This window comes from Flavobacterium branchiicola (assembly GCF_018383905.1).
Lineage (GTDB): Bacteria > Bacteroidota > Bacteroidia > Flavobacteriales > Flavobacteriaceae > Flavobacterium > Flavobacterium branchiicola.
In genome coordinates this window covers 230,687-288,357 of the sequence record NZ_JAGYWA010000004.1, presented here as the reverse complement: position 1 = coordinate 288,357, position 57,671 = coordinate 230,687, and the positions used below count along the sequence as shown (strand labels likewise).

52 protein-coding genes (1 of these 52 cut by a window edge) are annotated in these 57,671 nt (G+C 33.3%); 20 read left to right on the top strand and 32 right to left on the bottom strand.

What is annotated here, in order from left to right; translation table 11 throughout:
- Positions 1-293: 293 nt before the first annotated feature.
- Both KHA98_RS11340 and KHA98_RS11335 read left to right on the top strand, forming a co-directional pair.
- Complete coding sequence (locus KHA98_RS11340) at positions 294-1,172, top strand: helix-turn-helix domain-containing protein (RefSeq protein WP_213258045.1); 879 nt, start codon at positions 294-296, stop codon at positions 1,170-1,172.
- Positions 1,173-1,244: 72 nt separating this feature from the next.
- The gene (locus tag KHA98_RS11335) at positions 1,245-2,072 is read left to right on the top strand and encodes an NAD(P)H-binding protein (RefSeq protein WP_213258044.1); all 828 of its coding nucleotides are present in this window, start codon (positions 1,245-1,247) and stop codon (positions 2,070-2,072) included.
- Between the two features lie 437 nt (positions 2,073-2,509).
- On the opposite strand, the gene KHA98_RS11330 is transcribed toward KHA98_RS11335, so the two are convergent.
- From KHA98_RS11330 to KHA98_RS11315, 4 genes are all read right to left on the bottom strand, one after another.
- Positions 2,510-3,301: a hypothetical protein gene (locus tag KHA98_RS11330; protein WP_213258043.1), complete on the bottom strand. Its 792-nt coding sequence runs from the start codon at positions 3,299-3,301 to the stop codon at positions 2,510-2,512.
- Complete coding sequence (locus KHA98_RS11325) at positions 3,267-3,839, bottom strand: hypothetical protein (protein ID WP_213258042.1); 573 nt, start codon at positions 3,837-3,839, stop codon at positions 3,267-3,269. The genes KHA98_RS11330 and KHA98_RS11325 overlap by 35 nt, the downstream gene beginning before the upstream one ends.
- A gap of 4 nt (positions 3,840-3,843) precedes the next feature.
- The gene (locus KHA98_RS11320; RefSeq protein WP_213258041.1) at positions 3,844-4,548 is read right to left on the bottom strand and encodes a TIGR04255 family protein; all 705 of its coding nucleotides are present in this window, start codon (positions 4,546-4,548) and stop codon (positions 3,844-3,846) included.
- A gap of 801 nt (positions 4,549-5,349) precedes the next feature.
- Positions 5,350-5,664, bottom strand: coding sequence for a hypothetical protein (locus KHA98_RS11315; RefSeq protein WP_213258040.1), 315 nt, complete (start codon positions 5,662-5,664; stop codon positions 5,350-5,352).
- Between the two features lie 192 nt (positions 5,665-5,856).
- On the opposite strand from KHA98_RS11315, the gene KHA98_RS11310 reads away from it, so the two are divergent.
- Positions 5,857-6,279, top strand: coding sequence for a helix-turn-helix domain-containing protein (locus KHA98_RS11310; protein ID WP_213258039.1), 423 nt, complete (start codon positions 5,857-5,859; stop codon positions 6,277-6,279).
- A 265-nt stretch (positions 6,280-6,544) separates the two neighbouring features.
- Here KHA98_RS11310 and KHA98_RS11305 read toward each other — a convergent pair whose 3' ends face one another.
- The 4 genes from KHA98_RS11305 to KHA98_RS11290 all read right to left on the bottom strand — a co-directional run bounded on the left by KHA98_RS11305 (position 6,545) and on the right by KHA98_RS11290 (position 9,495).
- On the bottom strand, positions 6,545-7,792 hold the full coding sequence (locus KHA98_RS11305) for an MFS transporter (protein WP_213258038.1): 1,248 nt from the start codon (positions 7,790-7,792) through the stop codon (positions 6,545-6,547).
- A 20-nt stretch (positions 7,793-7,812) separates the two neighbouring features.
- The gene (locus KHA98_RS11300) at positions 7,813-8,040 is read right to left on the bottom strand and encodes a hypothetical protein (RefSeq protein ID WP_213258037.1); all 228 of its coding nucleotides are present in this window, start codon (positions 8,038-8,040) and stop codon (positions 7,813-7,815) included.
- 6 nt (positions 8,041-8,046) lie between these two features.
- Complete coding sequence (locus KHA98_RS11295) at positions 8,047-8,643, bottom strand: TetR/AcrR family transcriptional regulator (protein ID WP_213258036.1); 597 nt, start codon at positions 8,641-8,643, stop codon at positions 8,047-8,049.
- Between the two features lie 252 nt (positions 8,644-8,895).
- Positions 8,896-9,495, bottom strand: coding sequence for a murein L,D-transpeptidase catalytic domain-containing protein (locus KHA98_RS11290; protein ID WP_213258035.1), 600 nt, complete (start codon positions 9,493-9,495; stop codon positions 8,896-8,898).
- Positions 9,496-9,882: 387 nt separating this feature from the next.
- On the opposite strand from KHA98_RS11290, the gene KHA98_RS11285 reads away from it, so the two are divergent.
- Positions 9,883-11,031 carry a hypothetical protein gene (locus tag KHA98_RS11285; protein WP_213258034.1) on the top strand — a complete coding sequence of 383 codons (1,149 nt, stop codon included), beginning with the start codon at positions 9,883-9,885 and terminating at the stop codon, positions 11,029-11,031.
- A gap of 81 nt (positions 11,032-11,112) precedes the next feature.
- Here the strand turns inward: KHA98_RS11285 and KHA98_RS11280 are convergent, their stop codons facing one another.
- Positions 11,113-11,583 (bottom strand): YybH family protein, encoded by a 471-nt coding sequence (locus KHA98_RS11280; RefSeq protein ID WP_213258033.1) that lies wholly within the window; start codon positions 11,581-11,583, stop codon positions 11,113-11,115.
- A 377-nt stretch (positions 11,584-11,960) separates the two neighbouring features.
- Between KHA98_RS11280 and KHA98_RS11275 the strand changes: the two genes are divergently transcribed.
- Both KHA98_RS11275 and KHA98_RS11270 read left to right on the top strand, forming a co-directional pair.
- Positions 11,961-12,404 (top strand): response regulator, encoded by a 444-nt coding sequence (locus KHA98_RS11275; protein WP_213258032.1) that lies wholly within the window; start codon positions 11,961-11,963, stop codon positions 12,402-12,404.
- A 13-nt stretch (positions 12,405-12,417) separates the two neighbouring features.
- Entirely contained in the window at positions 12,418-15,654 is a 3,237-nt protein-coding gene (locus KHA98_RS11270; protein ID WP_213258031.1) for a PAS domain-containing sensor histidine kinase, read from the top strand.
- Positions 15,655-15,699: 45 nt separating this feature from the next.
- Here KHA98_RS11270 and KHA98_RS11265 read toward each other — a convergent pair whose 3' ends face one another.
- From KHA98_RS11265 to KHA98_RS11245, 5 genes are read right to left on the bottom strand one after another with little or no spacing between them, the layout of a single operon-like run.
- Entirely contained in the window at positions 15,700-16,767 is a 1,068-nt protein-coding gene (locus tag KHA98_RS11265; RefSeq protein ID WP_213258030.1) for an AI-2E family transporter, read from the bottom strand.
- Positions 16,768-16,811: 44 nt separating this feature from the next.
- Complete coding sequence (locus tag KHA98_RS11260; RefSeq protein ID WP_213258029.1) at positions 16,812-17,510, bottom strand: ion channel; 699 nt, start codon at positions 17,508-17,510, stop codon at positions 16,812-16,814.
- A gap of 55 nt (positions 17,511-17,565) precedes the next feature.
- Entirely contained in the window at positions 17,566-19,134 is a 1,569-nt protein-coding gene (locus KHA98_RS11255; RefSeq protein WP_213258028.1) for an efflux MFS transporter permease, read from the bottom strand.
- A 3-nt stretch (positions 19,135-19,137) separates the two neighbouring features.
- On the bottom strand, positions 19,138-20,199 hold the full coding sequence (locus KHA98_RS11250) for an HlyD family secretion protein (protein ID WP_213258027.1): 1,062 nt from the start codon (positions 20,197-20,199) through the stop codon (positions 19,138-19,140).
- Positions 20,200-20,210: 11 nt separating this feature from the next.
- The gene (locus KHA98_RS11245; RefSeq protein ID WP_213258026.1) at positions 20,211-21,551 is read right to left on the bottom strand and encodes a TolC family protein; all 1,341 of its coding nucleotides are present in this window, start codon (positions 21,549-21,551) and stop codon (positions 20,211-20,213) included.
- A 477-nt stretch (positions 21,552-22,028) separates the two neighbouring features.
- Here KHA98_RS11245 and KHA98_RS11240 point away from each other — a divergent pair, with 477 nt between their 5' ends.
- A complete protein-coding gene (locus KHA98_RS11240) occupies positions 22,029-23,645 on the top strand; it encodes a L,D-transpeptidase family protein (RefSeq protein WP_213258025.1) in 1,617 nt (538 codons plus the stop codon).
- A 57-nt stretch (positions 23,646-23,702) separates the two neighbouring features.
- On the opposite strand, the gene KHA98_RS11235 is transcribed toward KHA98_RS11240, so the two are convergent.
- A complete protein-coding gene (locus KHA98_RS11235; protein WP_213258024.1) occupies positions 23,703-24,689 on the bottom strand; it encodes a hypothetical protein in 987 nt (328 codons plus the stop codon).
- 382 nt (positions 24,690-25,071) lie between these two features.
- Between KHA98_RS11235 and KHA98_RS11230 the strand changes: the two genes are divergently transcribed.
- From KHA98_RS11230 to KHA98_RS11200, 7 genes are all read left to right on the top strand, one after another.
- Positions 25,072-25,257, top strand: a complete 186-nt coding sequence (locus KHA98_RS11230) for a hypothetical protein (protein WP_213258023.1) — start codon at positions 25,072-25,074, stop codon at positions 25,255-25,257.
- 55 nt (positions 25,258-25,312) lie between these two features.
- Positions 25,313-27,010 carry a tetratricopeptide repeat-containing sensor histidine kinase gene (locus KHA98_RS11225; protein WP_213258022.1) on the top strand — a complete coding sequence of 566 codons (1,698 nt, stop codon included), beginning with the start codon at positions 25,313-25,315 and terminating at the stop codon, positions 27,008-27,010.
- Positions 27,011-27,016: 6 nt separating this feature from the next.
- Positions 27,017-27,685 carry a response regulator gene (locus KHA98_RS11220; protein WP_213258021.1) on the top strand — a complete coding sequence of 223 codons (669 nt, stop codon included), beginning with the start codon at positions 27,017-27,019 and terminating at the stop codon, positions 27,683-27,685.
- Between the two features lie 139 nt (positions 27,686-27,824).
- A complete protein-coding gene (locus KHA98_RS11215) occupies positions 27,825-28,880 on the top strand; it encodes a type I restriction endonuclease (protein ID WP_213258020.1) in 1,056 nt (351 codons plus the stop codon).
- Positions 28,881-28,967: 87 nt separating this feature from the next.
- On the top strand, positions 28,968-29,378 hold the full coding sequence (locus KHA98_RS11210) for a hypothetical protein (protein WP_213258019.1): 411 nt from the start codon (positions 28,968-28,970) through the stop codon (positions 29,376-29,378).
- Between the two features lie 9 nt (positions 29,379-29,387).
- On the top strand, positions 29,388-29,597 hold the full coding sequence (locus tag KHA98_RS11205; protein WP_213258018.1) for a hypothetical protein: 210 nt from the start codon (positions 29,388-29,390) through the stop codon (positions 29,595-29,597).
- 207 nt (positions 29,598-29,804) lie between these two features.
- Positions 29,805-31,157, top strand: coding sequence for a GH1 family beta-glucosidase (locus tag KHA98_RS11200; RefSeq protein ID WP_213258017.1), 1,353 nt, complete (start codon positions 29,805-29,807; stop codon positions 31,155-31,157).
- 351 nt (positions 31,158-31,508) lie between these two features.
- On the opposite strand, the gene KHA98_RS11195 is transcribed toward KHA98_RS11200, so the two are convergent.
- Both KHA98_RS11195 and KHA98_RS11190 read right to left on the bottom strand, forming a co-directional pair.
- The gene (locus tag KHA98_RS11195) at positions 31,509-31,868 is read right to left on the bottom strand and encodes a hypothetical protein (protein ID WP_213258016.1); all 360 of its coding nucleotides are present in this window, start codon (positions 31,866-31,868) and stop codon (positions 31,509-31,511) included.
- Positions 31,869-32,198: 330 nt separating this feature from the next.
- Positions 32,199-32,822 carry a hypothetical protein gene (locus tag KHA98_RS11190; RefSeq protein WP_213258015.1) on the bottom strand — a complete coding sequence of 208 codons (624 nt, stop codon included), beginning with the start codon at positions 32,820-32,822 and terminating at the stop codon, positions 32,199-32,201.
- A 541-nt stretch (positions 32,823-33,363) separates the two neighbouring features.
- On the opposite strand from KHA98_RS11190, the gene KHA98_RS11185 reads away from it, so the two are divergent.
- The gene (locus KHA98_RS11185; RefSeq protein ID WP_213258014.1) at positions 33,364-33,552 is read left to right on the top strand and encodes a hypothetical protein; all 189 of its coding nucleotides are present in this window, start codon (positions 33,364-33,366) and stop codon (positions 33,550-33,552) included.
- 54 nt (positions 33,553-33,606) lie between these two features.
- Entirely contained in the window at positions 33,607-35,316 is a 1,710-nt protein-coding gene (locus tag KHA98_RS11180; protein ID WP_213258013.1) for a tetratricopeptide repeat-containing sensor histidine kinase, read from the top strand.
- Positions 35,317-35,451: 135 nt separating this feature from the next.
- On the opposite strand, the gene KHA98_RS11175 is transcribed toward KHA98_RS11180, so the two are convergent.
- The 5 genes from KHA98_RS11175 to KHA98_RS11155 all read right to left on the bottom strand — a co-directional run bounded on the left by KHA98_RS11175 (position 35,452) and on the right by KHA98_RS11155 (position 42,386).
- Positions 35,452-36,891 (bottom strand): TolC family protein, encoded by a 1,440-nt coding sequence (locus tag KHA98_RS11175; protein ID WP_213258012.1) that lies wholly within the window; start codon positions 36,889-36,891, stop codon positions 35,452-35,454.
- Complete coding sequence (locus KHA98_RS11170) at positions 36,884-40,051, bottom strand: efflux RND transporter permease subunit (protein WP_213258011.1); 3,168 nt, start codon at positions 40,049-40,051, stop codon at positions 36,884-36,886. Before KHA98_RS11170 ends, KHA98_RS11175 begins: the two co-directional genes overlap by 8 nt.
- Positions 40,052-40,084: 33 nt before the next feature.
- On the bottom strand, positions 40,085-41,167 hold the full coding sequence (locus KHA98_RS11165; protein WP_213258010.1) for an efflux RND transporter periplasmic adaptor subunit: 1,083 nt from the start codon (positions 41,165-41,167) through the stop codon (positions 40,085-40,087).
- A 177-nt stretch (positions 41,168-41,344) separates the two neighbouring features.
- Positions 41,345-41,722: a hypothetical protein gene (locus tag KHA98_RS11160; RefSeq protein WP_213258009.1), complete on the bottom strand. Its 378-nt coding sequence runs from the start codon at positions 41,720-41,722 to the stop codon at positions 41,345-41,347.
- A gap of 253 nt (positions 41,723-41,975) precedes the next feature.
- Positions 41,976-42,386, bottom strand: a complete 411-nt coding sequence (locus tag KHA98_RS11155) for a GNAT family N-acetyltransferase (protein ID WP_213258008.1) — start codon at positions 42,384-42,386, stop codon at positions 41,976-41,978.
- 177 nt (positions 42,387-42,563) lie between these two features.
- Here KHA98_RS11155 and KHA98_RS11150 point away from each other — a divergent pair, with 177 nt between their 5' ends.
- On the top strand, positions 42,564-43,127 hold the full coding sequence (locus KHA98_RS11150; protein ID WP_213258007.1) for a porin family protein: 564 nt from the start codon (positions 42,564-42,566) through the stop codon (positions 43,125-43,127).
- Between the two features lie 52 nt (positions 43,128-43,179).
- Here the strand turns inward: KHA98_RS11150 and KHA98_RS11145 are convergent, their stop codons facing one another.
- The 5 genes from KHA98_RS11145 to KHA98_RS11125 all read right to left on the bottom strand — a co-directional run bounded on the left by KHA98_RS11145 (position 43,180) and on the right by KHA98_RS11125 (position 49,429).
- Complete coding sequence (locus KHA98_RS11145; protein ID WP_213258006.1) at positions 43,180-43,797, bottom strand: tetratricopeptide repeat protein; 618 nt, start codon at positions 43,795-43,797, stop codon at positions 43,180-43,182.
- A 191-nt stretch (positions 43,798-43,988) separates the two neighbouring features.
- Positions 43,989-45,254: an alpha/beta hydrolase-fold protein gene (locus tag KHA98_RS11140; protein ID WP_213258005.1), complete on the bottom strand. Its 1,266-nt coding sequence runs from the start codon at positions 45,252-45,254 to the stop codon at positions 43,989-43,991.
- 85 nt (positions 45,255-45,339) lie between these two features.
- Entirely contained in the window at positions 45,340-47,211 is a 1,872-nt protein-coding gene (locus KHA98_RS11135; protein WP_213258004.1) for a M1 family metallopeptidase, read from the bottom strand.
- A 250-nt stretch (positions 47,212-47,461) separates the two neighbouring features.
- A complete protein-coding gene (locus KHA98_RS11130) occupies positions 47,462-49,042 on the bottom strand; it encodes an NADP-dependent glyceraldehyde-3-phosphate dehydrogenase (protein WP_213258003.1) in 1,581 nt (526 codons plus the stop codon).
- Between the two features lie 75 nt (positions 49,043-49,117).
- Positions 49,118-49,429 carry a rhodanese-like domain-containing protein gene (locus KHA98_RS11125; RefSeq protein ID WP_213258002.1) on the bottom strand — a complete coding sequence of 104 codons (312 nt, stop codon included), beginning with the start codon at positions 49,427-49,429 and terminating at the stop codon, positions 49,118-49,120.
- A gap of 361 nt (positions 49,430-49,790) precedes the next feature.
- On the opposite strand from KHA98_RS11125, the gene KHA98_RS11120 reads away from it, so the two are divergent.
- On the top strand, positions 49,791-50,414 hold the full coding sequence (locus KHA98_RS11120) for a Crp/Fnr family transcriptional regulator (RefSeq protein ID WP_213258001.1): 624 nt from the start codon (positions 49,791-49,793) through the stop codon (positions 50,412-50,414).
- Between the two features lie 575 nt (positions 50,415-50,989).
- Complete coding sequence (locus tag KHA98_RS11115; protein WP_213258000.1) at positions 50,990-51,775, top strand: sulfite exporter TauE/SafE family protein; 786 nt, start codon at positions 50,990-50,992, stop codon at positions 51,773-51,775.
- Between the two features lie 392 nt (positions 51,776-52,167).
- Here the strand turns inward: KHA98_RS11115 and KHA98_RS11110 are convergent, their stop codons facing one another.
- The 5 genes from KHA98_RS11110 to KHA98_RS11090 all read right to left on the bottom strand — a co-directional run bounded on the left by KHA98_RS11110 (position 52,168) and on the right by KHA98_RS11090 (position 56,980).
- Positions 52,168-52,587: a helix-turn-helix domain-containing protein gene (locus tag KHA98_RS11110; RefSeq protein ID WP_213257999.1), complete on the bottom strand. Its 420-nt coding sequence runs from the start codon at positions 52,585-52,587 to the stop codon at positions 52,168-52,170.
- A 275-nt stretch (positions 52,588-52,862) separates the two neighbouring features.
- Positions 52,863-53,312: a hypothetical protein gene (locus KHA98_RS11105; protein WP_213257998.1), complete on the bottom strand. Its 450-nt coding sequence runs from the start codon at positions 53,310-53,312 to the stop codon at positions 52,863-52,865.
- A 285-nt stretch (positions 53,313-53,597) separates the two neighbouring features.
- Positions 53,598-54,674 carry a cytochrome d ubiquinol oxidase subunit II gene (gene cydB / locus KHA98_RS11100; RefSeq protein WP_213257997.1) on the bottom strand — a complete coding sequence of 359 codons (1,077 nt, stop codon included), beginning with the start codon at positions 54,672-54,674 and terminating at the stop codon, positions 53,598-53,600.
- A 2-nt stretch (positions 54,675-54,676) separates the two neighbouring features.
- The gene (locus KHA98_RS11095; RefSeq protein ID WP_213257996.1) at positions 54,677-56,023 is read right to left on the bottom strand and encodes a cytochrome ubiquinol oxidase subunit I; all 1,347 of its coding nucleotides are present in this window, start codon (positions 56,021-56,023) and stop codon (positions 54,677-54,679) included.
- Positions 56,024-56,389: 366 nt separating this feature from the next.
- Positions 56,390-56,980, bottom strand: a complete 591-nt coding sequence (locus KHA98_RS11090; protein ID WP_213257995.1) for an HD domain-containing protein — start codon at positions 56,978-56,980, stop codon at positions 56,390-56,392.
- A 263-nt stretch (positions 56,981-57,243) separates the two neighbouring features.
- On the opposite strand from KHA98_RS11090, the gene KHA98_RS11085 reads away from it, so the two are divergent.
- Positions 57,244-57,671: the start of an MBL fold metallo-hydrolase gene (locus KHA98_RS11085; RefSeq protein ID WP_213257994.1), read on the top strand. The gene runs 991 nt beyond the window's last position; only the first 428 of its 1,419 coding nucleotides appear in the window; it begins with the start codon at positions 57,244-57,246; its stop codon lies off the right edge, out of view.

Here is a 57,671-nt window from a genome sequence, read left to right as displayed (position 1 = left end):
AGAATTGTTTAAGTTAATCCGTTAGAGGTAAATAAAAAATCACTTTCTTAACACATAGAAACATAGTTATTTTTGTCCCTAAAAAAAGGCGTTTCACTTGCATTAACAAACATAGCTATGTGTTAGAAACTAGTTTCTTTTTAAAATCTTTTTAGTGATATGTAAAATAATCTATATTTCTATGTGTTCAAAATTATTACTCACAACGGTTTAAGTCATTATTCTCTCCTCTTGAAGCTGATTAAAAAATAAAGCTTAACTTTTCATTCTTTTTCAAACATTCCAAAAGCAATATGACAACAGATATTATTGAATTGAATGATTCTATTGTTTTAATAGAACAATCTAACACGACAAAACCTTTTGTTCAAAGATGTGAAATTGATGGCGATGCCGTTGGATTTGCTTTTTACGGATCGGGCAATGTCGAACTGGAAATAAAACATAACAATCAAACCAAATATTTGACGAATACAACCGGTTTGGCGATTTGTTTTTTTGGAAATCAAAAAGTCGAGTTCGCACATAAAATTGAACCCGATAAACCCTTGCAGTCTATTAGTATTTTCACCAAACTAAAACATCTGAATTCTTTGCCTCCTGCCGAAAAAGAGATTTTTGAAAATCAGCTTCCTGAATTATTAAATCCGAAGGAACATTTTGTTGAAGGTCCGTCTTATTATATGACGCTCGATATGCAATTGGCAGTTCAGAAAATCTTTAATACGACGTATACCGGAAATACGCGATTATTGTTTTTAAAAAGTCAGGTCAACGAACTTCTGGCGCATTTCTTTGCGCTTTTGTCGACAGAAACCAAAATCGACTTTTCGGAAATTGATAAAAACAAACTTTTTAAGGCGAAGGAAATTGTAACAAACAGTTATTCTAAACCGCCCTCTATTACACAATTATCAAAAATGGTTGGTCTGAACAGCAGCAAACTGAAAAAGAATTTTAAAGAGCTTTTTGGAATTCCGGTTTTTAAATATGTTCAGGAAGAACGACTTCATAAAGCGTATGAATTACTCCGCGAAAGCGAAAAAACAGTTCAGGAAGCTGCCTGGGAGGTGGGTTACGAAAGTCTGAGCTCGTTTTCTAATGCTTTTCATAAAAAATTTGGCATGCGGCCTAATGATGTCAGGCTTCAATTCCTTTCAAACAAATCTTAATTCTTTTGCGACAAATGATTCCTTTTTAATCTCAGCAACTTTGTATCAGTAATCATTTAAAAAACTATTGATATGAAAAATACCAAAATTTTAGTCTTGGGTTCTAATGGGAAAACAGGACGCAGAGTTGCAGAAAGATTAGCAGCAAATAGTACAGTAGAAATTCGTTTGGGTTCCAGAACCGAAACTATTCCTTTTGATTGGGAAAAACCGGAAACCTGGGAAAATGTGCTGAAAGATATTGAAACGGTTTATATTACTTTTCAACCCGATTTAGCCATTCCGTCTGCTGAAGAAACACTGGAAAATTTTACCCGTATGGCGACACAATCCGGTGTACAAAAAATGGTTTTATTATCTGGAAGAGGAGAAAAAGAAGCACAGCTTTGTGAAGAGGTTGTAAAACAAAATGCCAAAAACTGGACTATAGTACGTGCAAGCTGGTTTAATCAAAACTTTAGCGAAAGTATATTTCTGGATCCTATTTTAGCAGGAATTGTTTCTTTGCCAAGAGCGGAAGCACTGGAACCTTTTACAGATGCTGATGATATTGCCGATGTGATTGTAGAAGCAATTTTAGACGATAAACATAACGGTAAAACCTACGAATTAACCGGTCCGAGATTATTGACTTTTAAAGATGCAGTAAATGAAATTGCCGAAGCAAGCGGTAAAAACATTGCTTTTCAGGGTTTAAGTCTGGAAGAATATACCCAAATGCTAAGAGAATATAAGGTTCCCGAAGATCATATCTGGCTTGTAAATTATCTTTTTGAACAGGTTCTCGACGGAAGAAACTCGCACATAACTTCTGATATTGAACAAATTTTAGGCAGAAAAGCCAAAGATTTTAGCGCGTATGCTATTGAAACGGCTAAGACTGGGATTTGGAATTCTTAATCTGTTTTTATCCTTTTTACACTGATAGCTATTGGAAAGTGAAAAAATCTATACACAATTTGGCTAAAGCCTGATTTTTTTTTTTACAATTACTTAAATCCCCCAGTTGAAACTAGAGGCTATGGAAAAAACTTTTAATATTTAACTATGGTGTTTAAAACAAAAAAGCTTGTCTACTACAGACAAGCTTTTTTGTTTATTTATTGAATTAGAATTAAATCTTTCCTTCTTTAGATTTTTCATTGGCAAGTTTACTAACTCTCCAAATCCCGATTGTGCAGATTTGCAATCTGTGCCTGCAAAATAATTTCTTCAAACAAGAACTTATTAAGGCTTAGGAAATGATTTAGATGTTGTTTTATTATACTTATTTTGGAAAACGTTTGCGTTTACTCAACTTTACAGGTAATTAAAGGCCGTTTGAATCACAAATGCTATTAGAGTACATTAAGGTAGATATTTTGATTTATAGTTCCGATTTCTTCACGAGTGGGATAAGCATTAACTCGGATAAGATTTTTCATCATGCTGTCAAAGAATGGTTGGGTCCAAGCTGGTGAAGCTGATTTAACTTCTTTACCGTTAAAATTTTCGCTAATCATTTCTACATGCCAGTAATTTAAAACTAAAGGATCATGTACTAATTTTATTACACCCGAAACTAAATAATATATATTTGTAGGATCAATAGGGTCAGTCACTTGTTTTATCATTCCTTCCCCAATAGCTTTTTCAAAATCACGAACTACTCTTGCATTCTCTTTGCTGAATGGAAATGAAAAAGGAAAAGTTTTACCATTAATATTGTTTGCATGAAGGTATATTTCACATCCTACATCCGTAACTTCATAATCTTTAAAATAGTCTTTAAATGAAATTTTTTTGTAATCACGCCACTTGTCGCCCCCAGGTTTTTTGTGAGATACTACATATTTTAAGTGTTCTCTTTTAAAAAATGCTCCAAGCAAATTAAGAGATAGTTTAGGTAGTCTCTCATTTGAAATAGCATTTAGGCGCAACATATGTCCTTTTCCAAATGATTGAAAAGTTTGCTCAAATGGTTTCTCTGATCTGCGTAATAAATAAATATTTCTATTAGATGCCAATAACAAATCGAAATCTATCTGCTTATAGAAGTTTATTTTTGGTATAATTGATTCTGGATAATCAATTAAACCTCTTATTTTCAAATAATTACAGCGTAATGTAAGATTGAAATTTTTTAACAAAGTCTGAAATTTCCACCACATTACTAGATATAAGATTTCTGTTAATAAAAAAAGAATAGAAGATTTGATTTTCGCTTAATCCATGTAGAGCAGGATCGACAAATTTATCAATCATTAATAATTTCTCGCCATCAAAATTTAATGCGAAATGAATAGATTCATTATTTATGAATTCGACAGCTATATCATTAAAAGTTAGATGTGCAAGGTCATTTTGTATTTTACTTAATGTACTTGCGTAAACTTCTTTATTAATATTTGATAATTCAATTTCTTCTTGAATTTTAAGCTCAATTACTTTTAGATTTTCAAAATATATTTTTTTTTCTGAATTTTTATCGAAAATTACAAAGATATTCCCCTCATGAAGAACACCATTGTTTTGTTTAAATGAGTTGGTATGTTCAAAAAACTCGCTGTCTCCTATGCAATTAGAATAATTCACAATTACTCCTTGAGATTGAAGTTCTTCAATTCTTTTATAATCGCGTCTAGAAAAAGTTCTATACTCAGCAGGAATGTCGGGCGTATAAACCATAGTGTTAATATTCAGGATTTAACGTCTTGATAAAATCATCTTTAAGTAATCCGAAAAAAGTTCTTTTTAATAATGTGTGAGCTGAATCAATATAATTACAGATATCAACGTGTGCTACATTATTAGATTTGAAAACGTCAATATCGATTAAATGTCCTTTAGGTTCGTCGCTATTAAATGTTTTTTCGGTTATATCTTTTTTTAACTGTACTAACAAATCAAAATCATCTGTTGATATTTTTGTTGTGTACATTATAAAATTCTCTTTTAAGTCCTCAATTTTCATAGAGGGTGTTTCTTTTAATATTTCAGCAAAATTTTCGTTATCAAATCTAGATTGATATCTTATTCCTATTCTCTCAATTGTATCTATTACTTTTGATTCTAAAATAAGTTCTAGGATGTTTTTAAAACTGTTTTTGTAACTTTTCCATAATTGGTATTCAGTTATATTTTCAAAACTTATAAAATTTTCATTGAATGAAACCGAATAATCTGTATTGGATAAAATATGATCTGGATAATATTTAAGTTCAGAATTTTTTAATCTTATTTTTCTGGGAAAATTTGTATTTTCTAATTTAGGTAAAGTATCTGATAATTTACCATAAAACAATTTAAATATAGAATCATGTTCTACTTCGGATTTAAATCTTATTTCAATAGTTGAACTCACTAAAGGATTAGGCGTAATTTTTGTCGGATACATTACTTATTTTTAAAAGGGTGCAAATGTACGTATTAATTATGAAACATTTAATATCAAGCTTATTATCGATAAACAGTTATTTTCATCGCTGTAATAACTCGATAAAAGTATGTATTAATTTCAAATTAACGTGCACATAATTTGAATATTTTACAGTTATTTCAGTATTCGGGTATTTTTACCTAGTTTGATATTTTTGAAATACTAGATTAAATTAGGTAATATTTTTGAATTTTCAAGATCTTTTTTGTTTTTTGAACTTTTATTAACATTGATTAATAAAATATTTTATCAAATCAGTAGGAGGTAGATCTAAATAATTTTCAAATATATATACATATTTTCAACTTGAAAAGTTGCTGTTCGTTCTTCATACACATTTGTTAAGTATCTTTAAAAACGTGTTAAACGTATGTTGAAGCTTACTTTTATGCCTATTTATTTTTATTTACCTTCTAATTCTATTTAAAATAGATTTTACGTTTTTAATTGTGTTTGGACTTGCTTTATATTTTTTTCCTTCATTTACAGAAAGTTCGGCTAAATTTCGTAATGATAAGATAGGATTGATTTTGAATACTGACTAACGTTTTATGTTTTGTTAATGTTTCTTCATCATGTTAAAAGTTCATTTGATTCTTCTTTATTATTTTTCTGGATTTTTGCAATTGCCATTTTTATATCATCGCTATACGTAGTCACCTAACTTGTATAGCTTAGAATCTTTTCAAATCACTTCATTTTTTAGTCAACCAAAAAGATTGCATACTAAAAAAATAGAAATACGAGTTTGAAATACAACTAATCAACAATCTCGCCAACATAACCTAAAAACTCCATTTCATCTAAAGGAAATATTGAAAGTACAGTTTCCAGAACCAAACTCACATCTATAGAATCGTTTTTCTTCTCTTGAACGTTATGCATTTCATTATTGAGTGCCAGAATACATAGTTTTAGCATATCGGTTATAAGGCAGCCGAGCTCGAAGTAGTTTAAGACTTTGATTTGGGCGGTCTGGACTTTTGGATTTTCGGTGGCGGGTTTAAGTGTTGTAAAATACAAAGCGGTTAATTCTTTAAGGCGATTCAGGTTTTTAATTTCGTTGGTTTCCATAATAGAGTAGTTTTTTAGTTAGTGATTTTACAATTTGACTTTATATTTATTTAAGAAAAATCGTACTTTTGTTTGGTCTAGCGAAGTAAAAGACAATTGGTATTTTACCAAACCTGTTGGGCTGGTATTGCACTGGTTAAATAAGTTTTTTACCAGTTAAAGTTTTTCACACTTAATTATTATCTTTGAATTATGAGCACACTAACAAAACCAAATCATATAGGGCGAAAAATAAGCCGTATTCGTGAACTTCGTGATATGAAACAGGAAGCTTTGGCGCAGGCTTTAGGCATTAGTCAGCAAACTATTTCGGCTATAGAAAACAGCGAAACTATAGAAGAAGAAAGACTTATAGAAGTGGCTAAAGCACTTGGTGTAACAGTTGAAGCTATTAAAAACTTTTCGGAAGAAGGTATGATTAATTATTTTAATACTTTTAATGAAACCGTTTCAAACAGTAGTTTTGGAAATGGTGCATATAATAATGAATGCACTTTCAATCCATTAGATAAATTAATGGAAATTGTAGATAAAAATGAAAAACTCTACGAGCGTCTTCTTCAATCGGAAAAAGACAAACTTGAATATTTAGAAAAATTACTAAAAGAGAAATAGTCCAAAAAACAAAAAAGCTTGTCTACTACAGACAAGCTTTTTTGTTTATTTTAATAATGATAACTCGTTGGGTGAAATTATTTTTTAACACATAGAAACAATAGATTTTAGTTTTAAAAGAAAAAAAAGGTTAAAGAAAAAACTAGTTTTCACACATAGCTATGTTTATTTAAAAAAGTGAAACGCCCTTTGTGGACAAGAAAAACTATGTATCTATGTATTAAAATTAAATTTTGTTGAATTTCACCCAACAGGTTAATGATAATTAAATCTTTCCTTCTTTAGATTTTTCATTGGCAAGTTTACTAACTCTCCAGATAAGAAATATACTAAATGAAGTTACGATTGACACTACAATACCCAACATATCATAATGTTCTAATGGTGATGTTTTGGTTTGCTGATGTACAATAAATCCGGCGCTTACTGCACCTATTCCACCCGCAATTTGCTGTAGTGAAGAAGTTATTGACATATAAGCACCGCGGTCTTTCATCTCCGGAATTGCAGTGTTTAAGGTTGTAGCCGGAATCATTCGGCTCATGATTCCCATAAACAAAATCATATTTAAGACTACAACTTGCCAAAGCGGAATGGGACTTAGATTAGTATAAATTAAAATCATAATTACTGAAAGTACAGATCCTGCGGCAAACAATTTAAACTTACTTACTTTATCACTTAGTTTCCCAACAAGTGGCATAATAAAAAGAACTGAAAGTCCGGTAAAGAAAAATACCATTGGAAGTTCTTCCTGACTGATATGAATATTGTTTACTAAAAAAGCACTCCCGAATGGCTGAAGCATAAAACCTCCAATAGAAAGAAAAGCAATGGCAGCAAAACCAACCTGATATTGTTTGTTGCTCAAGGTATGCCAAAGGTGCAAAAACGGACTTTTATCCGATTGTAATTCTAAGTGTTTTGTAATTGCAGGCAATTGCGTTAAAACCGCCGCTAGAATCAATAAACCTAAAACGGCAATCATAATAAAGGTGGAGTGCCAGCCCCAGTGATTGGCAAAATACAATCCCATTGGAATACCGAGAATCTGACTTGATGCATAAGCCATTTGAATAAATCCCATAACACGTCCGCGTTGATGAATGACGAATAAATCGGTTACGATTGCTAATGAAACCGAACCTATGACGCCTCCAAAAAGTCCGGTAAAAATTCGCGCCATAAGCAGCATATGATAACTTGAAGACAATGCGCAAAAAACGGTTCCGATAATGAATCCGATGTAAAAGAAAATCAACAGTTTTTTTCTGTCAAATTTATCTGCAAATCCTGCTGCCAAAAGTCCGGAAATACCGGCACTAAAAGCATAAGCCGAAACTGCAAAACCGAAATCTGAGGTCGTCATATCTAATTTTTTCATTAGTATATCTCCCAAAGGAGAAATTACAACAAAATCGAGTATGACCGTAAATTGTAAAAGCGCCAGTATGGCAATAATTATTTTTTGATGTAAGGTGAAAGCCGGGCTTTCTATAGTAGTTTTTTCCACTTTTTAATGTTGAATTTTATTTAAGATAATTCCTGGCATTCAAAGCCTAAATCACTTATTAAGGTTATAATTTCTTCTGGTTTTAATTGTTCTGAAACCACACGAAGAACGCAGTCTATATCTTCACAATCAATACTCCATTGTTGTATCTCTTCGTGATTGTTTAGTGCGGAATGTGCCGCGCAATTGGAGTCAATTGCACTAATGTTGGTTTTAAATATATGTATTGTATTTAAATCTGTTTCCATAGTTTCTCATGGTTTAAGTCCTTTAATTGTAGCTGTAAAAGCTTCTTTCATAATTTCTTTAGTAAGTACAAAAGGTTTCCCGCCCATACTTTTTTTCTCGGCATGCATGTTTAACAAAGTGTATAATGGTCCGTAAGCCACACACCAAAATGCCTCAAAACTCATTGGGAGAAGTTCTTTGTTTCGTAATGCATTATCGGTAAATTGGGTCATTATTGCTCTGAAATCAGCAAATTCTTTTATAGAATCTAAAATGATTTCTCCATGCGGCGAATGTTTGATGATCTCAAAAAAGGCAACTTCTTTAGGATATTTCATTGCAAAGTTGGCGCGGTTTTCCCATTGTTTCCACAAACCTTCTTCGAATGACATTTCAGGCGAAAAGTCTTTTATTGTTCTTGTAAAAAACTTCAGCGCCATACTGGCTCCTATTTTCTGAATTAAATCATCTTTATCAGCATAATAAATGTAGAGTGTACCAACAGAAATCGAACAAGCCTTCGCTAGCTTATTCATACTAAATCCTTGAAATCCTTCCTGTACGATCTGATCGATCGCCATTTCAATTACCAGTTTTTCTTTGTCGATATCTCTTACTCTCATAGCTTATTTTTTGACAAAGATAAAATAATAAATGAATGAACATTCTTTTATTATTTGTTTTTTTTTAGCAAAAACAATTTACCTTTTACCCTTTTTTCGTTTTAAAATACTTGTCAGTCAATTCAATCCATAAAAAAAGCCTGTAAAATATAATTCTACAGGCTTAAAAAAACACAACAACTTTCTACACTACATATACTCTGTTTTTAAATTTCACACTCAACTCACCAGCAACTGTTAAAAACCAATTGCTTAATAATATATACTTAAAATAATATTAGATTTTGAACTGTCTATGATTTTTTCGAGTCTTTCAAAAAAGACTTCACTCACCATCGGACAACCTTTACTTCTGGAGATATAATAATCCTGCTCCATTTCTGGAACTGCAGAATAAGAATGCAAAACTACAGCTCTCTTAAAGGCATTACTGTTTGTTTCTTCTAAACCTGATAACTTGTACGCTTTTCCAAATATCCCTTTATACGATTTCCCAACAGCATAACATCCCAGAGAAGTGGCATTAGAATTGGGTTCGTTACTAAATTTTAATTCTCCTTTAATTGAAGTTTCCGAGCCGCTACCATGTGCTACAAGTCCTTCATCTATAATTTTATTATTTACCAGATCATAAACAAAGAATCGGTTTTTTCCGGATTTGATTTTCATATCAACAAAAAAAGCAATTTTAGAACTATAAGAAGGGTTGGAACTGATGACCTTTTTAACTTCGGTAAGCTGAGTGCTAAATCGTTCCATATCAGAACTTGATAAATCTTCTTTGTTAAGCATATTTTTTGGAGTTCCAAAAAAAGAAACAAAAATAAATAAGGCAAAATTGAAAATTTTCATAATGTGGTATTTAAATTTTAAAGTAAGCTTAATAGCTATTCATTTTCAGGTGCAAATGTAGTTCAGCAATTAACAGCACAGACACCTTAAAAGTCTAAAAAACAACATAATAAGATCTATTTAATTTTGCCTTAATGAAAATAAATACTATAAAAGCCTGTTTAAAATCTTAATAGAACACTCCATTTTGAGGTAACAAAAGAGAATCAGGTTCCATATTACAAAAGCCGCATATTTTAAAAAATGCACTACACATTGGCTTTCGTTTAAAAGAGGAAAATTAAAATACTGATTTAAAGACCCTTACCTACTCAAAATTAAATTCAAAGCTTTTTTATCTGCATAATATTAATTAACTTGCAGTAGCAATATAAAAATCCACATATTATGAAAAAAATTCTATTCTTGTTTTTAGTGGTTGGAATAAGTTTAACTAGTCCATCCGTATTCTCTCAAGCGGAAGAAGATACAGAGCCTCCTCTAGGCTTGCCCGGAGATAACTTAGATCTCTATGCGGTATTGGCTCTCTTTCAAAAATCAAAAACTATTGAAGATTTTGAAAAAAAATTAAACCTTAAAGAAACAGGAATTAATAATCTGGATCTCAACCTTGATAAAAAGGTCGATTTTATAAAAGTAGTTACCAACAAAAAAGACAACTCCTATACTTTTGTTCTTCAGGTCGCAGTTAGTAAAAGCGAAAATCAGGACGTAGCCGTAATATTGGTTGACAAAGATAAAAATGGCAAGGTTTCATTACAAATTGTTGGGGATGAAGATCTCTATGGAAAAAATTATGTTATTGAACCCAAAAAAGATGTCGCCGCAGTAACTGCAAATCCGGCTTACAAAGGTGATAATCCTGTTACTGTAAGTTCTCCCGCAACTACAGTAATTATTGAGCAGGCACCAATTGTTCAATATGTATATTCTCCTGCTTATGTACCTTATTATCCACCCTATTACTATGGCTATTATCCTCCTTACTTTGCTGCCTTTACCGTTTTGGCAGTAGGAATTTATCGTCATAATCATTGGTATCACGGTGGGCATTATGGCTATCACGGAGGTCATTATGGCGGACACAATAATATTGTGATCAATAACAGAAACAGCATTAATCATTACAATAGCAACAGATCGAGATCGAATACTGTTGCACGGAATAACAATGGTGGACGTTATGGAAATAGTGTCTCAAACAGAGCAACTAATACAGGCGTTTCCAATAGAGCTGGTGCAGGAGTATCAGACAGAGCATCAACTGGAAATCGTGCTTCTACAGGAGTTTCTAACAGGGCTTCTACAGGAACTTCAAACAGAGCTTCCGCAGGAACTTCAGACAGAAGCTCTAATCGAGGTTCATCTGCAAGCAGACCATCGGCAGGAACATCAGATCGCAGCTTTTCATCACCATCATCATCAAATCGCAGTTCTTCGAATTTTAATTCCGGAGGCCGAACCAGATCTGGCGGTGGAGGAGGTTTTAGTGGCGGCGGTGGCTTTGGCGGAGGCGGCGGAGGACGCAGACGCTAATAAAACATAAAAGCACAAAAAAACAGATTGGATATGAAAATTAAATTTCATCCAATCTGTTTTTTTTATGTACACAATATATTATTGATCTGAAACGCTCATATCTCTTACACAGACATATTTACCATCTCTCTTAACAAACAAACTCATATAGTTTCCTGTATTTATAATGGTTTTTGTAGAATCTGTAACTTCAAAAGCACCTGTTTCTACTACTTGATTTCCATCATCTGACACAAAAATTTCACCTGTTTTAAATGCAATCTGATCTGATTTTGATCCGACATTTTCCTTCAAAAATTCTACGATATTAGCTTTTCCTACCAAAGGAATGTGGTTTTGATAGTAACTTATAGCATCGTCAGCATAATAGCCCACACTCGTAAGTTCTCCAGAATTATAAACTCTGGCAAAGTCATTTTCCTTAGCCTGGATTTCCTTTTTTATCGCTTCTTTATCAACCACAACAGGTTCTTCTTTTTTTGTGTTACAGGCTAATATTAAAGTTAAAACACCTGACAACAAAACCCCTTTTAATGTACTGTTTTTCATATATTTAAGTATTTAAAACTATCCTTTAAAATTAACGATAAAAATTAAATTATCGAACAATTTCTCTAAAAAAATGCTCTTAAATGAAAATGAAAAGCAAAAAACCGACTCTTTATTGCTAAAAATAATCTTACTTCTTTCTTTTCTTAAAAAGGAAATGCAAACGTTAAAAGCTTTCAATTATGGATTTTATGGCTGATATATTAATATAGCTACTTAAAATTAATAATTTCCTGAAAAATTAGCGTTATATTAGCAGATAAAAAAGCCGTTTATTGATAATAAATCAGCCCCGTAAACTAGTCGAATACATTTAAATTTATTCTCTTTTTTTTATAAAAATTCGCCTTTAAAACTAAATTACATCCTACTACCAAATGAACAAACAGCATTATAATCTTTTACTAGCAGACGATGACGATGACGATTGCTCTTTTTTTAAAGAAGCTCTTGATGAATTATTGCTTCCTGTAACACTTGTAACGGTTAATGATGGTGTGCAGCTGATGAATTATTTAGCAGAAAATTCGACAAACAATTTACCTGATATTCTTTTTCTTGATTTAAACATGCCTCGTAAAAATGGTCATGAATGTCTCAAAGAAATTAAAGAAATCGATGTATTAAAAGAACTTCCTATAATTATCTTTTCTACTTCTCTCGATACTGAAATTGTTGATTTGATGTATCAAAAAGGGGCAACTCATTATATTCGTAAACCTGGTGATTTTTATAAATTACGAGATGTAATCGGCAAAGCGATTGCAGAAACAAACAGTTCAGAACAACCTTCACGTGAACATTTTATTCTTCAACCTTAATTAGTTTAACAGCATGAGCCGTATAAATGAAGAATACTATTTTTTGGAAGGCGGTGACGAAATGGGAGAACTTATTCGTGCTAAAGACTGGAGCAAAACTTCTTTAGGAAATCCTGACGTCTGGCCACAAAGTCTTTGCACAGTAGCTGCTATCATGCTTAACAATCCTATTGGAATGTATATCGCCTGGGGTGACGATTTTACACAACTTTACAATGATGCTTTTCGACCTATTTTAGGTTTAAATAAACATCCTGAAGCTTTAGGAAACAGTTCGCGGGAAACATTTTCGGAAATCTGGGATACAATAGGTCCAATGTTCAACGATGTGATGAACGGTAAAGCGGTCGGTTTTTCTGATTTAAAATTAATATTAAACAGAAACGGATTTGATGAAGAATGCTATTTTAATTTCTCTTATACTCCAATCAAAAAAGTAGATGGAAAAGTTGGTGGAATTTTAGTAACTGTAGTAGAAACTACCGAAAAAACCACTCAAATTCTGGGTCGAAAAAAGATTGAAGATAGTGAACAAAAAATTAGACAATTAGTAGAAAATGCACCTTTTCCGATTGCGGTATATGCAGGAAAAGAAATGATTGTAGAACTGGCAAACGAATCTATAATTAAAATTTGGGGAAAAGGAAATGATGTAATCGGAAAATCGTTTAAAGATGTGGTTCCGGAGTTGGATAATCAATTGGTATTTGAACAAATTAATACTGTGTTTGAAACCGGTCAATCGTTCCACACCAAAAATACTCCATTAGATCTGGTTGTCGATGGAAAACTCGACACCTTTTACTTCAACTACAGTCTTACCCCGCTTTATGATACCAACGGAAATGTCTTTGGCGTAATGAATACCGGAGTCGATCTGACAGATTTAAATCTTGCCAAGAAAAAAATAGAAGAAGCAGACAAACGTTTTAGAGATACTGTAAAACAAGCGCCAATAGGAATTACTATTTTGCGTGGCCGTGATTTTATGGTTGAAATGGCCAATGATGCCTATTTAAAATTGGTTGACCGGGATGAAGAAACTTTTGTTGGCAGACCTTTATTTGATTCATTGCCTGAAGTAAAAGAAAGCGTAAATGAGCTTCTGAATAATGTACTTACCACCGGAATCCCATTTCATGGAAACGAAGTCCCGGTTCCGTTAAAACGCTTTGGAAAACTGGAGACTTCCTTTTTTGATTTTCTTTATAATCCGCTGAAAGAAGAAAATGGAGAAATCTCAGGAATAATTGTAACAGTTACCGAAGTCAGTGAAAAAGTTGAAGTCCGCAAAAAAATTGAACTCAACGAAGAAAGGCTGAAAATTATTGTTGAAGCCAGCGAACTTGGTACCTGGGAATTAAATTTAAAAGAAAATAAGATTCATTATTCTGATCGCTATGTTGAAATTGTTACAGGCAATAAAAGCCATATCGATCTAAAGCACGAGCAAATACTTACTTATATTCATCCTGATGATTTATCGGTACGAAATCAGGCTTACAATGAAGCACTAGTTACGGGCATAATAAATTACGAATTAAGAGTAATCTGGGGCGATAAGTCGATTCACTGGATTGAGGCCAAAGGAAAAGTCTTTTTTGATGCTGAAAAAAATCCGGTAAAATTGCTGGGGACAGTAAGAGATATTACCGAAGAAAAAAATTATCAGCAGGAACTGGAAAAAAGTGAGAAACGTTTTCGCTCCTTAACGGAAAGTATTCCGCAATTAATTTGGGAAACAGATGAGAATGGAAATTCTCTCTTTGCTTCCGGAAAATGGTTAGAATATACCGGAATTCAGCCCGCGGGAGAAGAAGTGTGGAGAGCCATGATTCATCCTGATGATTATGACGAAAATGCGAAAATTTGGGGGCATAGTTTAAAAACAGGCGAAATTTACAAATGTGATGTTCGTATAAAAAGATATGATGGCAACTACAGATGGCATACCGTAATTGGCGAGCCTGTTTTTAATGATAACAAAATCATTAAATGGGTTGGTGCTTTTACCGATATTCATACCGAAAAAGCTTTTACACACGAACTTGAACAACAAGTAACCGCCCGAACCAGAGAGCTTATTGTTATGAATGAGTCGCTTCAAAAAAGTGAAGAACGTTATCACTTAATGGTTGAAGAAGTTCAGGATTATGCGATTTTATATCTTAATCAGGAAGGTGTTGTTGAAAACTGGAATTTAGGAGCTGAAAAAATTAAAGGTTATAAAGCCGAAGAAATTATAGGACAGAGTTTTTCTGTTTTTTATACCGAAGCAGATCGAAAAATAAATCTTCCGCAAACGCTTTTAAACCGTGCTATCGAACAGGGAAAAGCAAAACAGGAAGGCTGGCGCGTGCGTAAAAACGGAACCCTCTTTTGGGCAAGTGTAGTAATTACGGCTGTTCATAATAAAAAAAATCAGGTTATTGGTTTTTCTAAAGTGACACACGATCTTTCGGAAAAAAAGAAAGCCGATGATAAAATAAAGCTGAATGCCTTGGAATTGGAACAAAAAAATACGGAGCTCGAAAAGATGAATCAGGAACTTCAGTCGTTTGCGTATATTTCAAGTCATGACTTGCAGGAACCACTTCGAAAAATTCAGACTTTTGTTTCTCAAATTATAGAAAAAGAATACCAGAATTTATCTGATAACGGAAAAGAAAAATTTCAGCGTATGCAAAATGCAGCACAGCGCATGCAAACACTGATTAATGATCTTCTCTCCTATTCGCGCACCAATATTCAGGAAAGAGTCTTTGTAAAAACGGAACTCTCTAAAATAATTGAAGATGTAAAGGAAGATTTAAAAGAAGAACTGGAACAAAAAAATGCTGTAATAATTTCCGGAGAAAACTGCGAAGTAAAGATTATTCCGTTTCAGTTCAGACAATTGTTGTATAATCTGGTAAGTAATTCACTTAAATTTTCAGATCCGGATGTTTTGCCTCGCATCGAAATTAATAGTAAAATTGAAAAAGCTGAAGCACTAAATAATCCGGCACTTGTAAAGGGACAAATGTATTGCCATATTAAAATTTCTGATAACGGAATTGGTTTTGAACAACAATACAGCTCCAAAATATTTGAAGTATTTCAGCGTCTTCATGGAAAAATCGAATATACCGGAACCGGAATTGGACTGGCAATTGTAAAAAAGATTGTCGAAAATCATAACGGAATTATCACCGCAACCGGAGAACTTAATAAAGGTGCTATTTTTGATATTTATATTCCAATAGTCTAAAAAAACTGATTGGCAATTCAACTGAATTACCAATCAGTTAGTACTTTATAAACTACTTTCAGCGGGCTGGTCATCCAGCCAGGCAATAAATAATTTGTAACCGATAGAAAATACTATTGGCCCGACAAACAAACCGATAAATCCTGACATTATAAAACCGCCAATTACACCCAGAAAAATAATCAGCATGGGTACCAAAGCGCCTTTTCCTAATAAAAGTGGTTTTAAAACATTATCAGAAAGTCCGCTCACGATAAAGAATATCGTCCAGAAAATAGCGTGACCTGAATCTCCCAAAGAAAAAAGATAAATAATCACCCCAATATTTATAATGATTGGACCAATTTGCAAAATGGAGAAAATAAGACAAATCAGCGTTAACAATCCGGCATAAGGAATGTCTGCCATATATAAACCAACTGCCTGAATAATAGTCTGAATAACCGCTACGCCAAGAATTCCTTTTACCACCTGATGAATCGTTGAAACGGTAATTACTTCAATTTCTTCGGCTTTGTTTCCTGCTATTTTTTTAAGCAGTTTTATAACCATATTCCTTGCATCAGTTGAAACTAATAAAATTCCGGCAATAATTACAGAAAGAATAAATTGCAGAAAAGCCATTCCGGAACTTAGTACACTCTCCATCACTTTTTTTGACATTTCTTTTATTTGTACATCGTACTTAACCATTCCTTTTTGCAAATCAGAAGACAGTAAATGCAAAAACTCGTAGAGCGGTTTTCCTATAATTGGCCAGTCTTTTATACTTTCACCCGGCGGTGCAATTTTAAGTGTTCCGGCATCAAAACTGTTTTTTAATTCTAAAAAATTACTAATTGCTGAACTCAAAAAATAAATAACAGGTAAAATCATCAGGGCAACTATTGTAACTGTAATAAGTACAGATGCCAGAGATTTTCTTCCTTTTAATTTTCCCTGAAGGAAATTAAAAAAGGGATAAAAAATCACTGCCAGTATTATTGCCCACAGTATTGGCATGAAAAAAGGCAGCAGCAGCATTAAACAAAAACCCACAATAAGCAAAACAAAAACCAATTGTAAAATAGTGCCAAAGAGTTCTTTTCGTTTGGTAAGATTAGAATTTTCCATTTTTATTCTTTTTAATTAGATATATAATTCGATTTGTTTGTTTCTTAAGAATTTAGCTTTTTATCTCTGGAAAAAGTCGCATCAGCCACCAATCTTCCGATTAAAACTACAGGGTATAAAACGCCCGTTAAAACTTCTAACTGAACCAGTGATCTTGCCAAAGGATGAAGCGGTAATATTTCTCCAAATCCCGTAGAAGTAATTGTGATATAACTGAAATATAAAAAATTAGCCTGCTTACTGTTCATTTCAAATTTGATATCGGGCATTTGAAACGCTCCGTCGATATGATTGAAAATAAACAGATACATAATGCTCCAAAGATTTACCAACAACATATAAACTACAATCGAACCCACAATTCGATGCTTGTTTACCGGACCGGGTTCCAGAACTTTGGCTAAAACCAATACAATCAAAAGAAATATAGAAAGTACAGACAGGCAAAAATCTATTGTTAGAATAAAATCATCTTTCTTAAAAAAGCTGATTAATTCGAACAAAATAAATAAGAACGGAATAACTGAAATGCGGAGCGCCTGTTTTTTATCTTTTGCCAGAGAAACAATTCCTGCGAGCAGAAATAACATCCAAAAAACACTTAGAATTACCATAAACGACAGGTAACTTCCAAATAAAGGAATTGCAATAAAATGCATGCTAAAAAGCAAAAGCAACATCCAGCTCATACCACTTTCTCTGGTCCAGAAACGATAGAAAAACCGATCATTTTTTAATTCCATACTTCTAACTCTATTTTAAATTAAAAAGAATTCAAATACCTTATACCTCAACTTTTTAAACCGGTATTGGTTCTACCTCTACTCTGCCAATTGGTCTGCGCCAAAGTCTAAACAACAGAATGATAAATACGGGCAGAAAACAAATTGCTGCCATTACCAGATATATATCTTTATACGCCAGCAAAACAGAAGCCTGAGCCGTTTGATTGGACAAACTTTTTTCTGCTTTTTTCTGCGCTTCAGCCTCAGATAATCCCATGTATAAAAATTTATTTTTAGTACTTGTTAATTGTTTTTGAGCTTCCTGATTCAAACCTGAAAGCTGCTGACTAAGTCCTGTTTTATGTTGTACGTTCAGATTTGAAATGTAGGTTCCTAAAATGGCGCTCCCGAGTAAGGATGCGATAACTGCCTGCGCAATAATTCCGCTCATCATGCGCGATCCGCTTAGTTTTGGCGGAACTCCTTCTGAAATATATAATAGCGAAATCGGAAAAAGAAAACCTGTTCCTAATCCTTTAAAAATAAGCGGCAGAAAGAAATCGGTTGTATCGATTCCGGGATAAAACCTAAAAAACAGAATGAAGTGATATAATCCAAAACAGGCAAAACCAGTAATAAAAATGGTAGCCAGATAAATTCGTTTGTATAACAGATATGTTGATAATGGCATGGCAATCGAAATACCAATTAGCAAGGCAAGATGTGTTTGTGAACTGGTTACAGAATCAAATCCGAGAACGTTATCCATATATCCTTTCACTACAGTTCCAGTCCCGTTCATTACACCAATATAAAACATCACAAAAGCACCAATCACTACATTTTTATGACGATAAACAGCAGGATCAATTATAGGATCTTCGGTATAACGAACATGGAGCAAATAAATTCCTGCCAACAGAAACAGAAAAGCACAGGCCAATTGTACTTGCGGATCGCTTAACCAATTACGACTTTGACCTTCTGCACACAGAAAAAGAATCACCATAAAAAATAAAATCATGATTAGCCAGCCTCTCCAGTCAAACTGAAACTTTCCTTTCATGGGCGCAACATCGGCTTTATAGAAATACCACGCCAAAATAATTCCGATAAGAAAATTAATATTGAGAAAGTAAATTCCGAAAGTCCAATTGTAAAAACTGGTAAAATGTGCGCCTAAAAATTGATACACATGCTGACTTCCTTTCTGGATAAACTGAAGAATTCCGTACAGCAAAGCCATATTAAAAACCGGATTGTACTTTAATAAGATAGGAATCATTGAAGCAAAAATTCCAACGACAGAAACCACTGCTAATAAAGATCTGAAAAAAGTAAACCACTCGATCGATGTTACAAACAATGTCGCGGTATTAAATATTATAGATAAAAAACTGGCCGATAAAATAAGTGTTCGCACCGGAATTTGTTTCCCTAGTTTTAATCCTAAAGGCAAAAAAGCCAGCATGGCAAAAATAGGAATGTATAACGAATAGGTAAATGCCGTTGTTGATTCTCCAAAATGTCCCAAAATCTGCGAGTTATCATAAGAGGTTACGTTGATACCATTAAAAAAAGGAATTGTAAGGACATATAATCCTATAAGGGTAAACAGACTTCCTTTTTTTCCTGCGATCATCTTTTATTTTTTTACATCAACAGTTACATTCATTCCCGGTTTTACTTCTTCTAAATCTTTAGCGGAAGCTTCAAATTCAATTTTTACGGGAATTCTTTGGGTTATTTTCACAAAATTCCCTGTTGAATTATCCGGTTCTACCATCGAAAACTTCGCGCCCGTTGCAGGTGAAAAATCGACTACTTTTCCTTTAAATTCTTTTCCGTCAAGGGCATCAATTGTTATAACAACTTGTTGTCCTTGTTTTATTCGTTCAATCTGAGTTTCTTTAAAATTAGCTGAAACCCATATTTTTTGATTTAAAACAATAGTCGCCACGATCTGATTTGCATTAACTAATTCGCCTATTGACAAATTACGTTCTCCTACAAAACCATTTGTTGGCGCTATAATACTGGTATACGAAAACTGCAGTTTTGCCGCATCGAGGTCGGCCTTTTTTCGGTTAACAGTAGCTCGTGCCGATTCCAGATTTATATTGCTTTGTTTAGTTATCGAAGTACTGGCTTCCAATTCTTTTTGTCCGGCTTTGAGATAAGCTTCATCAGAATGCATTTTTGAAACTACCTGATCGTACTGATTACGCGTTACGGCCGAGTCTGCATACATATTTTTAAATCGCTGATAATCTTTTTCTGCCTTTTGTAAATTGGCCAGATCTCCCGCCAGTTTTGCTTTGCTCGCTGCCTGATTCGAGATCGAAGTAATTATAGTTTGTTCCAGCGAATGAAGACTTCCTTCGGCTACAGCCAAATCGGCCTCGGCCTGTTTTACTTTTATGGCATATTCTGCATCATCTAGAATAACCAACGTATCTCCTTCATGAACAAGCTGATTGGCCTCAAACCTAATTTCTTTAATATGCCCCGTTGCTCTGGCAGTTACATTATTCATATAAGCCTCAACCTGTGCATTATTGGTCGATTCATGATTATTGAAATCAAAAAACAAGCTTAAAATCCAGAAAGCTCCTGCGATTAAAAAAATAAAAGACAGTACGGTTAAAACTGTATTTCTTTTTTTATCCGATTTCTGAATTTCACCTGGCGTAGTTTCTTCGCTCATATTACTTTTATTTAGAGTTTGCCCATTGCATACTGCAAAGAATAATATTGAATTATTAAATCTAAATTGGCATTGACCAATGATATTTTTGAATTGTTTAACTGAAGCTCAGCATCAACCATATCACTGATTAAAGCAAAATCATTATCGTAACGACTTTTGACAATCTTGTAATTACTGAGTGACAATTCCACATCTTTTTGATAGGTTGTAATATTTTTTTTGCTCTCAGCAAATCGTATAAAAGCGGTTTTTACTTCGCGGTCAATCTGATCTTTTGTAGCATCTAAGGCAATACTATTTTTATCTATTTGAAACTTATCTGCTTTAATACGGTGTTTTATATTGTAAAAACTGGAAACATCCCAATTTAAAGAAAGTCCCGCTGCCCAAAAATTAACAATATTAAGGTAACTTGGCCATTGCGCCGGATATTCAGAATTTAGTATAAGGCTCGCATTTATATTGGGTTTAAATCCACTTTTGGTAAGACTTAAAGAAGACTCTGATAATTTGACATTTAATTCGGCTCTTTTTATTTCCATTCGGTTTTGAAAAGCTTCCGATAGACTTTGCTGTAAATCAACATCGGCTGTCGGAATCATGCTTTCGTTGACTTCAGGTTTCAAAATTGTATTCGTTGGAAGCCCAATTAATATATCCAGATAATTACTAAAAAGCTCGACATTATTGGTACTTCTAAAAACCGAAACTTTAAAATTAGATTGCTGTAATTCCGTTCTCAACAAATCACTTTTCAGATTTTGTCCGTTTGCCACTCTGGACTTTAACTGACTTATACGGAGATCGGTATTAATGATATTTTGTTTGGTAACTTCGATCTGACGGTATAATTTTTCGAGCGTAAAATAATACTCGGCTATAGCATTTTTAACTTCGGCTTCGGTCATTTTAACTACCGTTTCCTGCATTTGAGAAATCAGTTTTTGTTGGTCGATTTTATCATTTATCGCTCCGCCGGCATAAATCGGCACAGAGGAAACAATGTTGGCAAATCCCTGATGATTGTAATAATCAACCTCAACTCTGTTTTCATAAAATCCCTCATATAAAACAGGATTTCCGATATAGTTGTATCCGGCATTTAAACCTATTCTGGGAACTTTTGCTATTTTGGCCTGATCAACATTTTCATTGGCAATGGCAACATCTACATTTGCCATTTTTAGTCTTCTGTTATTCTGAATTCCTAATGACGTTGCTTCTTCAAGTGTTATGCTTCTTGCTTCTTTTCCATTTTCCAGCTGTGCAAAACCAATAGCAGGTCCAAGAATGACCAAACTCAAAATGATACATCTAAATTGCTTTTTCTTCGCTAAAAAATAATTCATTGGCATTTAATTATTTTTATTTAAACAACTGGATATGCGGCATTAACAGCTTTCGGCGAAAGCCTGAAAAAAATCTTTTTAACAATCAAAAGGACTTTTACTTCAAATTAAAAGTATTGTTAAAAAATATGTTAAACTAAGTTAATATAAATGTAGCAAATATTTTATTACACTTGATTAAATTATTCATATCGAACAAATTAAAATTATACGCAGCAAAACCAAACAAAGAAAATCGAAATTTTTCTTTTAAAAAATTACCAAAAAGCAGTTTTTTTTCATTTTAACTTTTTAATCTAAAAAAACTAAAAATTGCTGCCATTTTCACCTCATAAAAAAATAAAATATTAAGATATTTTTTATAAATTTGGGTGATATTTAGAAAACCTACTTTAAAATATCAGCCTGCCCCCAAGTCATTTTTTATATTTCGTTTTGTATTTTTTTCTAAGATTTAGTAACGTAAAACATAAAAAAATGAAAAACTTTACCCGAGCAGCAATTCTTTTGCTGAGCCTTTTTTTTGTTACCACTTTTACCTATTCCAACAATGATCTAAAAAAAGCGATTAGCTATTTAGACAAAGAACTTCCTGTAAATTATGGCGGCCCTGCAATCGACAATGCAGCACTAGTTGCTTTTTTTAAAAAATATTCTGATTTAAAACCGTATCAAAATGATGTTGCCACGCTTTATAAAGACAAAGGCTATAAATCTATTTGGTACGATGGAGATGATATAACGGAGTTCGCCTATCTCTTGTATAATAAACTCAATGCAAGTTATCAGGAAGGGGTCGAAATTAAAATTCCCTATAAGAAAAAATATGATATTATTTTTAATGAAGAAGGAACAGAAAAAGTTTCGCAATCTGATACTGAATTTTTATTGAGTTCGATGTACATTCTATATGCAAAAAATGTATTTGAGGGAATGAGTGCCGAAGGACAGAAAAAAATCGAATGGTACTTACCTAAGAAAAAAATATCTTACGAATCTTTATTAGACTCCATTTTTACGAATCCTGAATTACTGGATAAAAACAAAAATGCATTGTTTAGCCAATATTATAAACTTCAGGATGCTTTAAAAAAATATCTTGCCATTCAGAAAACTAATGGCTGGAAAACCATTACAATGGATATTCCGTTCAAAGATTTAAGACCGGATGATACTTCTGCAACAATTGGACAGGTTAGGGAACGTCTTGCCTTGATTGGTGATTTGGCTAAAGATTCTAAAAGTAATTTTTACGATCAGGAATTAATGGATGGTGTAATGAAATACAAATTACGCCATGCTCTAACACCAAATTATATTATTGCAAAAGAGCATATCGATCAAATGAATGAACCGATTACAGATCGTATTAAAACACTGATGCTTAATATGGAACGTTGCCGATGGATTCCTCCGCAGTTAGAAAAACAGAGCGAATATGTGATGGTCAATATTCCGTCTTTTATGCTTTATTTTGTTAGGAATGGAAATTTCGATATTGTATCAAAAGTTTTTATTGGTACGCCATTAACCAAAACAACCATTTTTAGCGGACAAATAGACCGAATCGTTTTTAGTCCGTACTGGACGGTTCCGCAAAGTATTGTTGATAATGAGCTAAAGCTTAAAATGGCGGAAGATAAAAATTATCTGGCAGATCATAATATGGAAATGAGCAAAGGAAGAGTTCGCCAAAAACCAGGTCCTGACAATGCTTTAGGTTTAGTAAAATTTATGTTCCCAAATCCAAATGATATCTATATGCATGATTCACCTTCTAAAACACTTTTTGGCTTTGAGAAACGTATTTTTAGTCACGGTTGTATAAATGTTGAGAAAGCAAAAGATCTTGCCATTTCTATGCTAAAAGATTATCCGGAATGGACGACTGAAAAAATTAATGAGGCTATGGGCGGTGTAAAAGAATTACCGTTTATGCTTCCTAAAAAAGTGCCTATCTATATTGGTTATTTTACCGCCTGGGTAACCCGCGACGGTGAAATTAATTTTTATGCTGATGTTTATAACAGAGACACGAGATTAAACAGTATTTTATTTCCTCAGGATACCAGTTATAAATCTGATCAGGAATAACAGAATAATCAACTTCTTAAAACCTCCAAAATATATTTTTTGGAGGTTTTTTATTTTCTATTCACACTTAAGGCCTTTTCCATAGACATATTTACCTAAAATATATTCTGTAACAGGTTTAAGTGAATTACCGCTTTCAGGATGTCTGCCATGACTATTAAAAAAATCAATGCCATTTGCTGTTTTGGCATACCAAATAATTGCTGTTCCGTTTTTATCAAAATAAGTTGTGGTATCACAAGCATTTACTTTCTGCAGGTTCACAAGGCTTTTGTCCAGAATTTCTATATGAGCTGCTGTTCCTATGCCTTCAATTTTTAAATCGCAATCTACTTTTTCATAATGATCTCCAGTCCATTGCATGCATTGGTTTTGCGTTGATACGTAATATACTAAAAGGCACAATAAGAATAAACCACCTGCAATTGCAAAATATCTTGATTTGGTTGATGGTGGTTTGGGTGGTTTTGGTTTCTCCCCAATATCAACAAGTGATTGTATTGTTGTTGGCTTTAGTACTATTTTCTCAGGTTCTACCAGTTCAGGTTCTTCATCAGGAAAACTTGCAAATGAATCCATAATACTTTCAGGTTTCTTTTCTTCTATAGCTTCATTAGCTAAAACTTCTTTTTCAGGAAGATTGTTTCTAAGTTTATTTAACATTTTTACATCTTCTGCATCATGTTGTTTTTTAAACTCTTTAAAAGGTCTTGGCTGAAGGTCTACCAATATTGCCGCTAATTGAATAGTGTCTTCGGCTGGTTTGTCAGTTCTACCTAAAAAAAACCTCTTAACTGCTTCTAATTTATTCAGCTCATCATCTCCAAACAAGTTTTTTTTATCCTTATCGAATGGAAAATCAAAAAAAGATTGAAAAGCAATTAAGTCATCTTTACTATTATTTGCATCAAATCTTTTTACACACAAATTTCTAAGATTTGCTGATGTAGGAGAATTCAAATTATTTGAATAATCTCCATTTTTTTCCTCTTCATATTTTGCTTTAATAGCATTTTTATAATCTTCAAAAGTATAGTTTGACATACGCTTTTTGACTTTTTAAAACTTTTTCTAATGTACTTTTCTCGACTTTTTGCGACTTTTTGTGACCTTCTAAAACTTACACTGACTTTAAAAAAAATCATTCGACTTTCCTGACTTTCTGAACGATACAGGCTTAAAACGGTTGTTACTTTGCCTCAACAAAACCAGTTATCGTTTTGATCTGCAGGTCAAAAACAAATGTACAAAACTGGTTCTATTAAAAAGTGCGGAAAACCGTAAAACGGAGTTTATTCCGGGAAGTATAAATAAAATTTTATAGTTCTACGCACTTCACTTCCCAAACAAAATTGGTGTTGCCTTAACAAGATTCAGAATAGTTCTGAACAGCAATACCATGTTCAACTTTTAAATCATAAAAAAAATGAAAACATTATATTTATTGGGAGCGTGTGTCCTATTGTCAACTACTTTATTTTCTTGTACTGCTGATGAATTAGAAACTCCTGCAACTAAAACAGAGATAAAAAAAGAACCTATTCCGGCGAACACTACGCAGGCAACTGGTCCGGAAGATGATATAATTGTTATTCCGCCACCAAAAAAATAACAAATAAAAAGAAATAATATTCTTTAAATTCTTACATTCGGGGAAAGTACCATTTATGATACGGTCCCCGTTTTTTTATATTTTTATTTTACTATTTGTTTTTTCCTGCAAAGAAAAAACAAAAACCAATGGCAATAATAACCAAATAAAAGAACAAGGGCTCGTTCTGAGAGATAAAGCAATTGCACAACTTGAAGCAAAAAACTATAATAATGCATTTTATTATTTCAATAAGTCTAAAATCACCTATGAGAAAATAAAAGACAGTGCAAATATTATTTTCAATCTCGCGCAAATGGCATCTATTCAACAAATCAATGGTGATTATTACGGAAGCAAAGAAACCCTTACTGAGGCTCTTCCTTATGTAAAGAAAAAAGATATTTACAGTGCTGCAATTAATAATTTATACGGAATTGCCGATAAAGAACTTTTTATCTACGACAGCGCCATTCATTATTATAATGAAGCTTTAAAAGACTCTAATGATGATGTTGCAAAATTATCTCCACTAAATAATATTGCTGTACTCTACACGCTTCAAAAAAAATACGATAAAGCAATTGCTATTTTAGAATCTGTCCTTACTCAAAAAGAAATCTCTAAAAAAAGCAGAAATCGGGTTTTGGATAATCTTGGATTTGCTTATTTCAAAAAAGGACAAAATGAAAAAGGCTTAGCTCTAATGAATGAAAGCCTTACTAATAGAAAACAATCAGGCGATTCGTATGGAAGTATTGCCAGCAATCTGCATTTAGCCGAATATTATGCAGATAAAAATTCTCAAAAGTCAAATCAATATGCCTTAGAAGCGTATCAAACTTCTACAGAACTGCGTAGTATAGACGAACGATTGGATGCTTTATCCTTTCTTATTACAAATAAATCAGGAGCCGGAAACCCTGAATATGCTCAAAAGTTTGTTTTTCTTAATGATAGTATCATCAAAATCCGAAACAACTTTAAAAATAAATTTGCCAAAATCAAATACGATTCTAAAAAGGAAAAAGAGGAAAACCAGAAATTACGATTGCAAAAAGCTGAAAATGAAGCTGCGCTTCAACAATCTGAAAATGAAAAGATTTTATTTCTTTCCGGATTTATAATTCTTGGCTTAGTTCTGTTTTTTGTAAGTAAAAACCATGAAAACAAAAAAAGAATTATAAAATTAGAAACGGCTTACGATACCGAAACCAGAATTGCCAAAGATATTCATGATGAACTGGCAAATGATGTTTTTAACAGCATCACTTTTGCGCAGACGCAATCACTCACAAATACAGATGTGAAAGAAAATTTAATTCAAAAATTAAATCATATTTATACCCGCGTTAGAGGAGTTTCTAGAGAAAATAGTGAAATTGACACCAAAGCAAATTATTCTATTAACTTAAAAGAAATGCTCTCAACTTATAATAGCGAAAACACAAACGTTATTATAAATGGTATCGAAAAAGTAAACTGGGATGTAATTGACGATATTAAAAAAGTGGCTATTTATAGAGTTTTACAAGAATTAATGGTCAACATGAAAAAACACAGTGACGCACCTCTAGTTGTTGTAAAGTTTGAAAGCAACGGAAAAACGGCTTTTATTGACTATACGGATAACGGAAAAGGCTGCGAAAAATCAAAAATTATAAAAAATGGTTTGCAAAATATGGAAAACCGTATTTTGGCCATAAAAGGAACTATTACTTTTGACACTGAACCCAACAAAGGTTTCAAAGTAAAAATATCCATGCCTAAATAATTTTCTATGTTCAAAAAAGTACTAATTGCAGAAGATCTTGATGCGATCAATTTAGGAATTCAACAAGTTCTTAAAGATTTAGATATTGTAGATTTCCAACATTCAAAATATTGTGACGAAGCATTTTTAAAAATACGTGCAGCAATTAATCAAAAAGAACCTTATGATTTGTTAATCAGTGATCTTTCGTTTAAAGCAGATCATCGCGAAATAAAAATTGCCAATGGCGACGAACTGGTTCAGAAAGTGCGCGAAATTCAGCCTGATATTAAAATTCTGGCTTATTCTGTTGAAGATAAAAGTTACCGTATTAAATCGCTTTTTGAGAATGCCGATATTGACGCCTTTGTCATAAAAGGTTTAAATAGTATTGAGGAACTAAAAAAAGCAATTCATTTAATCTCAGCTTCTGATGAAAAGTTTATTTCAATGGAAGTGGCATCGGCTTTAAAGGAAAAAAACAACTATGAAATTGACGATATTGATATTAAAATTCTAAAGTTATTAGCTGACGGAACTTCACAAGATGACATTATCGATATTTTTAAAAGCACTGATATAAAACCCAATAGTAAAAGCGCCATAGAAAAAAGATTGTCTAAACTAAAAGACTTTTTTAAAGCCAACAATACCGTTCATTTGGTAGCCATTGCTAAAGATATGGGAATCGTTTAAAATTTGCTTTCACTACTATTACAAGCTCCTTCGGGGCTTTTTTTATTTCTGAAATTTAATTTTGATGGATTATGGATTTCCGTAAAATACTGGTTTTGATTGGGTTTACTTTTGGATTATAATTTCAAATCAATTACCCATGGAAATCAACATTCAACTCAAATCATTAGCAGACAAAATAAATCAGCTAAAAAGTAAAATTGAAACCGAGGAATCTACAAAACATGCTTTTATTTTGCCGTTTATTCACATTCTTGGATATGATGCTTTTAATCCGCTTGAAGTAGTTCCCGAATTTACAGCTGATCTTGGCTTAAAAAAAGGAGAAAAAGTAGATTACGCAATCTTTCAGGATGGAGAGCCAATAATGATTGTAGAATGTAAAAGCTGGAAAGAAAAACTGACAGTTCATAATTCGCAGTTATTCCGTTATTTTCATGTAACAAAAACAAGATTTGCTCTTTTAACTAACGGAATTACCTATCAGTTTTTTACTGATTTGGACGATCAGAATAAAATGGACGAAAAGCCTTTTTTGGAATTTGACATTTGCAATCTTAAAGAAAATACAATCAACGAAATTGCAAAATTTCACAAAGCCAATTTTGATGTTAATAACATTGTAAACAATGCTAGTTCCCTAAAATATATTAAAGAAATTAAAAAATTGATTAAAGCCGAATTAGAAGAGCCTTCTACCGATTTTACAAAATTGTTTGCCAATAAAATTTATACAGGCAGATTGACTGAAAAAGTGGTTGATGAGTTTAAAGATTTAGTTCAGAAATCAGTAAATCAATTTATCAATGATAAAATTAATGATCGTTTAAATGCTGCTCTGACAAAGGAAACTATTAAACAACAAGATCAGGAAATAACAGTAGATGAAGATGATACTAAAATCAATACAACTGAAGAAGAACTTGATGCTTATCGTATTGTAGTTGCGATTTTACGTCGAAAATTGCCAACAAACAGAATTGTCTATCGCGACACACAATCTTATTTTGGAATTCTTCTGGATGACAACAATCGTAAACCTTTATCAAGACTTCATTTAAATGGCAGCAAAAAATACATTAGCCTTTTTAATGACAATAAAAATGAATCGAAAATTGCGATTTCATCTATTGATGATATTTATCAATATGAAAAAGAATTATTAGAAACCGCAGCTCTTTACGAAACTGATTAAAATCAAGTATAAGTACGCATTTCAAGGAAAATAATTCTAGCTAGATTTATTCCGACTTTCTAACCAAAACCATAATTCACATTGCCTATGCAAAAAAACTACTTTACCTTAATTTTATTACTGTTTTTATTCTCCTGCAAAAGAGTTACTACACCGCAGCCGCAGCAAGTAAGTACATTCTACAAAGCGGCAGTTACAGTAGATGATCGAAAAACTATTACGCCAGAAGAAGCCAAAACCTATCATCTCGATAAAAAATATCACTATGAGTACAGAACAGGAAATCCGGGGCATTATGAGTATAATTATGACGTAAAAGGAATCAATACCAAAGGCGATTCGGTTTTTGGGAATATCAATGTTCAGGATAAACTTGGTGCCGGTGTATTAATTAGCGATAGTCTCCCAGATATTGAAATTAAAACAGAATGGATCTCCTACGGAAAACTAAAAGCGATTGATAGTAATGGGAATGAATACAGTTTAATTGTTAAATAAGTCTTTTCAATGAAATACACTTTGCTTCTTTTATTTGTTTTATTAACTTCTTTTCGGCCTCCTGAATCAAATGTATTTATTTGCGGACCATCTGGAGCAAAAAAATACCATTACAATGAAAATTGTCGTGGATTAAGTGCCTGTCGACACGAAGTGGTAAAAACATCCCTAAAACAAGCACAAGGTTACGGTCTCACGCTTTGCGGATGGGAAGATTAAAAAGCATGTTTAAATCTTATTTAATCATTTGATAATAATCACTTTACAATTAATTCACATTAGTTTTATTAATTTGAATAAAACTAAAAGTTATGAAATTCTTTAATCTAAATTTCCTGGTTTCATTCAAAGAGTGGCTTTTTTTAAGAGCAATGCAATCTTCTTTCCTACATTAATAAATCATATTATAAAGGAAAGTATACCTGAATGAATAAAATTGAAAAGTCATTTCTGAACAAAAACCAATTTGGCGAAGATTTCTTGTGGGGTGTTTCTACCGCCGCTTTCCAAATTGAAGGTGCACATGATGCGGATGGAAAAGGTTCTTCTATCTGGGATGTTTTTACAGCCCAAAAAGGAAAAATCAAAAATGGACATCACGCTATAACTGCTTGCGATTTCTACAATTCTTACCAAACCGATATCGATCTCATTCGGGAATTAAATATTCCTAATTTTCGATTTTCAATCAGCTGGACCAGAATTATGCCAACTGGCGTTCATCCTGTAAATCAGGCGGGAATTGATTATTATAATAAAATCATCGATTCTTTACTGGCGCAAGGTATTGAACCCTGGGTTACGCTTTATCATTGGGATTTACCACATGCTCTTGAAGAAAAAGGCGGCTGGACCAATCGGGAATCGGTTTCCTGGTTTTCAGAATACGTAGCCGTTTGTGTGAAACATTTTGGTGATCGTGTAAAAAACTGGATGGTGATTAATGAACCTTCTGTTTTTACCGGAGCCGGATATTTTTTAGGTATTCACGCTCCGGGGAAAAAAGGCATCACAAATTACCTAAAAGCCATGCATCATGTTACTTTGGCAACGGTTGCAGGCGCAAAAAAAATTAAAGAAAATATCCCAAATGCTAATATAGGAACTACTTTTTCCTGCACTCATATTGAACCTTTCTCTCAAAGTCAAAAAGATATCGAAGCTGCAAAACGCGTTGATACTTTACTGAACAGAACTTTTATAGAACCGCTTTTAGGACTTGGTTATCCGCAGGGAGATTTGCCGGTTTTAAAAAAATTAAACAATTACATTTTACAAGACGACCTCAACAATCTGTCTTTCGATTTTGATTTTATCGGACTACAATGTTATACCAGAGAAGTTGTAAAATCTTCTATACTGATTCCCTACATTGGTGCTGAATTAATTAGTGCCGAAAAAAGAAATGTTATTTCTACTGAAATGGGCTGGGAAGTTTATCCTCCAGCTTTATATCATATTCTAAAAAGATTTAACAGCTACGAAGGCATCCGAAAAATTATAATTACCGAAAATGGTGCTGCCTTTCCTGATACCATAAAAAACGGAAAAGTGCATGACATTCAGCGTACTCACTTTATTCAGGATCATTTGGAACAGATTTTAAAAGCCAAAGAAGAAGGTCTGAATGTCGATGGCTACTTTGTCTGGAGTTTAACCGATAACTTCGAATGGGCTGAAGGTTACAACGCAAGATTCGGCTTAATTCACGTTGATTTTGAAACACAGAAAAGAACCATCAAAAATTCCGGATTATGGTTTAAGGATTTCTTATCTTAAATGTTTAACCGCAAAGTTCGCAAAGGTTAGAGCAAAACTTTTCGATTACTATTTTGCCACAGATTACTAGGATTAAAAGGATTTTAAATCTGTATTGCATTCCGATAGCTATCGGGAGCAAAGATTAATGCAAAATATTTTAATATAGCCCAAGGTTTCAATCTTGGGAACTCATATTGTGGAAAATCTTTGTGAACCCAAGGTTGAAACCTTGGGCTACGTTTTATATAGCGTTCGCAAGTTTTTTTTAGACAAAGCTTTGCGAACTTTGCGTTTATATGCGCAACTTAAGTTAAAAAATCCTGGCGCTCTTTGCGGTTAAGCTGACCTTTTGAAATCGTAGAATCCTTACTATTTAAACTTGTAATTCTGCTTTAAGATTCCAATATTTATTTTGCCATTACTATTTAAGTGAGTGATTACTCTAATATATTTTTCCTCAGGATATTTTACTTCAAAACTAAAAGTAGTATCTTTTGCTTTAACCTGAAGCAGATGTTCTCCTTCACCAGATGTCGAAAGATCTGCCGTTTCATAAGTTGGCAATCCTTCAGTTGCTTTTAAGTTAATTTCCTGTACTTTCTCTTTATCCAAAAATATTTCGAGTTTTAGGTTATCCAGTTTCATATCTGTTGGCTGTTCATAAGCAACAACATATTTTTTACAACCGAAAACACATAAAACAATTAATAACAGGAGAAGCTTTTTCATAAGATATTTTTAATATTTTATAAATATATAAAATTACTACAATTGAGTTGCAGGAAAAACAAGTTTTAGTACTTCCAAAATTATTTTTAACAACAACAAAAAAACGCCAAAAAAAAACGATTATTTCAGTAAAAAAAACGCTATTTTACTGATATTTACTAGGTTTAACGGATTTTTTTTCTTATCTTTATTATCTAAATAACAGTAAATATATGCCGAAAAACAAACTTTTTAAACGCCTAAATTACACTTCAAAAAATCATTCTTTTTACTGCTTCCTGCATTTTCTATTTCAAAATGCTATTTTATTTCATTTCGAAATTTTTCCTTTTAATCTCTTTTCTGCACAAAATACAAACATGCTGATGACACCAGAGCAACTGCTCCAACTGCAATCGTAATTATTTTGCGAGGATATATTTTCTGAGCCAATTTTTTAGAAAATAGTTCCTTAAAATTCAAAAAAAGACTTCCCTTTTTGGGAACCTCTTTTGACTCTTCATTTTCATTATTCACCAAAACTTTTTTCTCTATGCCTGCATTTTCAGCTTTTACTTCTTTGCCGACACTTTCAATTTGTTTTGCTTCTTCAATTCTGCATTTTTCATTAAACTTTTTAAAAGGCCGAGGCTGAAAATCAACCATAACTGCTGCAAGATTGATCGCATCGATATTGGATGGATCTGTTTCGCTTTTAAAGAAAGTCTCAATAGGTCTGAATTTATCTTTCTGTTCCTTAAACTTATTCTTTTTGGAATGATCGAAATCTAAGCAGAATAAATTTTTAAATACATTCAGATCATCTTGCGTTGGGGTGCTTTCGAAAATTAACCAACATAAATCTCGGAGTTTCCCTCGTGAAGGGCTATTTAAGTAATCGAAGTACTCGCCTTCTTTTTCGATCTCGTATTTAATCTTTATTCCTTTTTTGTACTCTTCTAATGTATTATTCATTTAGTATTTTTTAGAAACATCTTTCGACGCTGCATTTTTATTATTCACCAAAATATTTTTTCTATGCCTTTACTTTCGTCTTCTACTCTTTTTTACTTCAAATCTATACTATTTCTATATTTTTTTATAGTTCACAACCAACTTTTGTCGAATTTTTTGCATCTATTATTATAGAGATTTGTTTAGAATTAAATAACATTTAATAGAAAATCAGGCTTTGTAAATTCCTTTTATTGGGAATTCGTGGGAATCTCGGGAAAACGCGGGAATTCCGGGAATCCCTTATCAACAAAGGCGTAAAAGCTTCTTTTCTTTGCATAAGAAATTAGTTCAGGTTTTGTCTGCAGACTAAAACAAAAATATAAAACTAGTTCTAATTATCATTGTGGAAAACCGTAAGACCGGGTTTATTCGGGAAGTATAAATTACGCCTTACAGTTCTACACAAGTTACTTCCCAAAATCAATTTGGTATTGTCTTAACCAAAATCTGGATCATCCCGGACAGCAATACCTATGTCTAATTTCTAAATTAAATTAAAATGAAAAAACTAATACTTTTTATCGCTTTTGCGCTAATATTCACGATATTTTCTTGTACTCCTGATGAGTATGAGACTCAACCTAAAACGAAAATTGAAAAGGCAAAAACGCCTTTGCAAGCAGGTACTGATAATCCTGATGGTCCTGGTGATTCTGGTACGGGAGCAAACCCTCCAAAAAAGCCTTAATAAATATCTGATTTATTATCTATTAATTACTATTTTCGGGGAAAGTAAATTTATATGTTACGATCCCCGTTTTTCTATTTTGTTATACTACTTTTTCTTTTTTCCTGTAAGGAAAAAAAAACTCTTAATATTCACACAGAATCTATACAAAAAGAGGCACTTCGTTTACGAGATAAAGCAATTAAAAATTATGAAAAACAAAACTTTAATACCTCATTTTACGAGTTTAATAAATCCAAACAACTTTATGAAACTTTAAAAGACAGCGCTAACATTGGATATATCCTTATTCAAATAGCTTGTATTCAACAAGTCAATGGAGATTATTATGGTAGCAAAGAAACAATGACCGAGGCATTACCTTACACTAAGAAAGATATAACTTATATCGCTGCTATAAATAATAGATTAGGCATTGCTGATAAAGAACTTTCTCTTTATGATGATGCCATATTTTACTATAAAAAAGCTGCTAATGAATTAATAGATCCTATTGAAAAACAAGGCCCTTTAAACAATATTGCAGCTGTTTATATTCAACAAAGAAAATATGATAAAGCAATTACTCTTTTAAAATCTTTACTGACCAAAAAAACTTTAAAAGATAAAGCTCAAGCTACTAGAGAATCTATAATTATAGATAACTTAGGTTACGCTTATTTTAAGAAGGGAATGGACGAAAAAGGATTCCATTTAATGACTGAAGCGCTCCAACTAAGAAATGAAATTACGGACACTTATGGAAGCATTGAAAGTTATCTGCATCTTGCGGATTATTATTCTAAAAAAGATGTTCTGAAATCAGATCAAAATGCCCTCGAAGCTTACAATACGGCCACAAAACTAAATAGTGTCGACGAAAGACTGGAAGCGCTCCAAATTTTAATTTCTAATGATAATAGCTCTAATACCCCTAAATATACACAACACTATTTTAGAATAAACGACAGTATTATAAAAGTTAGAAATAACTTTAAAAATAAATCTGCTAAAATTAAATACGATGCTAAAAAGGAAAAAGATGAAAACGAAAAACTTCGTTTAGAAAAAGCAGAAAACCTTTTATCGTTACAAAAAGCAAAATATCTGCGAATTGTATTTGTAATTGTTTTTATCTTTTTGGTGATTCTAATCGCCATTTTAATCCGTTATTATAAAAATAAAAATAAGGCTATAGAATTTAAAAGTTCGTATGATACTGAAACCCGAATTGCCAAAAAATTACACGATGAACTTGCAAATGATGTATTTCAGGTAATTGCTTTTGCTGAATCTCAGCCATTATCTAAAGAAAACACCAAAGAGAATCTTCTGCAAAAATTAGATGATATCTACGGACGTGTAAGAGGAATTTCCAGAGAGAATAACAAAGTTGACATTGGCTTACATTTTACTAAAAGCTTAAAAGAAATGCTTTCAGCCTACAATACGGCCGACAGAAATATTATGACCACTAATTTAGAAAGTATAAACTGGGAAATTATCGATGATATAAAAAAGATTACAATTGGCCGGGTTTTACAAGAATTAATGGTGAATATGAAGAAACACAGTAAGGCAAATCTTGTTGTAATAAAATTTGAAACAGATCAAAAATCAATCTTCATAAACTATACAGATAACGGTGTAGGGTGCAAAAAAACAGAGATTTCAAAAAACGGTCTTCAAAATATAGAAAACCGTATTCAGGTCGTTAAAGGAACTATTGAATTTGAAACAGAACCTGACAATGGTTTTAAAGCAAAAATCGTTATCCCTAAATAAACAAAAGCCTTTCAGATCTATATTGAAAGGCTTTTGTTTTTTAATAAAATATATTCACTTAAAAGCCATAAAAAAACCTTCCAGAATTTCACTTCTGGAAGGTCTTCCCTACTAATAACTAATTAAATTGGCATTCTACTTCCAACCTCCGCCTAAGTCTCTGTAAACATGAACTGCAGCGTTGAGTTGTTCTTTTTTAGTATCGATCAATTCTAATTTCGATTCTAATGCATCACGTTGTGTCATTAAAACTTCAAAATAATCTACTCTAGCCGATTTAAATAAATCGTTAGAGACGTCAATTGATTTGTTTAATGCATCAACTTGTTGTGATTTCAGATCATAACCTTTTTGCAGGTTATCGATCTTAGAAAGCTGATTAGATACTTCTAAATAAGCGTTTAAAATAGTTTTATCGTAATTGTATAATGCCTGAAGTTGTCTTGCATTTGCACTCGCAAACTCGGCTTTTATAGCATTTCTGTTAATTAATGGCGCAGCAAGATCTCCCGCTAACGAATACAAAAGTGATTCCGGAAACGTAAACAAATAAGATGGTTTGAATGCCTGAACTCCAAATGCCGCAGAAATATCAAGTGACGGATAAAACTCGGCACGGGCTACTTTTACATCAAGTTTGGCTGCGATTAATTGTAATTCTGCTTGTTTAACATCTGGACGATTCATTAACATTTGAGACGGAATACCTGCACTTACTGAAGCTGGCAACAAAGTCAAAAAGTTGCTGTTTGTTCTTTTAATTTCCTGCGGATAACGTCCTAACAAGAAATTAATTTTATTCTCTGCTTCTTTAATTTGCTGCAAAATATCAAACTCCATACTTTTTGAAGTCAGAACCTCAGCCTGAAATTTCTGTACTCCAAGTTCTGTAGCTCTCGCCGCCTGCTTTTGAATTTTTACAATTTCCAAAGCGTTACTTTGCAACGTAATTGTTTGTTTTACAATATCCAGCTGACTGTCTAAAGCCAATAACTCGTAATAAGAATCGGCAATTTCGGCGATAAGATTTGTTACTACAAAGTTTTTTCCTTCAACTGTTGCTAAATATCTGTTTAAAGCAGCTTTTTTAGAATTGCGCAGTTTTTTCCAGATATCTACTTCCCAGTTAGCATAAGCCGCAATAGTAAAATCTCCAAGCGGATCAGGTGTTTCTACTCCGGGTTTAATTTCAGTAGTGGCATCACCAGCCCCCTGGCTGGTATACCTTCCTACTTTTTCTACTCCAGCTCCGGCACGAATACCAACTTGAGGTAATAAAAGCCCTTTACGAACTCTAACGTCATTCTTTGCGATTTCGATTTCCTGCAGCGTCATGTTTAACTCCTGATTGTTTTTCAGGGCTACATCAATCAAATCGACAAGGTTTTGATCCTTAAAGAAACTTCTCCATTGTAAAGTTGATGTATTTGTTGTGTCCTGAGTGGCAGTAGCACCAAATGATTCAGGAACTGGCGCACTTGCGGTTGCAGTCTCTGCAACAGGAGCTTTACAGCTCGCTACTACAAGACACAATCCTAATGCAACGCCATATTGATATGTTTTGAATTTATACATGATTGTTGTCAATTTCTTCAGTTAATGGGTTTTCTTCTTCATGTTTAACCAATTTGTGTTTCTCTGCAATTCTTGCGAATATGTAATACAATCCCGGAATTAAAAATACCCCACAAATAGTTCCTATAAGCATACCTCCTGCCGCAGCAGTACCAATTGTTCTGTTACCAATTTTACCAGGACCAGTTGCAAACGCAAGCGGAAGCAAACCGGCAATAAACGCAAATGAAGTCATCAAGATAGGACGAAACCTCGCTTTTGCTCCTTCCATTGCAGCTTCAAGTACTGATTTTCCTGCTGCATGTCTCTGAATCGCAAACTCTACAATCAGTACCGCATTTTTACCTAGTAAACCAATAAGCATTACCATAGCAACCTGAGCGTAGATATTGTTCTCTAATCCTGTAAATTTCAATAAAAGAAATGCTCCAAAAATACCTGCTGGTAAAGAAAGAATAACTGATAATGGTAAAATAAAACTCTCATATTGAGCTGCTAATACCAGGTAAACGAATCCTAAACAGATTAAGAATACCCAAATAGCCTGATTACCCTGAGCCACCTCATCGGCAGAAATACCAGCCCAGTCAATATCATATCCTCTTGGTAGTTTTTTCTCTGCAACTTGCTGAATTACTTTAATGGCAGTACCAGAACTATAACCCGCAGCCGGAGAACCACTAATTTGTGTAGAAGTGTACATATTATGACGAGTAATTTCCGAAAGTCCGTATACTTTTTCTAATTTCATAAAAGCAGAATAAGGTACCATTTCATCGCGATCATTTTTTACATACAATTTCAGGATATCATCTGGCTGCGCACGATATTCCGGTGAAGCCTGAACAATTACTTTATAGTTGATTCCGAATTTAATAAAACTGATTTCGTAGTTACTACCCACAAGAGTTGACAAAGTATTCATCGCATTTTCGATAGAAACACCTTTTTGTTGCGCCAAATCATTATCGACTTTCATCATGTATTGAGGGAAACTCGAGCTATAAAAACTGAATACATTTGATAATTCCGGTTGTTTGTTCAATTCTGCAACAAAATCGTTATTTACCTTCTCCATTCTTTTATAATCTCCAGAACCTGTCTTGTCCAGCAAACGAAGTTCAAATCCTCCGGCAGCACCATATCCAGGTACAGCTGGCGGTTGGAAGAATTCGATATTTGCACCAGCAATATCTTTACACTTTTCTTCCATTTGCTTCATGATCTCAACAACAGATTCTTTTCTGTCGCTCCAGTCCTTCAGGTTGACCAAACAAGTTCCTGAGTTAGCACCAGTACCTTCAGACAGAATTTCATATCCTGCTAACGAAGAAACTGATTTTACTCCATCTATTTCTTCAGCAATTTTTTGAACGCGCTCTGCAATATTATTTGTTCGCTCTAATGATGAACCCGGAGGGGTCTGAATAACAGCATAAAACATTCCCTGATCCTCATTTGGAATAAATCCGGAAGGAACTGAACTACTAATGATCCATGTTCCGATACAAAAACCAATTAAAGCAACAAATGTCACTACTCGTCTATCAACAATTTTTGCTAATACATTTTGGTATTTGCCTTGTGCTAAATTGAATTTTTCATTAAAAGCATCAATAAATCTGTTTGCAGGAGTTTTCTTTTTAGGTTGTCCGTGATTATTTTTCAACATCATTGCACAAAGTGCCGGTGTCAATGTTAATGCCACAATACCAGAAAGGATAATCGCAGTTGCCATAGTAACCGAGAACTGTCTGTAAAACACTCCAACAGGACCAGACATAAAGGCAACCGGAATAAATACTGCCGCCATCAGGAAGGTAATCGCTACAATTGCCCCTGCAATTTCATGCATCGCTTTTTTCGTTGCTTTAAATGGAGACAAATGCTCCTCTTCCATCTTGGCGTGAACGGCTTCAATAACCACAATCGCATCATCGACGACGACTCCAATTGCCAATACTAAAGCAAATAATGTAATTAAGTTTAACGAAATATCGAAAAATGTCATGAACACAAAAGTTCCAATCAACGATACTGGTACCGCAATTGCAGGAATAACAGTTGATCTCCAGTCACCAAGGAAAAGAAATACTACTAAACCAACCAGAATAAAGGCTTCCACCAAAGTGTGAATTACTTTTTCTATAGAAGCATCAAGGAATTTAGAAACGTCATAAGAGATTTCATAATCCATTCCTTTTGGAAATTTTTGTTTGATTTTTTCCAATTTTGCTTTTACCTCTTCAATAACCTGATTTGCGTTACTTCCAAAAGATTGTTTTAATACAATAGCTGCAGATGGTCTACCATTCAAGTTAGAATAGATATCATACATCGAACTTCCAAATTCAACCTTTGCAATATCTTTCAAACGTAAAAGCTCACCATTTCCATTCGATTTCACCACAATATTCTCATATTGTTCTTTTGTTGTAAAACGTCCTGAATATTTCAATACATATTCAAATGCCTGAGAACGTTTACCGGAACTTTCTCCCGTTTTACCTGGAGAAGCCTCCAAACTCTGACTTGATAATGCTTCCATTACCTCATCGGCAGAAATTTTATAAGCTAACATACGGTCTGGTTTCAACCAGATACGCATTGCGTACTCACGTGTTCCTAAGATATCTCCCGAACCAATACCATTTACCCTTTTTAATTCTGAAAGTACGTTGATATCGGCATAGTTGTACAAGAACTTCATATCGGTATTTTTGTCTGTACTGTAAAGATTCACGTACATCAACATACTTGGTACTTCTCTTGTAATTTTAATACCTTCTCTAATTACTAACGGAGGAAGTTTATTTGTTACCGAAGCAACACGATTCTGAACGTTAATTGCCGCCTGATTAGGATCTGTTCCTAAGTTAAATACAACTTTTATCGTAGCCTCACCATCATTTCCGGCATCAGAAGCCATATATTTCATTCCGGGAACACCATTTAAGGCTCTTTCTAACGGAATAACAACGGCCTTGATCATCAATTCACCATTAGATCCCGGGTAATCTGCAGTAATATTTACCATCGGTGGTGAAATCGTCGGGAACTGAGTAATAGGTAAGCTCAATACCGACAGAATTCCTAAAAAGACAATGATCAGCGATATTACTATCGACAGAACTGGTCTTTGTATAAATTTATTAAACATTTTTATATTTTTTTAATGATTAAACCAGCTAATCTATTCTGCTTTTACGCGTAAATGTTTCATTACCTCCTGAGGTGCCTGGTATTCATATTTAATTTTGTCGTTTTCTTTTACTTTTTGAACGCCTTCTAGTAAAATCTTATCATTTTCAGAAAGACCACTTTTAATAACGTATAAGTCAGGAACTTCACCTGTAATTGTAATTTCTCTGGAAGTCACTTTATTGTTCTTGTCTACAACAAAAACATATTTTTTATCCTGAATTTCGTAAGTCGCTTTTTGCGGAATTACAATAGCGTTTTTAAGAGGCAGATACATTTGAACTTGTCCTGTTTCACCATTTCTAAGTAATTTTTCAGAGTTAGGGAATCTTGCTCTAAAAGCGATATTTCCTGTTTCGTTGTTAAACTCACTCTCAATTACTTCAACATTTCCTTTATGCTTAAATGTATCTCCATTCGCCAAAACCAAATTAACTTTAGTCTCTGCACGATCCTGAACATCAGTTTGATACTGAAGATATTCCGGCTCAGTAACATTGAAATAAGCAAACATCTGACTGTTGTCTGAAAGACTGGTCAATAATTCGCCTTCATCGATAAGACTTCCAAGTTTTAAAGGAATACGGTCAATTGTTCCGTCAAACGGAGCTCTGATTTCTGTAAATGATAAGTGTAATTTTGCTAATGAAACCTCAGCTTTTGCTGATTGCAGTTTTGCCTGAGCAACACTAAGTTCGTTTTTTGAAACGATATTTTTATCTGCTAAAAGTTTAGCGTTTTGAAGTTCAATTTCAACTGATTTTTGTTCAGCCTGTGCTTTAAGCAATTCAGCCTGATACATGTTTGGCATAATTTTGAACAACAATTGTCCAGCTTTAACAAACTGACCTTCATCAACATAAATGTTTTGTAAAAACCCTTTTTCCTGGGCACGGATTTCAATATTTCTCACAGATTTAATCTGTGAAACATATTCTTTGGTAAACGAAGTGTCAATTTTTACCGGATTTGTTACCGTAAATGTTTCCACTTCTTCTTTTTCTTCTTTTTTAGTTGTACAACTAGTAAGGCACACAAAGGCAATTAAGCCTGTGAACAAGATAATTCTTTTCATGATTGAGTTTGGAAATTAAGCGATTGAATGCTTGGAATACAGTGATTCCTTTAGATGAAAAAATGCATCAGACACCAAATAGTTATAACTTAACTTTCATATAAGAAGAAGTAGAAAAAATATACATCAACAAGATATGCAGGATTACAACCAAGGTAACCGATGTATACTAATAAATCAAATTCTTAATACTCTCTGAGTAATGTAGATAGGATTTGAATGCCAAAAGAAAGGCGTAGAAATTTTTAAACGATTGGAATCATTTGCAGCAGATTGATCTGAAAGTGCCAGATACAATGCATCCACCAAACTGAACGAAGCAGCAAAAAACTTACTTGTAAGCAAATTAGCATCATCATTCCCAAGAAGGTCTTCTTCAAGATCGATATCAGCATTATCCTCCATTACTGAAGTTCCGCGATCCTGACGTGTGAACTTAACTCTGTGTTTATGTTCAAGATTATGATGTTTAGAAAAAGTATTAGCACTAAGATATTGCCCTCCGCCTAGCAGAAGGAAATTCATGAATACTAAAAATACTATTAACTTTCTCATTTGGGTGCGAAAGTAATAAAAGATTGCAAGAAAAAAAATAAAATAAGAAAGTCTTAACATGTAGCGTTAAACGAAAACGTTTTCAAATTTTTTTCGCTTTTTATTTCGCAAATATGGGGGTGATTTTATGCTTAAACAGTAACTAATTAATGAATGGAAAATGATTTTTGAATCAAAATAAAAAGACAAAACAAAGAAACTACAGAATTCGTAAATATCTGATGCTGTTATTTTTATTTCTAAATTTTCCGTTTCATTTTTCAAGTAAAATTTCCATTATAGTAAATTCCTGACCTTCTTTACTGAAACTTTTATGCGTGTCAATCATGCCGAATTTTTCATAAAATGATTTTTTATTCGATCGTGCATTACACCAGATTTTGCTTATATTTTTATCTTTTGCAAAATTAAAAATATACTTAAGAAGTTCTGAAGCGATACCTTTTCCCTGATATTCTTCTAACGTTGCCAGTTTTCTAAACTGCATTTCATCATCGTTAAAAAAACAGGAAACTATAGAAACTAATTTATCTTCATCAAAAACACCAAAATGAAATCCTAAATCATCCTCTTTTAATTGTACAAATTCAAAGGGTTGATCCGGCCACATTACTTCATGTCTAATCTGCCACGTTTGCGAAGGTTTAATTGCAATGATTTTCATTTTTACTGATAATATTGAGTTTCATCAAATTTACGGCATTTTGCAATTATAATCTCTCTTGACAATCAAAACATCAGATATCTCATTATCAAAAACATAACAAAAAATAAATCAGAAAAATCATTCTATTGTAATTAATAATAATTATTTTTATGGATCAAAAAAATAAATCCAGTTATGAAAAAATTCATTTTAGCAGTGTTATTATGTATTAGTGTAAATGGTTTTGCACAATTAATACAAGTTGGCCCACAATTTTCTACTAATATTACCTCGGTTATTACTGATGATTTTAGCTCTAAAAGTTCTGGCACAGGTGTTGGTTTTGCAGGGTTTGTAAGAGTAAATCTGGCTCTTTTTTATGCTCAGGGTGAATTTGGATATACAGAATCTAAATTTAGCGTATCGCAAACAGGAATTGGAGAAACTGATTATGACTTAAGTGGAACAGATGCTACATTAATTGCAGGGATTAAAATTATTCCGTTAGGAAAACTTGGAAATGTGAGAGTTTTTCTGGGATATAACTGGAAAAATTATTCTAGTATAGATGCAAGTAACAGTCTTAACTATATTGCATTGGAGAGAAACAACAGCAGTTTTCTAGGTGGTGCCGGAGTTGATTTATGGAGATTTACAATAGATTACCGATACCTTGCCGGTGTTACAGATCTAGATCCTTCAGGAAGAAGCATTAAAACCGGAATCTCAAATTTCTCTGTTGGTTTTAAATTCCTGTAAAATTGAATTACAGCATATAAAAAAAAGGGAATCAAAATTTGATTCCCTTTTTTTATTTTACTTTAACAAAGTATCGCTCTATATTATCACTTTTAATGATTTCAACACCGGTTTCCGTTTTTTTAGCAATATTTATAACACGTAGCACATCTCCGTTTTCACCCAACAAACAGTTCCAAATTGTTCCGTCTGAAAGAATAATATCCGAAAACAATGCATCTGAAGCGTCTTTGTTATAATACTTTAAATCCTCAGAACTAGTCATTTTTTTTGCTTTTGTTTTTTTATTCACTTCATAAAACAAAATTTTATATGCTGTTATTTCTACTATTTCTTCTGTCTCTGACTGACTAACGGCTGTAGTTGCTGCTTGCGACCAAACTGGATTATCGCCTGTCATTCTCCAGGTACCAAGAACCTGATCCATCATATTTTTTCTTAAAATAGTTTTTATTGCATCTACTTGTTTTGTAGACTCTTTACCTAAATCATTTTCAGGTTTAATTCTTGATGCAACAGAAAATAAATCTAAAGCTTTTTTTAAATCATCTTTTTTATAACAAGACACTGCCAACTCGTATCTACTTTGTTGAAATGCAGTCTTCGGGTCTTTTTGAGCGAAAGTCTTAAATGATAGTAGAATTATTAAGACAATAAAGTAGTTTTTCATTAATAATTTAATTGTTTTATTTTTTTTGCAAACGTAACGCATTAAATCGAAACTTTTTTACGGTTTTCCACATTTGTATTATTTTGACCTTAAAACATAAAAAACCTGCTATTTTAATACCAAAAAGACCTGATCTTTGACTTATTAATAAATTATGATATTATTTGTAATCATTTAATTACACGAAATAATTAGTTTTTTAAAAGTCTATCCAACTTTTCTCGCGTTTCTGTGAAGTTTTTATCCAACACAAGCGCTTTTTGATAATTTAAGATAGCATTTTTCTTGTCCTCATTTGCCTGATAAAAATCTCCAAGGGAATCATATACATTTGGACTTTGTGGATAATTTGCGACATTTAGTTTAAATAAATAACCCGCAAACTCCATATCTTTTTTTCCAAGCGATTGATATGCATAAGCGTTTACAGTACTTTCAGGTATACTTACAGTATAGCCCATATGTTTTGAAACGTCTTCAAAATGTTTTTCGATCTTAGAAAAAACTGTTTTATTAAAATTAACCCGATCAGATATCGAAAGTTTAAGCTGATTGAATTTAAATAGAAACCGTATTGCATCATAAGTTGCAATTAATGGCACTGATCCGTGATTATCTTCATTATAATATTGGTATTGATAATTGAGGTTGCTTTTTTTATTCTTATTCAAAAAATCATTCAGTTCCAGAATTGACCTGATATGTTTGGTAAAAGCGGTTGTGTCTCTCCTAACTTTTACAATATTCATATTATCATCCATAGTATTGGCAGCGGCCATAAATAAGGAAACGTTTGTCAAATTCTTAGTCGAAAGTTTCTTGGTTGTTTCTGCTAAAAATTTTTGATGATCCCACCACATACTAGGATCTATTGCCACATATGAATTGAATAAATTAGTATGATTGGTTAGAATATTTATGGCTGTTAATCCTCCAAAAGAATGTCCTATCAAAGTTTTGTATGGTGCTGTTGGATAAGTAGCATCAATGTACGGAATCAATTCTTTCTCCAGAAACTCAGCAAATTTTTCTCCTCCTCCAGACGCATCACTCAAAGATTTGTTTACAAATGGCTGATCAATATCTGAATGTGTTGGAGTTAAATCTCTGTTACGGTTTGTATTTGTAATACCAATAACAATCATTTCAGGGCAATTGGTGTTTCCGTTTATTTCGCTTAATTGTTCAATTATCCCCACAACAGAACTAAAATGGGCATCCCCGTCGAGTAAATAAACTACTGGATATTTTTGTTTTGCAAAACCTTTATTTTGTGCACTTCTTGGAAGATGTACCCAGATCTTTCTTTCTTCATTTAAAACTTTAGAAGAAATACTGTCAATAGTACCTATTTCGATTTTGGTTTTATTCTGAGCAAATCCTAAATTGGTTAATAGCAGAAAAAAACTAAATAGTAATAACAATTTTCTGTAAACATTCTGGTCATAATTAATCATAATGCGTTTGTTTTTAAAGTCCTATTAAATATAATAAAAAACCGCCTTCCAGTACTGAAAGACGGTTTTCCTGTAATTTTATTTTTTACTTAACTGACCAACTGTTATTTGCTGGCGTGGCATCCATAAAAAGACCTCCGTCAAGATTTACTTGTTTAATTTCTTTTTTTCCTTTTAAAATAATGGTAGCTGTTTTTTGATTTGCCTGCCAAACTCCAGGTGTCTGATGAACTGTTTCGGTTGTATTATCTGCATAAACAACATTTACATCAAACGGAATAGCGAAACCTCCTTTATTTTCTACAGAAATTACATTCTTAGAAACATTTTTTACCGAAATATCAATGTAATTATTAGTAAAGAACCAGTTATTAAAGAACCAGTTCAGATTTTTTCCAGAACCTGTATTCATCGAATTAAAGTAATCCCACGGAATTGGATGTTTTCCATTCCAGTTGTCCATATAATGATGCAATGCTTTTTTGAACAAATCGTCTCCAAGCATATCTTTTAAAGCCAAATAAGAAAGTGATGCTTTCCCGTAGGAGTTGTTTCCGTAACCTGCATCAGAAACCTGACTTGACATTGAAATAATCGGTTGATCTTCCTCTGTTGATGGATCATTTATATAATTTTCTACTCTAAAAGCTTTATAGAATTTATCAGCTTCTTCTTTTCCATGTTCAGCAATTCCAATTAAATATTCAAAAGTAGTTGCCCAGCCTTCATCCATAAAAGCATAACGCGTTTCATTGATTCCCATATAAAAAGGGAAATAAGTATGTGCTACTTCATGATCCTGAACCAATTGTGCAAATTTAGGATCGCCTAACTGAGAATCGTTACACATCATTGGGTATTCCATATCGGCAAAACCCTGAAAAGCGGTCATTTTAGAAAACGGATACGGAACTCCCGGCCAGCTATTAGAGAAAAAGTTCAGCGCATTCTGATTATTTTTTACCGAAGCCACAAAGTCAGTTCCTTTTATATCATAAGCCGCCTGAACACTTGCACGACGATTTGTTTTTTTATCTACCAATACACTACTTGCATCCCATAAATAATGATCGCTTAATCCGAAACAAACATCTGTAATATTTTTTGCTTCAAATTTCCAGACATTCCATTCGTTTTGTTTGGTTACTACGCCACTTTTCATTTCCTGTTCGTTGGCAATATGCATAACCTCATCGGTTAAATACGATTTTTTTAATCTTGCAGAAAATTCAGGTTGCAAAACCTCATCTGGATTTAATAAATCTCCCGTTGCATAAACCACATAATTTTTTGGTGCTTTTACAGAATAGGTGTAATCATTAAAATCGTTATAAAATTCAGCACGATCTGTATGTGGCAATCTGTCCCAAAAATTATAATCATCAAAAACCGAAACTCGCGGATAACTGTAGGCTACAAAAAAAGTAGTCTCGTCGATTTGTCCTTCTCTTCCGCTTTCTTTAGACAAAGGATAATTCCAGTCGATATTTATTGTAATTTTAGAATGAGGCAGAATTGCTTTATTTAGTTTAACATTTCCTACCGTTCCCCATTTTCTGGCATCTTCTTTATATACTTCGCCTTCCACTTTTAAAGATGTAATCGTAAGTCCGGCGCTTAAAAAATCATCGTTTACAGCCCCGCTTCTTGGCGACGATGGTTTATGAAGATTATTTACAAATCGAATAGGCAGATTATGCAAAGTATCATTACTGTTATTTTCATACACAATAGTTTCAGTTCCGCTTACTATTTTAGTCTTGGCATCAACCGTAATTTCCATAGTATATTTACCATGATTTTGCCAATAGTTTTTTCCAGGTTTCCCGTCCATTGAACGAGTACCTTTTGCGTAAGCCTCTTTTATATTTCTGGGCATATAGAGCTCTTGCGAAAAACCCTGCTGAGCCAGAAACAAAAATGAAATGAATAAGAAGTAAAATGGTGTTTTTTTCATAAGTCAATTTGAATTTTGATCGTTTTAATTGATTTATATATGACATGTTTTCTTAAATAATGTTACAAATTAGTAAAAATTAAATCTTTATTCTAAACAACACGTCAAAACTTATTCTCGATAACCATTGGAATATTACCAAAAAAAAACTTAGCCCCTCAGCGCCTTAGTACCTTAGAACCTCAAAAAAAAACCGTCCATTTCTAAGAAGAAAAAGACGGTATCTACAATTAATATATAACCTTTATAACTACAAAATATAATCGGTATTAATGAAATTTGATTCTTTGCTGTTTAGCAATTCCTGCAGAATTTCATTATTGTAAGCGATATCTTTTGAGGCTACGAACGTACGAATTGAAAAAGAACGCAATGCATCCGGGATACTTAAAGTTCCTACAGCAGAATCTTTACGACCTGTAAACGGGAATGCATCCGGACCACGCTGGCAAGAACTGTTGAGGTTTACGCGACATACCAGATTTACCAAAGCATCGATAAGCGGTGCCAAAGTTTTGATGTCTTTCCCGAACAAACTTACTTGTTGACCATAATTAGATTCAGCCATATCTTCTAATGGTTCCTGAATATCTTTAAAAGAAATAATTGGAACTACAGGACCAAACTGCTCTTCGTGATACACGCGCATTTTGCTGTTTACCGGATATAAAACTGCCGGAAAAATATAATTATCAGAATGCTTTCCTCCTTTTTCATTCAGGATTTTAGCCCCTTTACTTGTTGCATCATCAATTAATCCCTGAATATAATGTGGTTTATCGGTCTCTGGAAGCGGAGTTAAAGCCACTCCTTTTTCCCATGGATTTCCGAAAGGCAAAGAATCTACTTTTTCAGAAAATCTTCTGTTAAATTCATCTGCTATAGATTCATGAACATATAATACTTTTAATGCTGTACAACGTTGTCCGTTAAAAGATAATGTACCTGTAATACATTCCTGAATTGCCAAATCTAAATCGGCATCGGGTAGAATAATCGCAGGATTTTTAGCTTCTAAACCAAGAATCAAACGCAATCTGTTTTTGTTAGGATGCTGATCTTGTAAAGCAATTGCCGATTTACTGTTTCCGATTAATGCCAAAACATCAATTTTTCCTGACTTCATAATAGGCGAAGCTACTTCGCGTCCTCTACCGTAAACAATATTGATAACGCCTTTTGGAAAACTGCTTCTAAAGGCTTCCAACAATGGCGAAATACATAAAACTCCATGTTTAGCCGGTTTAAAAATCACGGTATTTCCCATAATCAAAGCCGGAATCAGTAATGAAAAAGTTTCGTTTAAAGGATAATTATATGGCCCAAGGCACAATACAACACCAAGAGGTCCACGACGAATCATCGCGTTTACACCTTGTACTTTTTCAAAGTGCGAACTACGTCCGTTTAATTCCTTATAACTGGCAATAGTATCGTAAATATATTCAACTGTACGGTCAAATTCTTTTTGTGAGTCGCCCAGAGATTTTCCAATTTCCCACATTAAATATTTAACCACTTCCTCACGGGTCTCTTTCATTTGTTTCACGAAATTCTCCATGCACTTAATGCGGTCTGCCACTTTCATAGTTGGCCATAAACCCTGCCCTTTATTATAAGCAGCATTGGCAGCTTCAACAACTTCTGCCGCTTCTTTTTCTGCCATAAAAGGAATAGATCCCAATAAAGTTGGCGTATATTTTTCTGTAGAAGAAATAGTTGAAAACACAGGTGTGGTTTGTCCTGTCCAATGTTTTAATTCTCCATTTACAAGATAAGTATCTTGATTTATCAGGTTTTTAATCTGATATTCTTCGGGTATTAAACTCATAATCTGGTAATTTATGTTTGGTTATTAATAGCATTATAATGAAAAAAGAGGCTTTTTGTGCCTCTTTCTTCTATTTTATGGTTGTATGGTATCGCCTTCCCAGTCTAGTATACCTCCAAGTAAATTGTAGGCATTATTTATACCTAACTCATTCATAACCTGGCAAGCTTTTGCACTTCTGGCTCCAGAGCGACAATACACATAGTAGTTTTTATTTTTATCTAATTCTTCAATTTCATAAATAAAACCCTGACCTTTATTGATATCAATGTTTATAGCATTTTCAATATAGCCATCATTAAATTCGTCTTCAGTTCTTACGTCTAGAATAACTGCATTCTCGTCAGCAGCTAATTGATTAACCCAATCCTCTTGTGATAAATTCATAATAAATGTGTTTTTGTAAAATTACGACGTTTCTACCTATGAAAAACGTACCAAATGCGATTTCGATTATTATTCTCAGAAAACGTTTTAGAGAAATTATTATAATCAGTGAATTACAAATTTACTCACTATTTTTAAAAATTCACTCTACAAAATCGATAGAAAATAGGATTTTTTCATTTGCCTTAAATCCATCTTAAATATACTTTCCTGACAATTTATACCATTTCAAACTATTATCTTTACAAATTATTATAATTTTTAATTCGATTTTGATAAAAATATTCGCCACGAATTTCACGAATTCTCACGAATGAATTAGTGCAAATTTGCGCAATTCGTGGCAAAAAAAAGCAACATAATGCAACTAAAAGATATCTTTCCTAATTTCTCCAGCGACCTTATTGCTACAATTGAGGAAAACGGAAGCTTACAAAATTTTGAAGCCGGAACGATTTTAATGCGTACCGGACAATACATTAAAAACACCGTTTTAATTACCAAAGGAAAAATCAAGATTTACCGTGAAGGCGAAGATGGCGGCGAATTTTTAATGTATTATTTACAACCCGGACAAGCCTGCGCTATCTCGATGATTTGCACCGCAAAAAGTGAGAAAAGCCAAATTATGGCAAAAGTAGTTGAAGATGTTACCGTTATGATGATTCCACTACAATTGATGGACAAATGGATGATGGAACACAGATCGTGGTACGAATTTGTAATTGAAACCTACCGAAGCCGTTTTGAAGAAGTTCTCGAAGTGGTTGATAATATCGCTTTTCGTTCTATGGATGAGCGTTTGGAGTTTTACCTAAAAAGACATTCAGATGCCTGTGGCTGTTCTGAAGTTAATCTTTCGCATCAGGAAATCGCAACCGAATTAAACACATCGCGAGAAGTCGTTTCCCGTTTACTTAAAAAAATGGAACAAAGAGGTTTGGTTAAACTTAACCGAAACCAGATTGAATTATTAAACGTTTAATAGGCCACGGATTTTACGGGTTAAACGGGTTTACGCTGGTTTTTTTAATTCATTATCGTTTGTCACATTAAGTGAAGTCGAAATACTTTGCAGGGCTTCGACTTCGCTCAGCCTGACATTGGCAACTTTATACAACAAGAGATAAAAATTACTAAAAGTTTAATCGGCCACGGATTTTAAGGATTAAACAGGTTTTCGCTGTTTTTTTTTTAATTCATTATTGTTTGTCACATTGAGCGAAGTCGAAATGCTTTGCGGGCTTCGACTTCGCTCAGCCTGACATTCACAACTTACAAAATAAGAGATAAAAAATCCGTATAAACCCGTTCCATCCGTAGAATCCGTCTGCAATCAATTTCAACACATAGATACATAGTTATTCTGGTTCAATAAAAGGCGTTTCACTTTCATCAATGCACATAGACATAGCTATGTGTGGAAACTAGTTTCTTCCATAATCTTTATCTTGGCAAAAAATCTATGTTTCTATGTGTTTAAATTTTCTTTCTACTTCTGTGATAAATGTTACTGTAAATTTCTAATTAACGAAGCAACTTTGCATCAAAATAAATGCAATGGAATATATAGGCTATTTTGCTTCAATCATAATCGGGATTTCACTTGGGCTCATTGGCGGTGGCGGTTCTATACTTACTATTCCTATATTAGTGTATTTATTCAAAGTAAATCCGGAGCAGGCAACTTCTTACTCTTTATTTATTGTCGGACTAACGGCACTTTCCGGAAGTTACAGCCATTACAAAATGGGAAATCTAAAACTAAAATCGGCATTGTATTTTGCGATTCCGTCTGTGATTTCGATTCTGATTATCCGCGAAGTTATATTTCCACAAATTGCTTCTACCCTATTTTCTGTTGCATCCTATACCGTTTCAAAAGATTTCCTGATCATGATCGTATTTTCGATTTTGATGATAACAGCTGCAATATCTATGATCAGAAAAAACCAACCCGAAGTAAAAAGTACCGAAACCAATTATATTCAATTAGGATTTATAGGATTTATTGTGGGGATTATAACGGGATTTCTGGGCGCTGGCGGTGGATTTTTAATTATTCCCGCGCTTCTGTTTTTCGCCAAATTACCAATGAAACAAGCCGTTGGAACTTCCTTACTAATTATAACCATAAACTCATCAATAGGTTTTGCAGGCGATTTGTATATAGGAACTCCAATTGATTATCCGTTTTTACTAAGCGTTTCCGGAATGGCACTTTTAGGAATGATAGTAGGAAGCCAGTTTTCTAAAAAAATCGACGGCGCAAAACTAAAACCGCTTTTCGGTTGGTTTGTTCTCGTAATGGGATTTTATATAATTGCGAAAGAGGTTTTATTTTAGGTCAGTTTTTTTCACGCTGATTTTGCAGATTTAGGCAGATTTAAGCCGATTTTTCTAATTTTTTTTTTGATTTTAGTTTCACACTTGTAGAATCTTTTTCAAAACCAAGACTTAAAATGACTTTGATAAAAGCTTCAGTTTAAAGTTGATTTTCGCATTTTTGTCATTTCGACGAAGGAGAAATCACACTAGAAACTCCGCAATCAAAATCACCAATCTTTGTCGAATCCCGAATGTGATTTCTCCTTCGTCGAAATGACAATGATTGTGTTATTTTTTGTGTAAAACTAAACTTTCTTGCAATTTTGGTTTAAGTTTTGGAAAAGTATAGAAACTAAAAAATCCGTTTATTTTTGGGAATAAACGGATTTGTATTTTATATTTCTCTGGTTTTATTTTTTCAATAATTTTTCCAGATATTCTACCTTTTCTTTTTCTGCCTGAACTAAATCTTTTTCAGCCTGAACCAAACGTTCGTAAAGTTCGACCATTTTATCCAAAGGATTAAAAGTAAAAATAGGTCCAGATGCTCCCTGACCATTACTATGACTAACACTATTGTCGTAAAAGTTATTAAAGAAATTGAAAACAGATTCTTCCGAAAAATTTTCAATTGCTTCTACAGTAACGCCAAGTGCTTTTGCAATATCTAAAAGTCTTTCGTGATCCACTTTTTCACTCGCTTCAATATTTGAAACAGTCTGTTGACTAATGCCAATTTCAAACGCCAATGCTTCCTGCTTAATTCCTTTAAGCTCTCTAATTCGGCTTATGTTTCTTCCTATATGTTTTGGTTTTGCTATCGTGCTCATTATTCAAAGATATTTAAAATTCTTTAAAAATTTCTGTTTTGGTAAAATACAAGTCCATCTTGTTATAATACAATTTTCAGAAGATTTGCATTCAAAACAAAAATACAATTTTTCGCACAATTAATACTCTAAAACTAAAATCTGCTATATATTGACTAAACAAGTTTATTTCTTTGGGCGTTTCCTTCGGCCGGGCTATCCGCTAAATTCCCAATTAACAAAAACTACGGCTAAAAAGCCTTGTTTTTCTAAATCGGGAGATACCGCTTCTATCCCTAACGCAAAATAGAATCAAAAGACCTTTTCGTTATTATAGATTTCAATTTTAATATTGTATTTACAACATTAATAAATCCAATTGAAGCCTTTCCCGTTTCCATTTGAAAATCAAATGCCTTACCATAAACATCAATTATTCTAAAAACAGACAATTCTGGGTTATTTACCTTCCCTTTAAAATCACCATAAATAAGATTATCAATATCTTCAAATGATACCGAAATTATTTCTTTTTTATCTCTTTTTTCAATTATTTGACGAGTTGTAATAAGTGTTTTTGCATTTGAACTATTAACTTGAAAAATAGGAAGCTCATTTTCTTCAAGTTCAAATTCAATTGATATGTTCCCAACATGAACAGAAGAATAAAGCCATTCTTCAGGATTCATTACTTTTCTGTAAATAGCTGCACAAACAATATTTTTAATTGATTTATCTGTTTTCATATTGGGATTTATGAATTGCCTCCAGCTTTAGCTGGAGATTAACAAATCTATACAAAAAAAGGCTTTAGCCAAAATTATAAAGTTTGGCTAAAGCCCAATCCACATTAAACAAAAAACCTCCAGTTAAAACTGGAGGCAATTGATTTTAAATAAATATTCTAAATTTAATTCGTGAAAATTAGTGCAATTCGTGGCAAAAACCCAATTTCATAATTCAAATCAAAATTTCAATTCGTGAATTGCTTCGCCTGTTCGCTATCGCTCAAGTCGTGGCTAACAAAAAAATCAATGTTCCCCATACCCAATATCATCCATTTTACCGCTAAAAACGCGATATTGAATAATAAAATAAATAATCACAAGAAACAAAGCGATAAAAAACCAGCTCAAACCTGCATTTAATCCGTATTCGTGCGCAGCAGTATTATAAATTGTCAATGACGGATTTACTTTATTGGTTGATGGCAAAACATTTGGAAAAATCGAAACCGCTGTCGAGGCAAATCCGCCAACTAAAAACAAGGTCGAAAATATAAATCCGTGACCGTCTCTTTTAAAAGATCGTACTTTAAATAATCCCGCAATTCCAACAAAAGTCATCAACGGAAAAAACCAAAGAATAGGGTTTTCGATAAAATTATGAAACGGTTTCGGTTCTATAAAATGCCAGATTTGCAACGAAATACAAACCAAAAGCGCTAAAACGATATTCAGTTTAAAAACCACATTTTTAAGCTTCGGATTCAAAGAAGAATTGGTTTTATAAATAATCCAGTTTGCACCGTGAATTGTTAAGGCAACAACACTCACAATCCCTAAGAAAAGTGTAAACCAATCGATAATTCCCAACTCATCTGCCTGCGGACTAAAAGTTGGATTCCATAAAGGCAAAAAGAAAAAATGCGCTTCCTGAGTCGAAACTCCGTTTTGCACCATTCCGAGATTTACACCACGAACAATATTTCCTAAAGCAATTCCGAAAAATAAAGCCAGAAGCAAACTTGCAATTCCAAAGGCTTTATCCCAAATAGTTTCCCACATTTCGTTATGAATTTGTCCGCGCATTTCCAGACCAATCGCACGGAAAATCAAAAGCCATAAAATCATAATCAAAGGCAAATAAAATCCGCTGAAAGACGAAGCATATAAAGTTGGAAATGCAAAAAACAGAACTCCTCCGGCTGCGATTAACCAAACTTCATTGGCATCCCAAAACGGCCCAATTGAATTTGTGATTACTTTTTTATCTCTTTCAGTATCGGCAAAAAATAAATGAATAATTCCTGCACCAAAATCATAACCGTCTAAAACCAGATAAACGGCCAGAATTCCCATTAAAACGATGTACCAAAAAAATTCCATACTTATATTTTTTCTGTTGAAAGTTCCACATGCTGCGGTCCTTTATTGATAATTTTTCCAATTAAAAGCAAAAACAACATTCCGAGTAAAAGGTACAAACCAATAAAACCAAGCAATGTAAACAAGGTATTTCCTGAAGAAACCGTAGGCGAAGCGCCCGAAGCGGTTCGTAATAAATTATAAACCAACCAAGGTTGTCTTCCTAATTCTGCCGTATACCAGCCTGTTGTATTAGCAATGTACGGAAATGGCATCATAAACATTAATGACCATAAAATCCATTTGGTTTCAAATAATTTCCCTCTTACTAATTGAAAAAGAGAAAGCATCATTAAACCTATAAAAACTGTCCCTAATCCTACCATAATATGATAAGCGTAATACAAACCGGAGATATTAGTTGGATGCAAATCTTCTTCAAACTGGTCTAAACCTTTTATTTCCTGATCCCAGTTTCCGTAAGTCAGGAAACTCAGAATATTAGGAACCGCGATTTTATTGTCCAGCTTTTTGTCTTTTACATCGGGCTGACCAATTAAAACAATTTCAGAACCTTTTTTCTCGGTATGAAAAATTCCTTCCATTCCGGCAAAAGTTACGGGTTGGTATTTCACTACATTTTTAGCCAGTAAATCTCCCGTAGGAACTGCAACGATTATACTCGAAATCAATCCGAAAATCACTCCGGTTTTCAGGAACAATTTTCCGAAAGAAACATTCTTTTTGCTTAAAATATAAAAAGCGCCAATTCCGGCAACAACAAAAGAACTCGTTACCATAGAAGCGGCCTGATTATGTAAATATGAAGGCCAAAGCCAAGGATTTAAGAATAATGCCTGAAAATTATTCAGTACAAATCTACCATTTTCGAGAATTTCATAACCTACAGGATTCTGCATCCAGGAATGTGTGGCAATGATTAAAAATCCGCTGGCCCAGGAACCAATACAAATTAAAAGTCCGGTTACAAAATGCCATTTGTGGCCGAGGAGTTTTTCTCCAAACAAAAATATTCCAAGAAATGAAGATTCGAGAAAGAAAGAAAACATTCCTTCCATAGCCAAAGTCTGACCGATAATTCCTCCGGTTAATTCGGAGAATTTCGCCCAGTTGGTTCCAAACTGAAATTCCATTGGGATTCCGGTTACAACGCCCATTGCAAAATTGAGGGCAAAGATTTTCATCCAAAAATGGGTGGCGTGATTGTATTGTTCTTCTTTAGTTTTTAAGTATTTCCATTTGAAGTAAACAATGATCAGCGAAAGACCCATTGTAAGTTGCGGAAAAAGATAATGAAAAGTAATAGTGAAGGCAAATTGCATTCGGTCGTAAAAGAGCATTTCTTCCATAAGTGGTATTTTGGTAATTATGAAGTTCCACAAATTTACCCATTAAAACCCGAACTCATGCCCTTAACGAAAAGTTTATATCCCAATATTTACTAAACTTTTCAACAATTTAAAGGGTATTGATTACACTTATAATTTTATACTTTGCGTACAGTTTGAAACTTTCATCGTATTTGAATATTGCTCAAGGTTTCAACCTTGGGGACGCGTAGAATGAGATCCGTTGTGTACCCAAGGTTGAAACCTTGGGCTATGTTATACTGGGGTTAAATCTTCGTCGAAATTGACAAGATTGTTTGTGCAATAATAAACCCGATAGGTTTTAAAAGCTGTCGGGTTTAAACGTAAGATTATGTTTAAGAAAAATTATTTCTTCAAAATCCCTTTTTCAACACTTTCATTAATTAATCCTTCAGCATAATTCCATATTGAAGTTGAACCTTCTTTAATTACACTTTTCTTTTCGTAGACTTTATCATATGGTACATCAAATTCTTTCCATGTTCCACCGTTGTTAGATGTATTTTGAAGCAAAGGTTCTAAACGATCCATAGATTTTGCAAATTTGGCTTCGTTGGTTTCTCCGGCTTCAAATTCTTCCCAAATCGCAATTAATTCTTCTGATTGGTTTTTCGGCAATAAACCAAAAATTCTATTTGCAGCTAATCTTTCTGCATCTGTATTGGAATGATTTTTTACCGTATCGTAAATAAAAACGTCTCCGGCATCGATCTCCACAATATCATGAATCAAAACCATTTTTACGACTTTTAAAACATCAATCGGCTCATTTGAATGTTCTGCCAGAACAATTGCCATTAAAGCCAAATGCCAACTGTGTTCTGCGTCATTTTCGCAGCGGTCGCTATTGAATAATTTTGTCTTGCGCTGAATGTATTTTACTTTATCAATTTCTTTTATAAAAGTAATCTGATCTAATAAATCTTGTGTGTTCATGATGGTGATTTTTGGAAAAATGTAAAATTACAAAGATTTTTTTCTACCATATAAGTGATATAAGTAATTATAAGCTGGAGTTTAGTATATCGCTTAAAATTAAAGCAAATTTAAGAGTAGATTCCGATCTAAAATGAACTTATACAACTTATATGGTTAAACTATATTTTTTTACACAAAAACCCAATTTCTGTAACATTAGTCACCTAGTTTTTTAAAAAACAGCGTTACATTTGTATTCCAAATATTTTAGATTTCATATCATGAAAATAGAACAAATTTACACCGGATGTTTAGCGCAAGGTGCTTATTATATTACTTCAGATGGCGAAGCGGCCATTATAGATCCGCTTAGAGAAATTCAGCCTTATCTGGATCGTTTAGAGCGTGACGGAGTAAAGCTGAAATACATTTTTGAAACGCATTTCCACGCCGATTTTGTTTCAGGACACGTTGATTTAAGCAAAGAAACGGGAGCTCCAATTGTTTACGGACCAAATGCTACTTGCGAATTTGACTGTGTTTCTGCAAAAGATGGTCAGGAATTTAAACTAGGAAAAGTTACTATAAAAGTTTTGCATACTCCGGGACACACAATGGAAAGCACTACTTTTTTGCTAATTGATGAAAACGGAAAAGATCATGCGATTTTCTCTGGAGATACTTTATTTATCGGTGATGTTGGTCGTCC

What these genes read in the sequence shown, in the direction of transcription:
- KHA98_RS11340 (WP_213258045.1), top strand. Translation starts at nt 294, where the DNA reads ATGACAACAGATATTATTGAATTGAATGATTCTATTGTTTTAATAGAA.
- KHA98_RS11335 (WP_213258044.1), top strand. Translation starts at nt 1,245, where the DNA reads ATGAAAAATACCAAAATTTTAGTCTTGGGTTCTAATGGGAAAACAGGA.
- KHA98_RS11325 (WP_213258042.1), bottom strand. Translation starts at nt 3,839, where the DNA reads ATGGTTTATACGCCCGACATTCCTGCTGAGTATAGAACTTTTTCTAGA.
- KHA98_RS11320 (WP_213258041.1), bottom strand. Translation starts at nt 4,548, where the DNA reads ATGTATCCGACAAAAATTACGCCTAATCCTTTAGTGAGTTCAACTATT.
- KHA98_RS11315 (WP_213258040.1), bottom strand. Translation starts at nt 5,664, where the DNA reads ATGGAAACCAACGAAATTAAAAACCTGAATCGCCTTAAAGAATTAACC.
- KHA98_RS11310 (WP_213258039.1), top strand. Translation starts at nt 5,857, where the DNA reads ATGAGCACACTAACAAAACCAAATCATATAGGGCGAAAAATAAGCCGT.
- KHA98_RS11300 (WP_213258037.1), bottom strand. Translation starts at nt 8,040, where the DNA reads ATGGAAACAGATTTAAATACAATACATATATTTAAAACCAACATTAGT.
- KHA98_RS11295 (WP_213258036.1), bottom strand. Translation starts at nt 8,643, where the DNA reads ATGAGAGTAAGAGATATCGACAAAGAAAAACTGGTAATTGAAATGGCG.
- KHA98_RS11290 (WP_213258035.1), bottom strand. Translation starts at nt 9,495, where the DNA reads ATGAAAATTTTCAATTTTGCCTTATTTATTTTTGTTTCTTTTTTTGGA.
- KHA98_RS11285 (WP_213258034.1), top strand. Translation starts at nt 9,883, where the DNA reads ATGAAAAAAATTCTATTCTTGTTTTTAGTGGTTGGAATAAGTTTAACT.
- KHA98_RS11280 (WP_213258033.1), bottom strand. Translation starts at nt 11,583, where the DNA reads ATGAAAAACAGTACATTAAAAGGGGTTTTGTTGTCAGGTGTTTTAACT.
- KHA98_RS11275 (WP_213258032.1), top strand. Translation starts at nt 11,961, where the DNA reads ATGAACAAACAGCATTATAATCTTTTACTAGCAGACGATGACGATGAC.
- KHA98_RS11270 (WP_213258031.1), top strand. Translation starts at nt 12,418, where the DNA reads ATGAGCCGTATAAATGAAGAATACTATTTTTTGGAAGGCGGTGACGAA.
- KHA98_RS11265 (WP_213258030.1), bottom strand. Translation starts at nt 16,767, where the DNA reads ATGGAAAATTCTAATCTTACCAAACGAAAAGAACTCTTTGGCACTATT.
- KHA98_RS11260 (WP_213258029.1), bottom strand. Translation starts at nt 17,510, where the DNA reads ATGGAATTAAAAAATGATCGGTTTTTCTATCGTTTCTGGACCAGAGAA.
- KHA98_RS11255 (WP_213258028.1), bottom strand. Translation starts at nt 19,134, where the DNA reads ATGATCGCAGGAAAAAAAGGAAGTCTGTTTACCCTTATAGGATTATAT.
- KHA98_RS11250 (WP_213258027.1), bottom strand. Translation starts at nt 20,199, where the DNA reads ATGAGCGAAGAAACTACGCCAGGTGAAATTCAGAAATCGGATAAAAAA.
- KHA98_RS11245 (WP_213258026.1), bottom strand. Translation starts at nt 21,551, where the DNA reads ATGAATTATTTTTTAGCGAAGAAAAAGCAATTTAGATGTATCATTTTG.
- KHA98_RS11240 (WP_213258025.1), top strand. Translation starts at nt 22,029, where the DNA reads ATGAAAAACTTTACCCGAGCAGCAATTCTTTTGCTGAGCCTTTTTTTT.
- KHA98_RS11235 (WP_213258024.1), bottom strand. Translation starts at nt 24,689, where the DNA reads ATGTCAAACTATACTTTTGAAGATTATAAAAATGCTATTAAAGCAAAA.
- KHA98_RS11230 (WP_213258023.1), top strand. Translation starts at nt 25,072, where the DNA reads ATGAAAACATTATATTTATTGGGAGCGTGTGTCCTATTGTCAACTACT.
- KHA98_RS11225 (WP_213258022.1), top strand. Translation starts at nt 25,313, where the DNA reads ATGATACGGTCCCCGTTTTTTTATATTTTTATTTTACTATTTGTTTTT.
- KHA98_RS11220 (WP_213258021.1), top strand. Translation starts at nt 27,017, where the DNA reads ATGTTCAAAAAAGTACTAATTGCAGAAGATCTTGATGCGATCAATTTA.
- KHA98_RS11215 (WP_213258020.1), top strand. Translation starts at nt 27,825, where the DNA reads ATGGAAATCAACATTCAACTCAAATCATTAGCAGACAAAATAAATCAG.
- KHA98_RS11210 (WP_213258019.1), top strand. Translation starts at nt 28,968, where the DNA reads ATGCAAAAAAACTACTTTACCTTAATTTTATTACTGTTTTTATTCTCC.
- KHA98_RS11205 (WP_213258018.1), top strand. Translation starts at nt 29,388, where the DNA reads ATGAAATACACTTTGCTTCTTTTATTTGTTTTATTAACTTCTTTTCGG.
- KHA98_RS11200 (WP_213258017.1), top strand. Translation starts at nt 29,805, where the DNA reads ATGAATAAAATTGAAAAGTCATTTCTGAACAAAAACCAATTTGGCGAA.
- KHA98_RS11195 (WP_213258016.1), bottom strand. Translation starts at nt 31,868, where the DNA reads ATGAAAAAGCTTCTCCTGTTATTAATTGTTTTATGTGTTTTCGGTTGT.
- KHA98_RS11190 (WP_213258015.1), bottom strand. Translation starts at nt 32,822, where the DNA reads ATGAATAATACATTAGAAGAGTACAAAAAAGGAATAAAGATTAAATAC.
- KHA98_RS11185 (WP_213258014.1), top strand. Translation starts at nt 33,364, where the DNA reads ATGAAAAAACTAATACTTTTTATCGCTTTTGCGCTAATATTCACGATA.
- KHA98_RS11180 (WP_213258013.1), top strand. Translation starts at nt 33,607, where the DNA reads ATGTTACGATCCCCGTTTTTCTATTTTGTTATACTACTTTTTCTTTTT.
- KHA98_RS11175 (WP_213258012.1), bottom strand. Translation starts at nt 36,891, where the DNA reads ATGTATAAATTCAAAACATATCAATATGGCGTTGCATTAGGATTGTGT.
- KHA98_RS11170 (WP_213258011.1), bottom strand. Translation starts at nt 40,051, where the DNA reads ATGTTTAATAAATTTATACAAAGACCAGTTCTGTCGATAGTAATATCG.
- KHA98_RS11165 (WP_213258010.1), bottom strand. Translation starts at nt 41,167, where the DNA reads ATGAAAAGAATTATCTTGTTCACAGGCTTAATTGCCTTTGTGTGCCTT.
- KHA98_RS11160 (WP_213258009.1), bottom strand. Translation starts at nt 41,722, where the DNA reads ATGAGAAAGTTAATAGTATTTTTAGTATTCATGAATTTCCTTCTGCTA.
- KHA98_RS11155 (WP_213258008.1), bottom strand. Translation starts at nt 42,386, where the DNA reads ATGAAAATCATTGCAATTAAACCTTCGCAAACGTGGCAGATTAGACAT.
- KHA98_RS11150 (WP_213258007.1), top strand. Translation starts at nt 42,564, where the DNA reads ATGAAAAAATTCATTTTAGCAGTGTTATTATGTATTAGTGTAAATGGT.
- KHA98_RS11145 (WP_213258006.1), bottom strand. Translation starts at nt 43,797, where the DNA reads ATGAAAAACTACTTTATTGTCTTAATAATTCTACTATCATTTAAGACT.
- KHA98_RS11140 (WP_213258005.1), bottom strand. Translation starts at nt 45,254, where the DNA reads ATGATTAATTATGACCAGAATGTTTACAGAAAATTGTTATTACTATTT.
- KHA98_RS11135 (WP_213258004.1), bottom strand. Translation starts at nt 47,211, where the DNA reads ATGAAAAAAACACCATTTTACTTCTTATTCATTTCATTTTTGTTTCTG.
- KHA98_RS11130 (WP_213258003.1), bottom strand. Translation starts at nt 49,042, where the DNA reads ATGAGTTTAATACCCGAAGAATATCAGATTAAAAACCTGATAAATCAA.
- KHA98_RS11125 (WP_213258002.1), bottom strand. Translation starts at nt 49,429, where the DNA reads ATGAATTTATCACAAGAGGATTGGGTTAATCAATTAGCTGCTGACGAG.
- KHA98_RS11120 (WP_213258001.1), top strand. Translation starts at nt 49,791, where the DNA reads ATGCAACTAAAAGATATCTTTCCTAATTTCTCCAGCGACCTTATTGCT.
- KHA98_RS11115 (WP_213258000.1), top strand. Translation starts at nt 50,990, where the DNA reads ATGGAATATATAGGCTATTTTGCTTCAATCATAATCGGGATTTCACTT.
- KHA98_RS11110 (WP_213257999.1), bottom strand. Translation starts at nt 52,587, where the DNA reads ATGAGCACGATAGCAAAACCAAAACATATAGGAAGAAACATAAGCCGA.
- KHA98_RS11105 (WP_213257998.1), bottom strand. Translation starts at nt 53,312, where the DNA reads ATGAAAACAGATAAATCAATTAAAAATATTGTTTGTGCAGCTATTTAC.
- cydB (WP_213257997.1), bottom strand. Translation starts at nt 54,674, where the DNA reads ATGGAATTTTTTTGGTACATCGTTTTAATGGGAATTCTGGCCGTTTAT.
- KHA98_RS11095 (WP_213257996.1), bottom strand. Translation starts at nt 56,023, where the DNA reads ATGGAAGAAATGCTCTTTTACGACCGAATGCAATTTGCCTTCACTATT.
- KHA98_RS11090 (WP_213257995.1), bottom strand. Translation starts at nt 56,980, where the DNA reads ATGAACACACAAGATTTATTAGATCAGATTACTTTTATAAAAGAAATT.